General features: G+C 64.7%; 47 protein-coding genes and 2 pseudogenes. 25 read left to right on the top strand and 24 right to left on the bottom strand.

Translation table 11 applies throughout. From position 1 onward, the window contains the following. The 4 genes and pseudogenes from ACREBX_RS17600 to ACREBX_RS17585 all read right to left on the bottom strand — a co-directional run. A pseudogene (locus tag ACREBX_RS17600) lies at positions 1-336 on the bottom strand (aspartyl/asparaginyl beta-hydroxylase domain-containing protein); the annotation flags it as partial. Between the two features lie 53 nt (positions 337-389). Beyond that, complete coding sequence (locus ACREBX_RS17595) at positions 390-1,334, bottom strand: DUF4349 domain-containing protein (RefSeq protein ID WP_431563032.1); 945 nt, start codon at positions 1,332-1,334, stop codon at positions 390-392. Between the two features lie 73 nt (positions 1,335-1,407). Next, entirely contained in the window at positions 1,408-3,720 is a 2,313-nt protein-coding gene (locus ACREBX_RS17590; protein ID WP_431563031.1) for an ATP-dependent helicase, read from the bottom strand. A 10-nt stretch (positions 3,721-3,730) separates the two neighbouring features. After that, on the bottom strand, positions 3,731-4,615 hold the full coding sequence (locus ACREBX_RS17585; RefSeq protein ID WP_431563030.1) for a Rossmann-like and DUF2520 domain-containing protein: 885 nt from the start codon (positions 4,613-4,615) through the stop codon (positions 3,731-3,733). A gap of 95 nt (positions 4,616-4,710) precedes the next feature. Here ACREBX_RS17585 and ACREBX_RS17580 point away from each other — a divergent pair, with 95 nt between their 5' ends. Beyond that, entirely contained in the window at positions 4,711-5,277 is a 567-nt protein-coding gene (locus tag ACREBX_RS17580; protein WP_431563029.1) for a septal ring lytic transglycosylase RlpA family protein, read from the top strand. An 81-nt stretch (positions 5,278-5,358) separates the two neighbouring features. Further along, complete coding sequence (locus ACREBX_RS17575; RefSeq protein WP_431563035.1) at positions 5,359-6,630, top strand: MFS transporter; 1,272 nt, start codon at positions 5,359-5,361, stop codon at positions 6,628-6,630. Here the strand turns inward: ACREBX_RS17575 and ACREBX_RS17570 are convergent. From ACREBX_RS17570 to ACREBX_RS17560, 3 genes are read right to left on the bottom strand one after another with little or no spacing between them, the layout of a single operon-like run. After that, the gene (locus tag ACREBX_RS17570) at positions 6,614-7,543 is read right to left on the bottom strand and encodes a DMT family transporter (RefSeq protein ID WP_431563028.1); all 930 of its coding nucleotides are present in this window, start codon (positions 7,541-7,543) and stop codon (positions 6,614-6,616) included. The genes ACREBX_RS17575 and ACREBX_RS17570 overlap by 17 nt on opposite strands. Before the next feature lie 50 nt (positions 7,544-7,593). Beyond that, the gene (gene rsmD / locus ACREBX_RS17565) at positions 7,594-8,145 is read right to left on the bottom strand and encodes a 16S rRNA (guanine(966)-N(2))-methyltransferase RsmD (protein ID WP_431563027.1); all 552 of its coding nucleotides are present in this window, start codon (positions 8,143-8,145) and stop codon (positions 7,594-7,596) included. Beyond that, positions 8,145-9,005 carry a pseudouridine synthase gene (locus ACREBX_RS17560; protein ID WP_431563026.1) on the bottom strand — a complete coding sequence of 287 codons (861 nt, stop codon included), beginning with the start codon at positions 9,003-9,005 and terminating at the stop codon, positions 8,145-8,147. Before ACREBX_RS17560 ends, rsmD begins: the two co-directional genes overlap by 1 nt. Positions 9,006-9,160: 155 nt before the next feature. Here ACREBX_RS17560 and ACREBX_RS17555 point away from each other — a divergent pair, with 155 nt between their 5' ends. Further along, positions 9,161-9,598 carry a response regulator gene (locus ACREBX_RS17555; protein WP_431563025.1) on the top strand — a complete coding sequence of 146 codons (438 nt, stop codon included), beginning with the start codon at positions 9,161-9,163 and terminating at the stop codon, positions 9,596-9,598. 121 nt (positions 9,599-9,719) lie between these two features. Then, positions 9,720-11,432 (top strand): AmpG family muropeptide MFS transporter, encoded by a 1,713-nt coding sequence (locus ACREBX_RS17550; RefSeq protein ID WP_431563024.1) that lies wholly within the window; start codon positions 9,720-9,722, stop codon positions 11,430-11,432. Here the strand turns inward: ACREBX_RS17550 and ACREBX_RS17545 are convergent. From ACREBX_RS17545 to purB, 8 genes are all read right to left on the bottom strand, one after another. Beyond that, on the bottom strand, positions 11,404-12,720 hold the full coding sequence (locus ACREBX_RS17545) for a bifunctional folylpolyglutamate synthase/dihydrofolate synthase (protein ID WP_431563023.1): 1,317 nt from the start codon (positions 12,718-12,720) through the stop codon (positions 11,404-11,406). The two genes, ACREBX_RS17550 and ACREBX_RS17545, sit on opposite strands and share 29 nt — an antisense overlap. 150 nt (positions 12,721-12,870) lie before the next feature. Then, positions 12,871-13,722 (bottom strand): acetyl-CoA carboxylase, carboxyltransferase subunit beta, encoded by an 852-nt coding sequence (gene accD / locus ACREBX_RS17540; RefSeq protein ID WP_431563022.1) that lies wholly within the window; start codon positions 13,720-13,722, stop codon positions 12,871-12,873. After that, positions 13,719-14,510 (bottom strand): tryptophan synthase subunit alpha, encoded by a 792-nt coding sequence (gene trpA / locus ACREBX_RS17535; RefSeq protein WP_431563021.1) that lies wholly within the window; start codon positions 14,508-14,510, stop codon positions 13,719-13,721. The genes accD and trpA overlap by 4 nt, the downstream gene beginning before the upstream one ends. A 187-nt stretch (positions 14,511-14,697) precedes the next feature. Then, positions 14,698-15,963, bottom strand: coding sequence for a tryptophan synthase subunit beta (gene trpB, locus ACREBX_RS17530; RefSeq protein WP_431563020.1), 1,266 nt, complete (start codon positions 15,961-15,963; stop codon positions 14,698-14,700). Continuing rightward, a complete protein-coding gene (locus ACREBX_RS17525) occupies positions 15,960-16,592 on the bottom strand; it encodes a phosphoribosylanthranilate isomerase (RefSeq protein ID WP_431563019.1) in 633 nt (210 codons plus the stop codon). The genes trpB and ACREBX_RS17525 overlap by 4 nt, the downstream gene beginning before the upstream one ends. A gap of 114 nt (positions 16,593-16,706) precedes the next feature. After that, positions 16,707-17,381 carry an orotidine-5'-phosphate decarboxylase gene (pyrF, locus tag ACREBX_RS17520; RefSeq protein WP_431563018.1) on the bottom strand — a complete coding sequence of 225 codons (675 nt, stop codon included), beginning with the start codon at positions 17,379-17,381 and terminating at the stop codon, positions 16,707-16,709. Further along, on the bottom strand, positions 17,378-17,722 hold the full coding sequence (locus ACREBX_RS17515) for a lipopolysaccharide assembly protein LapA domain-containing protein (protein WP_431563017.1): 345 nt from the start codon (positions 17,720-17,722) through the stop codon (positions 17,378-17,380). The genes pyrF and ACREBX_RS17515 overlap by 4 nt, the downstream gene beginning before the upstream one ends. A 68-nt stretch (positions 17,723-17,790) precedes the next feature. Next, positions 17,791-19,107 (bottom strand): adenylosuccinate lyase, encoded by a 1,317-nt coding sequence (gene purB / locus ACREBX_RS17510; RefSeq protein ID WP_431563016.1) that lies wholly within the window; start codon positions 19,105-19,107, stop codon positions 17,791-17,793. A gap of 199 nt (positions 19,108-19,306) precedes the next feature. Here purB and ACREBX_RS17505 point away from each other — a divergent pair, with 199 nt between their 5' ends. After that, complete coding sequence (locus ACREBX_RS17505; protein ID WP_431563015.1) at positions 19,307-19,600, top strand: hypothetical protein; 294 nt, start codon at positions 19,307-19,309, stop codon at positions 19,598-19,600. 24 nt (positions 19,601-19,624) lie between these two features. After that, a complete protein-coding gene (locus ACREBX_RS17500; protein WP_431563014.1) occupies positions 19,625-20,077 on the top strand; it encodes a calcium-binding protein in 453 nt (150 codons plus the stop codon). 66 nt (positions 20,078-20,143) lie between these two features. Here the strand turns inward: ACREBX_RS17500 and rnk are convergent, their stop codons facing one another. Beyond that, entirely contained in the window at positions 20,144-20,551 is a 408-nt protein-coding gene (gene rnk, locus ACREBX_RS17495; protein WP_431563013.1) for a nucleoside diphosphate kinase regulator, read from the bottom strand. Positions 20,552-20,760: 209 nt separating this feature from the next. Further along, positions 20,761-21,438 carry a RadC family protein gene (gene radC, locus ACREBX_RS17490; protein ID WP_431563012.1) on the bottom strand — a complete coding sequence of 226 codons (678 nt, stop codon included), beginning with the start codon at positions 21,436-21,438 and terminating at the stop codon, positions 20,761-20,763. A 169-nt stretch (positions 21,439-21,607) separates the two neighbouring features. Between radC and ACREBX_RS17485 the strand changes: the two genes are divergently transcribed. The 9 genes from ACREBX_RS17485 to ACREBX_RS17445 all read left to right on the top strand — a co-directional run bounded on the left by ACREBX_RS17485 (position 21,608) and on the right by ACREBX_RS17445 (position 29,325). Beyond that, entirely contained in the window at positions 21,608-24,763 is a 3,156-nt protein-coding gene (locus ACREBX_RS17485; protein ID WP_431563011.1) for an intermembrane phospholipid transport protein YdbH family protein, read from the top strand. Next, entirely contained in the window at positions 24,760-24,975 is a 216-nt protein-coding gene (locus ACREBX_RS17480) for a YnbE family lipoprotein (RefSeq protein ID WP_431563010.1), read from the top strand. Before ACREBX_RS17485 ends, ACREBX_RS17480 begins: the two co-directional genes overlap by 4 nt. A gap of 14 nt (positions 24,976-24,989) precedes the next feature. After that, positions 24,990-25,391 carry a YdbL family protein gene (locus tag ACREBX_RS17475; RefSeq protein ID WP_431563009.1) on the top strand — a complete coding sequence of 134 codons (402 nt, stop codon included), beginning with the start codon at positions 24,990-24,992 and terminating at the stop codon, positions 25,389-25,391. Between the two features lie 231 nt (positions 25,392-25,622). Further along, entirely contained in the window at positions 25,623-25,967 is a 345-nt protein-coding gene (locus tag ACREBX_RS17470) for an AtpZ/AtpI family protein (RefSeq protein WP_431563008.1), read from the top strand. A gap of 60 nt (positions 25,968-26,027) precedes the next feature. Next, the gene (locus ACREBX_RS17465) at positions 26,028-26,780 is read left to right on the top strand and encodes a F0F1 ATP synthase subunit A (RefSeq protein WP_431563034.1); all 753 of its coding nucleotides are present in this window, start codon (positions 26,028-26,030) and stop codon (positions 26,778-26,780) included. Positions 26,781-26,822: 42 nt separating this feature from the next. Continuing rightward, entirely contained in the window at positions 26,823-27,053 is a 231-nt protein-coding gene (locus ACREBX_RS17460) for a F0F1 ATP synthase subunit C (RefSeq protein ID WP_037515205.1), read from the top strand. Between the two features lie 71 nt (positions 27,054-27,124). Then, positions 27,125-27,622: an ATPase gene (locus ACREBX_RS17455; protein ID WP_431563007.1), complete on the top strand. Its 498-nt coding sequence runs from the start codon at positions 27,125-27,127 to the stop codon at positions 27,620-27,622. Then, positions 27,615-28,160 (top strand): F0F1 ATP synthase subunit B, encoded by a 546-nt coding sequence (locus ACREBX_RS17450; RefSeq protein WP_431563006.1) that lies wholly within the window; start codon positions 27,615-27,617, stop codon positions 28,158-28,160. Before ACREBX_RS17455 ends, ACREBX_RS17450 begins: the two co-directional genes overlap by 8 nt. 208 nt (positions 28,161-28,368) lie before the next feature. Next, entirely contained in the window at positions 28,369-29,325 is a 957-nt protein-coding gene (locus tag ACREBX_RS17445) for a TIGR01777 family oxidoreductase (protein WP_431563005.1), read from the top strand. Positions 29,326-29,358: 33 nt separating this feature from the next. Here the strand turns inward: ACREBX_RS17445 and ACREBX_RS17440 are convergent, their stop codons facing one another. Then, positions 29,359-30,063, bottom strand: coding sequence for an SDR family oxidoreductase (locus ACREBX_RS17440; RefSeq protein WP_431563004.1), 705 nt, complete (start codon positions 30,061-30,063; stop codon positions 29,359-29,361). 90 nt (positions 30,064-30,153) lie between these two features. Here ACREBX_RS17440 and uvrC point away from each other — a divergent pair, with 90 nt between their 5' ends. Genes uvrC through ACREBX_RS17400 form a run of 8 tightly spaced genes read left to right on the top strand, consistent with a single transcriptional unit; the run spans position 30,154 to position 37,281 of the window. Further along, positions 30,154-32,088, top strand: a complete 1,935-nt coding sequence (uvrC, locus tag ACREBX_RS17435) for an excinuclease ABC subunit UvrC (protein WP_431563003.1) — start codon at positions 30,154-30,156, stop codon at positions 32,086-32,088. A gap of 10 nt (positions 32,089-32,098) precedes the next feature. Continuing rightward, a complete protein-coding gene (locus tag ACREBX_RS17430; RefSeq protein WP_431563002.1) occupies positions 32,099-32,491 on the top strand; it encodes a PaaI family thioesterase in 393 nt (130 codons plus the stop codon). Beyond that, positions 32,479-33,216 carry a DNA repair protein RecO gene (gene recO / locus ACREBX_RS17425; protein WP_431563001.1) on the top strand — a complete coding sequence of 246 codons (738 nt, stop codon included), beginning with the start codon at positions 32,479-32,481 and terminating at the stop codon, positions 33,214-33,216. Before ACREBX_RS17430 ends, recO begins: the two co-directional genes overlap by 13 nt. Positions 33,217-33,264: 48 nt before the next feature. Continuing rightward, positions 33,265-34,311: a 3-isopropylmalate dehydrogenase gene (gene leuB / locus ACREBX_RS17420; RefSeq protein WP_431563000.1), complete on the top strand. Its 1,047-nt coding sequence runs from the start codon at positions 33,265-33,267 to the stop codon at positions 34,309-34,311. A gap of 5 nt (positions 34,312-34,316) precedes the next feature. Further along, positions 34,317-35,525 (top strand): trans-sulfuration enzyme family protein, encoded by a 1,209-nt coding sequence (locus ACREBX_RS17415; protein WP_431562999.1) that lies wholly within the window; start codon positions 34,317-34,319, stop codon positions 35,523-35,525. A 23-nt stretch (positions 35,526-35,548) separates the two neighbouring features. Next, positions 35,549-35,950, top strand: coding sequence for a Co2+/Mg2+ efflux protein ApaG (apaG, locus tag ACREBX_RS17410; protein ID WP_431563033.1), 402 nt, complete (start codon positions 35,549-35,551; stop codon positions 35,948-35,950). Then, entirely contained in the window at positions 35,947-36,741 is a 795-nt protein-coding gene (locus tag ACREBX_RS17405; RefSeq protein WP_431562998.1) for a LysR family transcriptional regulator, read from the top strand. The genes apaG and ACREBX_RS17405 overlap by 4 nt, the downstream gene beginning before the upstream one ends. A gap of 57 nt (positions 36,742-36,798) precedes the next feature. Then, a complete protein-coding gene (locus ACREBX_RS17400; protein ID WP_431562997.1) occupies positions 36,799-37,281 on the top strand; it encodes a YkgB family protein in 483 nt (160 codons plus the stop codon). Positions 37,282-37,283: 2 nt separating this feature from the next. On the opposite strand, the gene ACREBX_RS17395 is transcribed toward ACREBX_RS17400, so the two are convergent. From ACREBX_RS17395 to parE, 4 genes are all read right to left on the bottom strand, one after another. Further along, complete coding sequence (locus ACREBX_RS17395) at positions 37,284-38,609, bottom strand: serine hydrolase (protein ID WP_431562996.1); 1,326 nt, start codon at positions 38,607-38,609, stop codon at positions 37,284-37,286. A 2-nt stretch (positions 38,610-38,611) separates the two neighbouring features. Continuing rightward, on the bottom strand, positions 38,612-38,833 hold the full coding sequence (locus tag ACREBX_RS17390; protein ID WP_431562995.1) for a hypothetical protein: 222 nt from the start codon (positions 38,831-38,833) through the stop codon (positions 38,612-38,614). A gap of 111 nt (positions 38,834-38,944) precedes the next feature. Beyond that, complete coding sequence (locus ACREBX_RS17385; RefSeq protein ID WP_431562994.1) at positions 38,945-39,451, bottom strand: RNA polymerase sigma factor; 507 nt, start codon at positions 39,449-39,451, stop codon at positions 38,945-38,947. Positions 39,452-39,532: 81 nt separating this feature from the next. Further along, entirely contained in the window at positions 39,533-41,512 is a 1,980-nt protein-coding gene (parE, locus tag ACREBX_RS17380) for a DNA topoisomerase IV subunit B (RefSeq protein ID WP_431562993.1), read from the bottom strand. A gap of 170 nt (positions 41,513-41,682) precedes the next feature. On the opposite strand from parE, the gene ACREBX_RS17375 reads away from it, so the two are divergent. Next, positions 41,683-42,516: an outer membrane protein gene (locus tag ACREBX_RS17375; RefSeq protein ID WP_431562992.1), complete on the top strand. Its 834-nt coding sequence runs from the start codon at positions 41,683-41,685 to the stop codon at positions 42,514-42,516. 50 nt (positions 42,517-42,566) lie between these two features. On the opposite strand, the gene ACREBX_RS17370 is transcribed toward ACREBX_RS17375, so the two are convergent. Next, positions 42,567-42,971 (bottom strand): PaaI family thioesterase, encoded by a 405-nt coding sequence (locus ACREBX_RS17370; RefSeq protein ID WP_431562991.1) that lies wholly within the window; start codon positions 42,969-42,971, stop codon positions 42,567-42,569. Positions 42,972-42,980: 9 nt separating this feature from the next. Next, the gene (locus ACREBX_RS17365) at positions 42,981-43,676 is read right to left on the bottom strand and encodes a GcrA family cell cycle regulator (protein WP_431562990.1); all 696 of its coding nucleotides are present in this window, start codon (positions 43,674-43,676) and stop codon (positions 42,981-42,983) included. Between the two features lie 124 nt (positions 43,677-43,800). On the opposite strand from ACREBX_RS17365, the pseudogene ACREBX_RS17360 reads away from it, so the two are divergent. Then, positions 43,801-43,993: pseudogene (locus ACREBX_RS17360) on the top strand (ABC transporter permease); the annotation flags it as partial.

The following is a 43,993-nucleotide window of genomic DNA, read 5'->3' as shown; positions in this document are numbered from 1 at the left end:
GCCGGCGTCGATCCCGGCACCGCGCAACTGGCCGAGAAGATGATCGGCAAAGGCGCGGTCGGTTTCGGCGAGGAATTGTTCGGCGCGCTGGAGGCCGGGATGGAGGGCAGGAGGGACGCTCCGGGCTTGTGCTGCGGTGCCGAGTGCCAGCCGGTAAAAGCTCCCCGCCGCACGATCGTCGGCGAGGCGGCGCTTGAGCTCGGCCATGGCGAGCAGCACCGCTATATTGCCGCGGTCGGCGCGGATCGCATCGTCGAGCGCCGCGGTTTCCGCCGCAATATCGCCGCGGCGATGGGCGTCGCGCGCCCGGTCCAGCCATGTCGTCCGCTGCGTCATGCCTCTTGCCATAACGCAGCATCGAACCTTTGCAAGCGACGCCCCGCCGCGGGTCAGCTTTCGGGCGGTAGCGCATCCGTCGCGCGTCGCCCGCTGCCACGAAGCCATTTGCGCAGGCGGCGCGCCGGGACGGTGCGCCAGATCACCAACAGGATCGCGAAGAGGGCCGCCCACGGCAGGACGGCCGCGCCGACAACGAGGATGAAGGACAGCATCACGCTGCCGCTATGCACCAGCATATTCAGCGCGTCGCTGAACGGGTTACCATAGCCGATGCCGGGAAGGCCCTCCGTACCGACATAGTCGAATTGCATCGGCGTGGTCGCAAGCGTTGCTTCGCCCGTTCTACGGGTGTCGCGTTCGCCGTCGAGCTGTTGGCGCATTCCTGCGATCTGGTGTTGCAATTCAGCGCGCTCGCGATCGCCGAGACCACCCTGCCTGAGCCGCGATTCAAGGCGCGCGATCTCGGCATTGAGGTCGGCGCTGCGGCGCTGCGAGTCACTGATCCGGGTTCCGACATCCTCGCCGCTGATCCGCGTCGCCGCGAGCACGCCTTTCGCCTTTTCGACGCTTGCGAGGGCATCGCGGCCGAATTTGCGGGCTATCGCAGGATCGAGCTTGAAGAGGAGTTGTGCTTCAACCTCATTTTCGCGCACCAGGCGATACGTCATCCCGGCGATACGGCAGCGGTTGATGCCCAGCGCTTCGCATGCGGCGGCATGGTCCTCCTGAACCTTTGCGATGCGATTATCATCGAGACGGAAGGCATAGGAATAATTGAACGCGACCCCGGGCGCCGACGAGACGCCGATATTGGGACTGCGCATCGCGGACGGGGGAGCGGCCACGGGCGCGGGAATGGACTGGGTCGGCGCCACTTCGGAGGCATCGACCGGCGCCATGTCATAGGCAGGAGCTTCTCTCAGGGAATCCGAGTTTTTTTCCGAACAGCCGATCAGGGCAAGCGCCATCGCGCTCGCTAAGAGCTTGGTTTTCATGAAGTCTCTCCCAACATGCGACTCGCGGCCGCATGATATGGCATATCATAATTGAAAGAGTAGACAATCGATTTCAGGCGAGCTTGACGAAGCTGTCCAACACCCTTTTGCTGCCCGCTTGTTCGAACTCGACTTCGAGTTTGTTGCCGTCGATGTCGGCGATGTCACCATAGCCGAACTTCTCGTGGAATACGCGCATCCCGATCGCGAGGTCAGCGCGCGCCTTGGCGCCGACCGAGGCCGCGGGGCCGCGTTCCGAGGGCGCGGGGGCGCGGGTGATCGTCGACGATTGCGCCGTCGCGCGCTGCCACGCGGGACCCCGCGTCATCGTGCGCGCCGACTGGCGTTCTGCGACATGCGCGAAAGGGTCGCCTTGCGCCGACCAGTTGGCGCGCCACAGGCTCGCCCCGCCGCCGAAGCTGTTCTCGCTATCGACATGCTCGGGCGGAATTTCGGCGATGAAGCGGCTGGGGATGCTGCTGACCCACTGGCCGTAAATGCGCCGGTTGGCGGCATGATAGATGCTCGCGCGCTGGCGGGCGCGGGTGATTGCGACATAGGCGAGGCGGCGTTCTTCCTCGAGGCTCTGCGTCCCGCCTTCGTCCATCGAGCGCTGCGACGGGAAGACGCCATCCTCCCAGCCGGCGAGGAAGACATGGTCGAATTCGAGACCCTTTGCGGCGTGGATCGTCATGATCGTAACGGTTTCGGTGGTGTCGTTGTTGTCGCGGTCCATCACGAGGCTGACATGTTCGAGGAACGCCTCGAGCGATTCATATTCCTCCATCGCGCGGACGAGTTCGGAAAGGTTCTCAAGCCGGCCCGCGGCTTCGATGCTGCGGTCGGCCTGGAGCATCGCGGTGTAGCCCGATTCGTCGAGGATCAGCTGGGTGAGTTCGGGGTGCGACAGCTCGTTGGCCTTCGTCTGCCAGCCGCGCATCTGGGCGATGAAGTTCGCGAGCTGGCGGCGCGCCTGCGGCGTCAGCTCGTCGGTTTCGGTGATGCGCGAAGCGGCATGGAGAAGCGGCGCGCGCTCGTGCCGCGCGAACTGGTGGATGCGGGCGAGCGCCTTGTCGCCGAGCCCGCGTTTGGGCGTGTTGATGATGCGTTCGAAAGCGAGATCGTCGGCGGGCGATTGAACGAGGCGCAGATAAGCGAGCGCGTCGCGGATTTCGGCGCGCTCGTAGAAACGGAAACCCCCGACGATACGGTACGGCATGCCGATCGCGATGAAGCGGTCTTCGAATTCGCGCGTCTGGAACTGCGCACGGACAAGGATCGCGGCGCGTTCGAGCGAGACGCGCTGGCGCTGGAGGCTTTCGAGTTCCTCGCCGATGCGCCGCGCTTCTTCGGGCCCGTCCCACACGCCGACGACGCGGAGCTTATCGCCGGGTTCGAGGTCGGTCCAAAGCGTCTTGCCGAGGCGGCCCGAGTTCTGCGCGATCAGCGCCGAGGCGGCGGCGAGAATCTGCGGCGTCGAACGGTAATTCTGTTCGAGGCGGATCACGGTCGCGCCCGGGAAATCCTTTTCGAAGCGCAGGATGTTCGCGACCTCGGCACCGCGCCAAGAATAGATCGACTGGTCGTCATCACCGACGCAGCAGATATTTTTCCGAGTTTGCGCGAGCAACCTGAGCCATAAATATTGGCTGGCGTTGGTATCCTGATATTCGTCGACGAGGATATATTTGAAACGATCCTGATATTGCGCCAGCACGTCGCGGTGAGTCTTCAGGATCACTAGCATGTGGAGCAGCAGGTCGCCGAAATCGCAGGCGTTGAGCGTCTTCAGCCGCGCCTGATACAGCGCGTAGAAATGCTGGCCCTTGCCGTCGGCGTAGGATTCCTTGTCGGCGGCGTCGAGATCGGTGGGAACGAGCCCGCGGTTCTTCCATTTGTCGATCAGTCCGGCGAGCTGGCGCGCGGGCCAGCGCTTCTCGTCGAGCCCTTCGGCCTGGATCAGCTGTTTCAGGACACGGAGCTGGTCGTCGGTGTCGAGGATGGTGAAGTTGCTTTGTAGCCCGACAAGCTCGGCGTGGCGGCGGAGCATCTTCGCCGCGATGCTGTGGAAAGTGCCGAGCCACGGCATGCCCTCGACGACGTCGCCGACCATCCGCCCGATGCGTTCGCGCATCTCGCGCGCCGCCTTGTTGGTGAAGGTCACCGCGAGGATTTCGGACGGCCAGGCGCGGCGCGTCGCCATGATATGCGCGAGGCGTGCGGTGAGTGCCGCGGTCTTGCCGGTGCCGGCGCCCGCGAGCATCAGCACCGGGCCTTCGGTCGTCAGCACCGCTTGCCGCTGCGGACCGTTCAGTCCTTGCAGATAAGGCGGGTCCGAGGGGTTTGGCGAGGACAGGTCGGGCAGGGAGGCGGGGGTATCGTTCACGCGCGAACGATTAGGGAACAGCGAGCAGGCTGTCCAGTGCGGTGAGGCGGGCAGAGGGCGTAGTTCCGCTGCGTTTCAATTCGCCGAGCGTGGCGCGCGCCATCGCGCGATAGACGGGCAGGAGGTCCGGGCTGTGGGCCTTGAGCGTATCGAGATGACCGCCGATCGTCTGCGCGTCGCCGCGCAGCAGCGGGCCGGATAATCCTGCGAAACCGTGGTCGAGGCTGTTTTCGAGCGCCGCGCGGACGAGGGGCGCAAGCATCGCCGAAGGATCGTCGACCCCGGCATCGCGCAGCGCGTTCGCGGCTCCGGCGATGAGCGTGACCAGATGGTTTGACGCGTGGCAGAGTGCGGCGTGATAAAGCGACCGGCGATCTTCCGCGATTTCCACGGCAATGCCGCCGAGCAGGGCGACGATATGTTCGGCTTGCGCGGTCGCCTCGGGCGTTGAGCCTGTGACGGCAAAGCGCGCTCCGGCCATCCGCTGGGTTTCGCCGCCCGGATCGCCGGTGAAGGTCATGGCGGGATGAATCGCAGCTGTCGGCGCGCCCGCGGCGCGCAGCGGTTCGAGGATCGCGACGCCGCTGCGTCCGCTGACATGAAAGACCATGGGCGCGGAACCGGGCGGTAGCAGCCGCGCCAAATCGTCCGCAACACTTTCAATTGCGTCGTCGGATACCGCGATCGCGACGATGTCGCACATGCGCATCAATCCCTCGGCATGCGCCGCGACGACGGTGCGGCCAATTCGGGCGGCGGCAGCGCGAGTGCGCTCGGCGGTCCGGCTCCACAGCATGGGCGGAGCTGCCGAGTGCGGAGCGAAGGCGAGAGCCAGCGCCGCTGCGACGCGGCCCGCGCCGACGATGCCGATCTGGCGAAAGCGGGGAGTGTCCATGTGTGGGCTTTACGCTGTGGATGTCATTTCGCCAATTGCGGCCCACGGTGTCGAGGGGACTTTCTCTTACCCTTTCGCGCATCTAGGGTCGGGGCATGCGGGAATATCAGATCATTCGATTGGCCGGCGCTGCATGTGCGGTCCTGGCCCTTTCAGCCTGCGCCGGGGGAAATTTCCGGCCCGTGACCGACACCCCCGTGCGGATCGGTCCGGCCTATATTATCCGCGGCACAACCTATGTCCCCGCCGCCGCGCCCGCCTACGATGCGGTGGGTTATGCAAGTTGGTACGGCAGCGAGTCAGGGAACCGCACCGCCAATGGCGAACAATTCCGGCCGGGCTGGTTCACCGCTGCGCACACCACATTGCCGCTGCCGACCTATGTCGAGGTCACGGCGCTCGATACGGGGCGGCGGATCATCGTGCGGGTCAACGATCGCGGGCCGTTTGCGCTCGGGCGGATCATCGACCTGTCGCGCGGCGCGGCGGAGGAGCTGGGGATGAAGACTCAGGGCCACGGGTCGGTGCGCGTGCGCCGGATCGATCCGTCGGAGAAGGACCGCAAACGACTGCGCGAGGGCAGGGCTGCCGCGCGGATCGAGCCTTTGTCGGGGCAGGAACTGCAACGCCTTCGCGCGCGCCTTTTCGCCAAAGGGCAATAGCGGGCGCATTGCGCCTTGCGCCGGACGGGGCAAGGCGTCCAAAGCGGCGGCGAACCAAAGGGGAGAGTATAGCCCGTGGATCTGGCACCTTACCGGGCGCATCGGCGCATCCTGACCGCGAGCCTCGTCGGCACCGCAGTCGAATTTTACGATTTCTATATCTATGGCACCGCAGCGGCGCTGGTGTTCGGGCCGCTCTTCTTTCCCGAGAGCTCGGACTCGGCGCAGTTGATGTACAGCTTCATGACCTTCGGCCTCGCCTTTTTCGCGCGGCCCGTCGGGGCGATCGTGTTCGGCCATTATGGCGACCGGATCGGGCGCAAGTCGACACTCGTTGCGTCGCTGATGCTGATGGGCGCCTCGACGTTGCTGATCGCCTTCCTGCCGACCTATGCGATGGTCGGATGGGTCGCGCCCTTGCTGCTCTGCATCCTGCGTTTCGGCCAGGGCTTTGGACTCGGTGGCGAGTGGGGCGGGGCGGCGTTGCTCGCGGTCGAGAATGCGCCGCCGGGTTGGAAATCGCGCTTCGGTATGTTCCCACAATTGGGTGCACCTGTCGGATTTATTGCAGCGAACGGGCTGTTCCTGCTACTGGGACTGGGCCTCAACGACGCCGATTTCGCCGCGTGGGGCTGGCGTATTCCGTTCCTGCTGTCGGCGGTGCTCGTCGGACTGGGGCTGTGGGTACGGCTCAAGATCGAAGAAACACCCGACTTTGCCGAGGCGCTGGAGAAGGACGCGCCGGTGGCGGTGCCGATCGGCGACCTGTTTCGGTATCATCTGGTTGCGACGCTCGCGGGGACGTTCGCGGTCGTCGCCTGTTTCGCGATCTTCTATCTTGCGACGAGTTTTGCGCTCGGCCACGGGACACAGGCGCTTGGATATCCGAAGGAACAGTTCCTGCTGATCCAGCTCGGCGCGATCCTCCTCATGGCGGTCGGAATCATTTTCGCGGGCTATGTCAGCGATGCAACGAGTGAACAACGCGTGCTGGCCTGGGGTTGCGGCGCGACGGTGCTCATCGGGTTTGTGTTCGGGCCGGCGCTGGCATCGGGAAGCTGGCTGCTGATCTTCCTCGGCCTTGCCGCGGCGCTGTTCGTCATGGGACTCGTCTACGGTCCGCTCGGCAGCTGGCTGACCGGCCTGTTCCCCGTGCATGTCCGCTATACGGGTGCGTCGGTCGCGTTCAACGCGGGCGGGATATTGGGCGGCGCGATGGCGCCGATCATCGCGCAGGCGCTCGCCGAATGGGGCGGGACCGAAACTGTTGGCCTTTATCTTGCGCTCGCGGGTGTGGTGAGCTGGCTGGGGCTGCTGATGGTGCGGCAACAGGGGATCAGGCGGGACGCCTGACGCGAAAACGGCCGACGAGCCGGCCGTCGATCGCGACGAACCCGGCGGCGATCAGCGCCATACCGACCCAGTGCCGCGGCAGCAGCACTTCGCCGAGTAGCAGGGTGCCGAGAAGGATCGCGGTGACCGGAATGAGTAGCGTGACGAGCAGCGCATTGGTCGCACCGGCGCGCGCGATCAGACTGAAATAGAGGAAATAGGCGACCGTTGTTGAAAGCAGCGCGAGCCCGCCGATCGCAAAGAGCGTGGCTGTGCCGGGAAGTGCAAGCCGCCAGGGGGCGTCGACGAACAGCGCGACCGGCAAAATGAGCAGCGCGCCCGCGAGAAGCTGCCCCGTCGCGACGTCGAGCGGGCCGACGCCCCAAGCGCGGAACCGGCGGCCGTAGACCCCGGCGAGCGCGTAGCAGAAGGTCGCGCCAAGACAGGCCAGTTGCGCGGAGAGGCTGGCGCCGATCCCCGACAGCGCACCGCCGCCAATCATCACCGCGACCCCGGCGATGCCCGCGCCGACACCGACGAGTTTCGCGGGCGTGGCCTTTTCGTCGGGGGTAAAAAGATGCGCGACGATCACGCCCCAGAGCGGGGTGGTCGCGTTGAGGATCGAGGCAAGGCCACTTGCGATCTGGGTCTGCGCATAGGCGAAAAGCGAGAAGGGGAGCGCGGTGTTGAGCAGGGCGAGAAGAAAAAGCGCGGGCCACAGCCCGGCGCGGCGCGCCATGGTGCGGCGGGTGGCGGCCATGAAGCCCAGCATCAGCAGCGACGAGAGGCCAAGGCGGGCGAGGACCAGGGTGAAGGGCGGAACCTCGCGCAGCGCTATGCCGAGAAAGAAGAAAGAGCCTCCCCACAGGATCGAGAGCAGGATCAACATGCCCCATTCGGCGGCGCCCATCCGGAAGTTGATTGGTGCTGTCATGACCCGGCCCTAGCGGCGAATGGAATGGCGAAGCATCCCGCTTCTTGCGATCAAAGCCGACCCGCCGGGACAAGCAGCGTCAGCTTCGCCTTGCCGACCTTGCGTGTCGCGTCGATTTCGAAACCCGCGACCTCGACCATTTCCTTCTCGCCGGTTTCGATCGATATCCAGCTGTCGGGGCCGATCCAGCCGAGGCGGTTAAGCTTGTCGAGCGCCACGCTGCCGGCGCCGGTGTCGTAAGGCGCGTCGAGCAACAGCAGGTCGTAGGTGCGGCGGGCCGGCCCCAATGCGAGAACCGATCCGGCGCGAATATCCGCACGCGCTGCTGCGCCGAATGTGGCCAAATTCTTGCGCAGCACGTCGAGCGCGTCGCGATCCTGCTCGGCGAACAGGCATTGTTCGGCGCCGCGCGACAGTGCCTCGATCCCGAGCGCGCCCGATCCGGCGAACAGGTCGGCGACGACAAGCCCCTCGAAACTGCCGACGCGGCTCGTCAGCATCGAGAAGAGCGTCTCGCGCGTGCGATCCGCGGTCGGGCGCGTCGCGTCATTCTTGGGCGCGAGCAACGTGCGGCCGCGCCATTCGCCAGCGATGATGCGCATCAGCCGAGGTGCCGCCGGAATTTGAACAATTCGTCGCGCGGGACGACATCGACCGCACCGAGCGGCATGCCGCCCAGCTCGAACGCGCCGTAACGCGTGCGGATCAGGCGGCTGACCTGCAGCCCGAAATGTTCGAGCACCTTGCGGACTTCGCGGTTCTTGCCCTCGGTCAGCGTCATTTCGACCCACTGGTTGCGGCCCGTGCGGCGTTCGAGGTTGGCGTCGATTTTTCCGTAGCGGACACCGTCGATCTCGATCCCCATCGCGAGTTCCTCGAGCTGCGCCTGGCTGATGTCGCCGAAGGCGCGGGCGCGATAGGTGCGCTCGACGCCGCTTGCCGGCAGTTCGAGCTGACGTTTGAACTCGCCGTCGTTGGTGAGGAGCAGCAGCCCTTCGGTGTTATAATCGAGACGGCCGACGGGCATCAGGCGCGGAAGGTCCTTGGGCAGCAAGTCATAGATCGTCTTGCGTCCCTTGGGATCGCGCGCCGCGGTGATGCAGCCCGCGGGCTTGTTGAAGCGATAGAGGCGCGTCGAGACGGGCTTGGCGACGGGGTTGCCATCGACGGTCAATCCTTCGAGCGAGGTGAGCAGCGGCGCGGGATGGACGATGACCTGGCCATTCAGCGCGATGCGTCCTTCCTCGACCATGCGCTCGACGTCACGGCGCGACCCGACGCCGGCGCGCGCGAGCAGCTTGGCGATGCGCTGCGGTCCATCCTCGCGCTCGGCCTCGGCGGGCTTCGTTTTGAGTGCAGTCGCGGCACCGCGTGCGGCGCGGCGGCCCTTGGGCGCGTCGCGGTCGCCAGAGGCTTTGGGCGCCGAGCGGGGCGCGGAGCGGGGTGGACGGCGTGTCGTCATCGGAACGGATGCGGCTTTCTTGTCGTTTTCAAGGAAAATAGTGTTGCGTTGTGATCACGCTCATAGCCGGAAAAGACTCGCTTCGTCGATGGCAAGCAGAAGCAATCTTGCAGGACGGCGCGGAGCGAGTCATGGCGATGTTAAAGGGAGTCATCATGCTCTTCGCCCACCGCCCCACCTGCATCAAGCGGTTGCTGATCATCGAGGATGATCCGCTGACCGCGTTCGACAATGAGCACACGCTGAAACTCGGCGGATACGACATCGTCGCGACGGTCGATTCGGGTGAAGCTGCGGTAGCGATCATCGCCGCCGAGCCGATCGACGCGGTGGTCCTCGACCTGGGCCTTGCAGGGCACATGACCGGGCGCGAGGTTGCCCGGCTCGCACGCGACCGCGGTATCGCCGTGCTGCTGGTGACCGGCCAATGCCCCGCCGATGCCGCCGACATCGCCATCGCCTGCCTCGGTAAGCCGCACAGCGCGTCGGCGCTGGTTTCGGCGCTGAAAGCGGTCGAGACGATGACGTGCAAGAACCAGGCGCCGCGCAAGGTGAGCGGGCTGACGACCTTCTGGCGCCCCGCCGCGGCGTGAGATGCGACGGGCCGACCGCGCACGTCGGATCGGCAGCCAATTAGTCGCTTCCAATTTATCCCCAACGCTTTAGGCCAAGATGCGACCGGCCGCGGCCCGTCACAGGTCCAAAAGGGGGAATATGATGGCGACAGATGCGGCGATGCCGGCACCGAAGGGGTGGCGCGACAGTCTGCGGCCCTATCTGGAGCCTGCACCCTTGGCTGCGCTGTTCCTCGGTATATCGTCGGGTTTCCCGTTCGCGATGATTGGCGCGACGCTGACGACGCGCCTCGCACAGGACGGGATCGAGAAATCCTCCGTCACGGCCTTTGCACTTACCTTTCTCGCCTATAATCTGAAATGGGCGTGGGCACCCGCGATCGACCGGTTTCGCATTCCCGTCCTCGGGCGGATCGGCCAGCGGCGATCATGGCTAATCCTTGTCGGCGCGCTTGTTTTCGTCGCCGTGTCGGTGCTGGGCAACCTCGATCCGAAGGCTTCGCTTGCGGTCGTGGCGCTGGCGGCGATCGCGGTCGGGCTCGCCGGTGCGACGTATGACATCGTGATCGACGCCTATCGAATCGAACTGCTTGCGCCCGGACAATTGGGCACGGGTTCGGGCATGTCGCAATATGGCTGGCGCATCGGTGCAGCGGTGGCGGGTGCCTTGGCGCTGGTCGTCGCCGAACGCGCCGGTTGGGGCGTTGCCTATATGGTATGCGCGGCGCTGGTTCTCCCGGCGATCATCACCGGATTGGTGATGGGTGAGCCCGAACGCAAGGTCGAGCGCCATTGGCCAGCGTTCCTGTCCCGTGCTCACTATGCGCTCTTCATCGCAAGCTTTCCGGTCGCTTTTCTGATCGCGCGACAGATCGACCAGTGGTTGGGCGTCGGCATCCTGACGCTGATGGTCCTCGTCGGATATTTGTTCCCGCTGTTCGACCTCAGTGCCCGGCGCGCCCGCGACATCGGGTGGAGCGGGCACATCAACTGGATCATCGCGCTCCCGGCGCTGGCGCTGGTCGCTGTGCTGGCGGCGGATTGGGGGGTGATCGCTGCCTATGCGGGGTCGACGCTCCTTGGGGTGGTCCTTGCCGTGGGCGCGCTCGTCATCGGGGCGCTGGTCGTCTTGCCGGCCAAGTCGCGCGAAGGCCAGCCCGCCGACAAGGACGCCGTCGGACCACTGGCGGAGTTTTTCTCGCGCGAAGGGGCGATTCTGATTCTCTTCTTTCTGCTGTTGCACAAGATCGGCGACACGCTCGCCAACCTGACCTTCCGGCTATTGTTCGAAGATCTCGGCTACACTAACGACGAAATCGCATTCTATGACGTCGGGCTGGGGTTTTGGGCGCTGCTCGCCGGGGTGTTCGTCGGCGGCATCATCTATGCGCGGCTCGGCATGAAGCGATCGGTGCTGCTCAGCCTTATCCTGATGGCGATTTCCAATTTCAGCTTCGCGGGCCTCGCCGCGGCGGGACACAGTAATTGGGGCATGGCGGGCGCGATCGGGTTCGAGAATTTCGCCAGCGGGATCGGCGGGGTCTGCGTCGTCGCCTATCTGTCGGCTTTGGCCGATCTGCGCTTTACCGCGACCCATTTCGCACTCTTCTCGGCCGCCGCGAGTATCCTCGGGCGGTTCCTCACCGGGACCAGCGCGGGCAAGCTGATCGAAGAGTTCGGTTACGTCGATTTCTACCTGCTGACCACCGCGCTGGCCGTTCCCGGCATCCTGATCTTCTGGTGGATGATGCGCTCGGGCCTTGTCGATCGTTCGATCGGCACGGCGGGCGAGGTTGAGATACCAGAAGCGTCGATTCGGGCCGTCAGTCCGGAAACTGCAGGTTCGCGCTGAGCACTTCGCCGGCAAGATAGAGCGAGCCCGCGATCAGGACGATTTCACGCACCGGATCGACATCAAGATCGCGCAGCGCGTGGGTAACCGAAGCGGCAGCCTTTGCATCGGCGCCGAACGCTTCGGCGCCATGATGCTCGTGCCCCGGGACGGGGACGACGGTCAGGCTGGCAAGGAGATCGGCTAGCGGTGCGACGATAGCTGCCGGATCCTTGTTCGCGAGCATACCGGTGATGAGATGGACGCGCCGTGGCTCGTCCACGAACTGGTGTGCGAGCGCGAGGCCCGCGTCGACATTATGTGCGCCGTCGAGCCAGATTTCGGTGCGGCCGGGCAACAGCGCGGCGAGGGGGCCGGGGCCGAGGCGCTGCATGCGGCCCGGCCAGAAGGCGCCCGCGACGCCGCGGGCGATCGCTTCGTCGGTCGGCTGCGGGCCCGGGGCGAGACGCAGCATCGCGATGGCGAGGCCGGCGTTGCGCATCTGGTGCGGCCCGGCCATGCGCGGACGCATCGATTCCGCGACCGAGCCCAGTTTCGAGGTCCAGCGAAAGCTGTCGCCCTCAACCTCTATCGTCCAGCCGTTTCCTTCGGGAAATAGCGTGGCGCCGACGGAGGCGACCATGGCGGCGATGATGTCGCGTACGCCCGGCGGATAGCCGAGCGTCGCGACGGGCGTGTCGGCTTTGATGATGCCCGCCTTCTCCCACGCGATGCGCATCGCCGGATCGATGGGCGTTCCGTTTTCGGGGGCAAGCAGGAAGGCTTCATGGTCGATGCCGAGCGAAGCTATGCCGCACACCGCCGGCGGCGGGATGATGTTGGTCGCATCGAGGCGGCCGCCGAGCCCGACCTCGATAATGCAATCGTCGGCGGGGATGCGCGCGAAGGCGAGGAAGGCGGCGGCGGTGGTGACTTCGAAGAAGCTTGCTTGCAGGTCGGCGGCTTCGTCGAGCACTTCTTCGAGCAGTGCGGCGAGCAGGGTGTCGTCGATCAGCGTCCCGGCAAGGCGGATGCGTTCGTTGAAGCGGACGAGGTGCGGGCTGGTGTAGCTGTGCACCGTGCGTCCGCTCGCTTCGAGAATCGCGCGGAGATAGGCGCAGGTCGAGCCCTTGCCGTTGGTGCCGGCGACGTGGAAGGTGCGCGGGAGACGGTTTTGCGGGTTGCCGAGGCGCGCGCAAAGTTGGGCGATGCGGTCGAGTCCGAGGATGTCGCGGCCGGGCGAGAGCGCGGCGAGGCGATCGAGTTGGGTTTGGACCGCTGGGTCGGAGGAGTGGGCGTGGTCGGGCATGGTTGTAGCTCGATTAGAGGAAAGCAGCCTCCCCATCGTCCGTCATGCCGGGCTTGACCCGGCACCCGCCTATTCCTTTAAGAAAGGCAGGCCCCGGATCAAGTCCGGGGTGACGAGAAAGAGAGCACGCGTTCCGTTGCGACGGTCTGCTCAGGCCGCCTTTTCGGGTGCGAGATAGCCGATCACGCGGCCCAATGTTTCGGGCAGCTCCTTGCGGTGGACGACCATGTCGATCATCCCGTGATCGAGCAGATATTCGGCGCGCTGGAAGCCTTCGGGCAGCTTCTCGCGGATCGTATTCTCGATCACGCGTTGGCCCGCGAAGCCGATGAGGGCCTTGGGTTCGCTGATCTGGATGTCGCCGAGCATCGCATAGCTTGCGGTGACGCCGCCGGTCGTCGGATCGGTGAGCAGGACGATATAAGGCAGGCCGGCGCGGCGCAGGCGCGCGAGCGCGACGGTTGCGCGCGGCATCTGCATCAGCGACAGCGTGCCTTCCTGCATGCGCGCGCCGCCCGCGGCGGTGATTGCGATATAGGGGCAGCCGCGACGGATTGCCTGTTCGACGCCGGCGACAAAGGCTTCGCCGACCGCGACGCCCATCGATCCGCCCATGAAGGCGAAGTCCTGGACGCCGATCACGACCGGCTGGCCATCGATCTTGCCCGCCGCATTCTGATAGGCGTCGCGGTCGCCGGTCTGCGCGCGCGCGGCCTTGATGCGGTCGACATATTTCTTGGTGTCGCGGAATTTCAGCGGGTCTTCGGGCGCCGCGGGCGCGCTGATCAATTCATGCAAGCCACCGTCGAACAACTGAGCAAAACGCTCGGTCGCGCCGATGCGGTCGTGATGGTCGCAGCGCGGGCAGACGTTGAGATTGTCTTCCCATTCCTTGACGAACACCATCTGCTGGCACTGGCGGCATTTGTGCCAGAGATTGTCGGCGGTGTCGCGTTTCGCCCCGAAGGGCAGCGCGTTGCGAACGCGATCGAGCCAGCTCATGCGGCGATCTCCTTTGCGCCGTGGATAGCATCGGCGAGTAAGCGGGTGAAGGTCTCGACATATGGCGCGGCGGCGTCGCCATGCTGCGCGATGATGTCGATGAAGGCCGATCCGACGACGACGCCGTCGGCGACCTTGGCGACCTGCTCCGCCTGTTCGGGGGTGCGGACGCCGAAGCCGACCGCGACGGGCAGGTCGGTGGCGGCTTTCAGGCGGGCGACGGCTTCGTCGATGCTCGCCTGCGCGGCCTGTTGCTGCCCGGTGATGCCGGCGACCGAGACGTAATAGAGGAAGCCGCCGGCACCTTCGAGCACGGCGGGGAGGCGCGCGGTGTCGGTGGTGGGGGTGGCGAGGCGGATGAGGTCGACGCCGGCGGCGCGGAGGCTGGGACCGAGTTCGGGGTCTTCCTCCGCCGGAATGTCGACGCAGATGACGCCATCGACACCGGCCTTGGCGCATTCGGCAGCGAACCAGTCGGCGCCGCGGATCGTCATCGGATTGGCATAGCCCATCAGGACGAGCGCGGTATCGGGATGGCGGTCGCGGAAAGCCGCGGCGATCGCGAAGATGTCGGCGGTGGTCGTGCCCTTGGCGAGGCTCCGCAGATTCGCGGCCTGGATCGCAGGGCCGTCGGCCATCGGATCGGTGAAGGGCATGCCGAGCTCGATCACATCGGCACCCCCCGCGACGAGCGCGTCGAGGTTCGCGGCGGTGTTGCCGTCGCCTGCGGTGATGAAGGCGACGAGCGCGGGGCGGGGCCTGGCGAAGGCGGCGGCGAAGCGGGTCATCGGGAGGGTGACCTCAAATAAAAGACAATCGCAATCACGGCGGCAATGCTCGCATTATAGGCCAGTCTTGCAGAGGCAAGATTCCATGCGCGAAAATTCAAGCCATGCCGAAACAGCAGATCGGCAAAGGACAAGACGACCAGAAAGAGACAGAAATCGGTAAAAATCCGCAACGGCTTCGATTGCATTACAGTTCCACCCCCAATGCATCGGCGACCGTGAAAATATCCTTGTCGCCGCGGCCCGAGCAGTTGACGATGATGATCTTGTCCTTGCCCAGTGTCGGCGCGATGCGTTCGGCGGCGGCAATTGCGTGCGCGCTTTCGAGCGCGGGGATGATACCTTCGAGTTGGGTCAGCTTCTGGAAGCTCGCCAGCGCTTCGGCGTCGGTGACCGGTTCGTAGCGGACGCGGCCGATTTCGTGGAGCCAGCTGTGCTCGGGGCCGATGCCCGGATAGTCGAGCCCCGCCGAAATGCTGTGTGCCTCGGTGATCTGGCCGTCCTCGTCCTGCAGCAGATAGGTCTTGTTGCCGTGGAGGATGCCGGGGCGCCCGCCCGCGAGGCTGGCGGCGTGCTTGCCGTCGAGACCTTCGCCGGCGGCTTCGACGCCGACGATTTCGACATCGGCGTCGTCGAGGAAGGGGTGGAACAGGCCGATCGCGTTCGAGCCGCCGCCGACGGGGGCGATCAGCATGTCGGGGAGGCGGCCTTCGGCCTCGAGGATCTGTGTCCGAGCTTCGTCGCCGATCACCGACTGGAAATCGCGGACGAGTTCGGGATAGGGGTGCGGGCCGGCGACGGTGCCGATGATGTAGAAAGTGTCGTGGACGTTCGCGACCCAGTGGCGCAGCGCCTCGTTCATCGCGTCCTTGAGTGTCTTCGCGCCCGATTCGACCGCGACGACTTCGGCACCGAGCAGCTTCATGCGGAACACGTTCGGCTGCTGCCGCGCGACGTCGACCGCGCCCATGAAGATGGTGCAGGGCAGGCCGAACAGCGCGGCGACGGTCGCGGTCGCGACGCCGTGCTGGCCCGCGCCCGTTTCGGCGATGATCTTCGTCTTGCCCATGCGCTTGGCGAGCAGGATCTGGCCGATGCAATTGTTGATCTTGTGCGCGCCGGTGTGGTTCAAATCCTCGCGCTTCAGATAGATTTTCGCGCCGAAGCCTTCGCTGGCGCTCGCGCGCAGATGGTCGGTGAGGCGCTGGGCGAGCCACAGCGGGCTGGGGCGGCCGACATAATGCTTCAGCAGATAGTCGAACTCGGCCTTGAAGGCGTTGTCCTTTTGCGCCGCGCGATAGTGGCGTTCGAGATCGAGGATCAGCGGCATCAGCGTTTCGGCGACGTAGCGGCCGCCGAACTGGCCGAAATGGCCGCGCTCGTCAGGCTGGCTGCGCAAGCTGTTAGCTTGCGGGGGGGCGCCGGTGCGGAGGCTGTTGGGTAAGTCTGTCATCGACCGGCGGCTTTAAGGAAAGCGGCGATCTTGTCCACATCCTTGATGCCCGGCGCGCTTTCTACGCCGGAGGAGACGTCGACGAGCGGCGCGCCGGTCGCGGCGATCGCTTCGGCGACATTTTCGGGGGTGAGGCCGCCCGCGATGCCCCAGTCCATGCTGTGGCGATGGTTTTTGAGCAGCGACCAGTCGAAGCGCGTGCCGGTGCCGCCGGGCATGGCGGCGGCGGGCGCGTCGAACAGGATTCGGTCGGCGACGCCGTGATATTTCTGAATCCGGACGAGTGTATCGGCGTCCTTCAGGCCGACGGCCTTCCAGACCTCCGCCGGGGTCAGCCGCTTCACGACGCCGAGCCATTCGGGCGTTTCGGTGCCGTGGAACTGGATGATGTCGGGGCGCACCATGCCAAGCGCGTCGCCGGTGAGTTGCTGCGATGCGTTCACCAGCAGCAGCGCGACCTTGACGTTGCCCGCGCCGGCACGTTTGCGCAGCTCGGCCGCAGTCTTGAGATCGACATAGCGCGGGCTCGGCTCATAGTGATTGAGACCGATATGCGTCGCGCCGTGGCGGATGGCGGCATCGACCTCTTCGATTGTTTTGAGGCCGCAGATTTTGACGAGTGGGGGCATGGTCAGACTCTATTTGTGCGTTCGCATCGAGCGAAGTCGAGATGCGCCTCGACCTTTCGCTGTTCCGACGGGTGTCTCGACTTCGCTCGACACGAACGGGAATTGGAAATGGCTTTAAAGCGTCGCTTCGATTTCGCGCGCCGCGAGGTCTGGGTCCGCCGACTGGCTGATCGGGCGGCCGACGACAAGGATCGACGCGCCGTCGGCCATCGCTTGCGCCGGCGTGACGACGCGCTTCTGGTCGCCGACCTTACCGTTCGCCGGGCGCACCCCGGGGACGACGTAAAAGCCGCCAGGCCACGCCTTGCGCGCCGCTTTCACTTCCTGTCCCGAACAGACGATGCCGTCGAGGCCGGCTTCGCGGGCAAGCGCCGCCAGGCGCACGACCTGATCGTGCGGTGTGCCGCCGACGCCGATGTCCTCCAGATCGGGCGCGTCGAGGCTGGTCAGCACGGTGACTGCGACAACCTTGGTATTGAGACCCGCAGCGGCCTTTGCTTCTTCAAGCATAGCGCGGCCGCCCGCGGCGTGGACCGTCAACACCGCCGGTTCGAGCGAGCGCAGCGCCTGGATCGCCTTGGCGACGGTGTTCGGAATGTCGTGCAGCTTGAGGTCGAGAAAGATCGGCAGGCCGAGCTTCGCCATTTCATGCACGCCGTGATGCCCGTTGGCGCAGAAGAATTCGAGACCGAGCTTTAGCCCGCCGACGTGGCGCCGTACCTTTTGCGCCAGCGTCAGCGCAGCGTCGAGGTGCGTGGTGTCGATGGCGAGATAAAGCGGTGAGGTCATGGCTTGTCCGTGGAGAAAAGGTCGGATGGGGCGGGCGGGATGTCGTTGACTGGCGCCGCAGCGGGTGTGACCTCGACTGGCCGGTTGGCGAGCGCGCGCAAATCGGCCGCCTGCCGCTCGCTGGCGTCGAGGCGGCGCTTCATCGACCAGCGTGTCGTGCGCAGCGCGATCCACATCGGCACGCTGCCGATCAGGAACGCGGTGAGGATCAGCACTGGCAATTTGGTGTCGAGCACCTGACCCGGCCAGATCGTGACGGTGACGGGAATCCAGTTTGCCATCGCGAAAATGACGAGGATGGCGGTCAACAAGACCCAGATGATCGTGCGCAGGATTCCCACTTCGTCTTGCTCCTCTGTCGGTCTGGCGCCGACCCTATGACAGATTGCCGCGCGATTCCAGTCCGGGGCTATGGCGCCCCGAACACCCGGTCGAAGATCGTGTCGACATGCTTCATATGATAGCCGAGGTCGAACAAGGCGGTCAGCTCGTCGGCCGACAGCCTGGCGGTGACGTCGGCATCGTCCTTGAGCAGTTCGAGCAGCGATAGCTGGCCGTCCGAATCCCAGACCTTCATCGCGTTGCGCTGGACGAGCACATAGCTTTCCTCCCTGCTCGCGCCCGCTTGGGTCAATGCGAGCAACACGCGCTGCGAATGGACGAGCCCCCCCATGCGGTCGAGATTCTTCTGCATGCGCGCGGGATAGACGAGCAACTTGTCGACGACGCCGGTCAGGCGTCCGAGTGCGAAGTCGAGCGTGACCGTCGCGTCGGGGCCGATGAAGCGCTCGACCGACGAGTGGCTGATGTCGCGTTCATGCCACAGCGCGACATTCTCCATCGCGGGGATCGTGGCGCTTCGCACCATGCGCGCGAGGCCGGTGAGGTTTTCGGTCAGGATCGGGTTGCGCTTGTGCGGCATAGCCGACGAGCCTTTTTGCCCTGGCGAGAAATATTCTTCGGCCTCGAGCACTTCAGTGCGCTGGAGGTGGCGGATCTCGACCGAGAGGCGCTCGATCGACGAAGCGACGACGCCAAGCACAGCAAAGAACATCGCGTGGCGATCGCGCGGAATCACCTGGGTCGAGACTGGCTCGATGGCGAGGCCAAGCTTGGCCGCGACATGCGCCTCGACGCGCGGGTCGATGTTCGCGAAGGTGCCCACGGCGCCCGAGATGGCGCAGGTCGCGATTTCGGCGCGCGCGGCCTGAAGGCGCAGTTTGCAGCGCGAGAATTCGGCATAGGCTTCGGCAAGCTTGAGCCCGAATGTGACGGGTTCGGCATGGATGCCGTGGCTGCGGCCGATCGTCGGGGTGAGCTTATGCTCATAGGCGCGGCGCTTGATGGCTGCGAGGAGCGCGTCGAGATCGGCGAGCAGGATGTCGGCGGCCTGGCTGAGCTGAACCGCGAGGCAGGTGTCGAGCACGTCCGAGCTGGTCATGCCCTGGTGCATGAAGCGCGCTTCGTCGCCGACATTCTCGGCCACCCAGGTCAGGAAGGCGATGACGTCGTGCTTGGTAACCGCCTCGATCGCGTCGATTGCGTCGACGTCGATTGTCGGTTTCGTCGCCCACCAATCCCACAGCGCCTTGGCGGCGGATTTCGGCACGGTGCCCAGTTCGGCCAGTGCGTCGGTCGCGTGCGCTTCGATCTCGAACCAGATGCGAAACCGATTCTCGGCCGACCAGATCGCGGTCATTTCCGGCCGTGCGTAACGCGGAACCATTGAATTTCCTTCCTTTTAGGGCGCTCCATCGCGGAATCCGTGCGGAACGACGACGGGCCGCCCCGTAGCAGGGACGGGGCGTTTCGCCAAACGCGGAGGGGGCGCAACTTTGCGGAAACACGATGGGTTGCTCCTATGCCCCATCAGAAAGGCGACGGGTCGCACCGACCATCGAAGTCGCCGTTACAGGAGAATAAATGTGTTGAAACAAGTGCTTTTGATCGGCGCGGCGGCTGTCAGTTTCCCCGCTTTGGCCCAGACGACTGCTCCGACCGAAGAGTCGGCCCCCACGACGCAGTCGCAGCCCGCGCCGACCGACACCACGGCCCCCGCGCCCGACAGCAAGCCGACCGACGACAAGAAGCCGACGGACGAAACGGCGCCCACCGAGGACGCGACCCCGAGCGATACACCCCCTGCGGCGGAGCCCACCCCTCCGGCTGACCAGCCCGCTCCGGATGCCGAAGAAAAGCCCGAATCGGAACCGGAATAACCCCAAAGAACAGGAGTATAGATCATGTTGAAACAGATGCTTTTGATCGGCGCTGCCGCCGTGAGTTTCCCGGCCCTGGCGCAGACCACCGCCCCGGCGTCGGATCCGACAGCCGCACCGGCGACTGCCGAACCGGCTCCGGCTCCCGACGCTACCACGCCGCCGGCTGAACCGGCCCCGGCCCCCGATGCGTCGAGCCAGCCCGCGCCTTCGGGTGGGGCGGCGACGCCCACCCAGATCGCGCAGATCGTCGAACAGGAATTCCCGACCTATGACGGCGACAAGAATGGCGACCTCAACGCGGCCGAATTCGGTGCATGGATGAAGAAGCTGCGTGCAGCGACCGATCCGAGCGCCGACGTCGAATCGGCGGAAGTGAAGACCTGGATTGGCCAGGCATTTGCTTCGGCTGACGGTGACAAGTCGGGTGCGGTCAACAAGACCGAATTGACCGGTTTCCTGTCGCGCGGCGCCTAACCGGCGTCCCGCGGGGTGGTGCAGCCGTCGGAGCGATCCGGCGGCTGCATCGCCGTTTGCGGCAAATTATTGAGGTTGGTCGACCGCGACGATCGTCAACCGGTGTTCGATGCCACCGCGATCGGGCCAGTTGATCGACTGGCCGACGCTGAGGCCGATCAATCCGGCACCGACCGGGGTCAGGATCGACATCCGCCCGGCCGCTATGTCGGCTTCTGCAGGATATACGAGGCGTACTGTCCGTTCGGCGCCGCGTTTTTCGTCGAGGAAAGTAACGCTGGAGCCCATCGTCACGACGTCTGGCGGGATCGCGGTGCGTTCGCAAATCGCGGCGCGATCGATTTCATCGAGCAACAACTCGTAAAAGCGAACCGAATCGCGCTGCTGCTGCAGCGTCAGCTCGGTCAGTACGTCGGCTTCGCTGTCGATCATGCGGATATGGGGCATCGCAGCCCCGCTTTTTTTCTTGGTCATGGCGCGGACTTTCCGGGTGGCGCGCGGCTGTTGGCCACGCGCAGCAATGTCTGGACGGAAGGTGCCCCGGGTTCGGGGCGATCGCGCCGGAACCCGGGGCTAAATGCCCGCGAGAAGTTGTCCCCCATGATGGCGGAAGCGGAGAAGGCCGCGTCGAATCTGCATGGCCATGATGATGTGGCGGCGGGCGGCGGAAGTCAAATGACGGGTTAGAGCAGCCCCATTGCGCGAAAACTGCGATAATCGGACCCGCCGATGATGATGTGATCGTGGAGCACTATTCCCAGTTTCGCGGCGGCGCCCGCGATGTCCTTGGTGATCGCTATGTCTTGCCGACTCGGCTCGGGGCTGCCGCTCGGATGGTTATGGACAAGAATGATGGCCGAAGCGCCGAGTTCGAGCGCGCGCTTGATGACCTCGCGGACATAGATCGCCGACTGGTCGATCGAGCCTTCGCTCGCGAGTTCGTCGCGGATGAGCATGTTGCGTGAATTGAGGTAAAGCACGCGAACGCGCTCGACATCGATCGGCCCCATGTCCGCACGCAGCCAATCGAGCAGCGCATCCCAGCTGGAGAGAAGGGGCTTGTCGCGAAATTCGCCCTTGAGCAGGCGCAGGCTCGCGGCCTGGACGATCTTCATCGCCGCAATGCCGGTATCGCCGAGCCCGTCGACCCGGCGCAGCGATTCGGGATCGGCGCTGACGAGCTGCGCCAGGGAGCCGAATTCGCGGAGCAGCGCTTTCGCGAGCGGCTTGGTGTCGCGGCGCGGGATTGCGAGCGTGAGCAGATATTCGATCAGCTCGTAGTCGGCCAAGCCTTCGGCGTCGTCGAGCAGGCGGGCCCGCAACCGCGCGCGATGCCCAAGATGGTCCGGCGTATCCCCCATCACGCGGCAATAACCGCCTTGTGAGCCGCACTCAACGGTCATAGGGAAAGGAAGATGGCGAACCGGATCAATTTCCTGCATCGAAACGGGATTTCCGGCGTTTGTGCCCTGAACAGGGCTCGGGTCGAGGGACGAGATTTTGCCGCCATGACGTCATCGGCCAACTCCCATGACTGACGCGGACGGCGCGAAGCCGCGGTGGAAATATCGGACTTTGTTGTTCAAGAAGCGCTGGCTGACCGCGGGCGCCGTGATCATTCTCGTCGCCGGGGTCTGGATCGCGCGCGAGCCGATTGCCGACGAGTTAATCCGCGACCAACTCGATAGCCGCGATGTTCCGGCGCGTTATACGATCGACCGGATCGGCTTTCGCAGCGAGCAACTGTCCGACATCGTCATCGGCGATCCAAAGCGTCCCGATCTGACCGCGAAACGCGTCGAAGTCCTGCTCGGCTATGGCTGGCGCGGCCCCTATGTTTCGGGGATCAACGCCGAGGGCGTCCGTCTCTATGGCCGCTTCGTCGATGGCCGCCTGTCGTTCGGCTCGCTCGACAAATTCCGCGATCCGACGAGCAAGGATCCGTTCGCCTTGCCCAACCTGTCGGTCGCCCTGCGCGACGCGCGGGCACGCGTCGAAACGCCGTGGGGCAACATCGGCGCGGCGCTGCACGGCGACGGCAATCTGCGCCGCGACTTCACCGGCAAGCTCGCGCTCGCCGCGCCGCGCATTGCGGCGGCGGGGTGCAGCGGCGACAATATCAGCTTCTACGGCACGGTTCTCGTCCGCGATGTCCGGCCGCAGCTCGTCGGTCCCTTGCGTGGCCGCGCTCTTGGTTGTGCTGGCGGCCGTGTTTCCGCCGCGTCACCGCAGATCGCGCTCGACCTTTCGCTCTCCGAAGATCTGCAAAGCTGGAAGGGTAAGGCCGACGCGAGCATCGCGCGGCTTGTCGCGGGACCGGTCGCGGCCGACCGGATGGGCGTGATCGCCCGCTTCGATGGCACCGCGGTGCTGACGAAGCTCGACGTCGATGCCGACATGGCGCGGCTGCGCGGCGCCGATTTCGCGGCCGAGACGGTGGACCTCGAAGCCAAGGGCAACGTCGGCAGCGCGGCCCCGAAGTTCGACGGGCGGATCAGTTTTGCCCGCGCCAGCGGCAGCGCCGATTTGCGCCGCTTGCTCACCGAAAGTACGCGCGGGCTGGCTGGCACACCGGTCGGGCCGCTGGCGGCGAAGGCTGCCGGTGCGCTGAGCCGCGTACTGGCCGATGCGAGCGGCAGCGCGGGCTTCGCGCTCGCGGGTGAAGGGCCGACGGCGCGTATCGACCTGATTGCACCCGAATTGACGAGCGCGAGCGGCGCGCGTTTCATCGGCAGCGCGGACAGCCGCATCGGCTATCTCTATGGCGCCGATGAGCCCGCGGTGATCGCAACGGGAGGCTGGAGCATCGCCGGTGGCGACCTGCCCTCGGGAACGCTGAGCCTCGATCGCAACGAGGATGGCAGGGTGACGGGCCTCGCCAGCCTCGATCCTTATAGCGCCGAAGGGGCGCGGCTGGCGTTGGCGCCGGCGCGTTTTTCAGGCGGCGCGGGCGGGCTGATGCGCTTCGCTACGGCAGCGTCGCTGTCGGGACCGCTCGCGGGCGGCCGCGTCGAACGGCTAACGGTGCCGCTGAACGGTTATCTGGCGCCGACAGGGGCGCTCGCGCTGGATGGCGGTTGTAGTCGCGTCGCGGCCGACCGGATCGAGGTTGGCGGCTTCCGGCTGGGCCGCAGCGCGATCGACCTGTGTAGTCGCCCGGGCGCACCGCTGCTGAGCGTAGGACCCGATGGATTGCGCGGAAATGTCCGTATTCCCGGCATCGCGCTGCGCGGGACGAGCGGCAGTTCGCCGTTCAGCCTGAAAAGCGGGCCGGCGAATATCGACCTGTCGGCGATGCGCTGGTCGCTCGCGCTGGCCGACATCCGGCTGGGCGAGGGCGAGAGTGTGACCCGCTTTAGCGCGCAAAGCCTGAGCGGACGGGCGACACCGCAGGGCATGGCGGGCGACCTCAGCGGGGCGAACGGCAAGATCGGCGCGGTGCCGCTGAACATGAGCGAGATTGCGGGGCAGTGGCGCTTCGCGAATGGCGCGCTGACATTGGACGGCGGTTTGCTGCTCACCGACGCGGCGCCCGACCCGCGCTTTTTCCCGCTGGTCAGCAGCGATGCGAATCTGCGCTTTGCGAACGGGATTATCGAGGCGAAGGCGGGGTTCAACGAACGAAAGACGGGAACGAAGATTCTCGACACGGTGATCCGGCACCGGCTGGCCGACAGCAGTGGTTCGGCGGACCTGGCCGTGAAAGAACTGCGATTCGGCGAGGCATTCCAGCCCGATCAGCTCACCAGCCTCGCGCTCGGTGTCGTCGCCAACGTCCAGGGGTCGGTGGTCGGCGACGGGCGGATCGACTGGACGGCGGACGGCGTCACGAGCCGCGGCACTTTCGCGACCGCCGATACCAGCCTCGCCGCGGCCTTCGGCCCGGTGACGGGGATCACCACCACGCTGAGCTTCGACGATCTGATCGGGCTCAGATCGGCGCCGGGACAGATCGCGAAGATCAAGGAGCTGAACCCCGGTATCCCGGTACTCGACGGCGAGATCGAATATCGGCTGCTCGGCGACAATCGCGTGCGGGTCGAGGGCGGGAGCTGGCCCTTTGGCGGCGGCAAGCTGCTGCTTCATCCGACGACGCTCGATTTCAGCGCGACCAACGCCCGGCGGCTGTCGTTCGACATCGTCGGCGTCGACGCCGCGGTGTTCCTGCAAAGCTTCGGTTTCGACAATATCAATGCGACCGGCGTATTCGACGGGACGCTGCCGGTCGAGTTCGACGGGATGGGCGGCCGTATCGTCAACGGCCGTATCGATTCGCGCGGCGGCGGCGGGACGCTGGCCTATGTCGGCGAATTGTCGAACCGCAATCTGGGGGTGATCGCCAATTTTGCCTTTGGCGCGTTGCGCAGCCTCAAATATGACGATCTGACGATCATTTTGAACGGGGATCTCGACGGCGAAATGGTGACCGACATCCGCTTTGGCGGCGTGGGGCAGGGCGAGGGCGCGATGCGCAATTTCCTGACCAACCAGGTCGCGAAATTGCCGCTGATCTTCAATGTGAAGATCCGGGCGCCGTTCCGCCAGCTGTTGACCTCGGCGAAGGGTTTCTATGACCCGTCGCTGTTGATCGAACAGAATCTGCCCGCGCTGATCCGCGCGCAGGAAGAAGCCGAAAAAGCTAAGATCACTCCCGTTCAGCCTCCAGAAAGCGAGCCCATGCGATGAATAGACCCAAGACTGGAGTAAGGAGGCTGGCCAAATACGGTCGGCGCGTTGCGGTAACGATAGGTGCGTCGGCCCTCGCGGGCTGCGTCCAGATCGAAACGCCCGACAAGCCGATCGAGATTAACCTGAACATCAACATCCGTCAGGAAGTGGTGTATAGGCTGGACGGCGACGCCAAGAAGCTCATCGAGCAGAATAGCGAAATATTCTGATGGGGAAGAACAAGATGCGTATGACGAAGTGGAAACCGACCGGACTGGCGCTTGCTGCGATCGCGGCGACGGCCGCCGTTGCACTGGCTGTGCCGTCGGCGATGGCACAGCGCGATCCCGCCTATGCCGCCGCGCGCGCCGCCGGACAGGTCGGCGAGCAGGTCGACGGCTATCTGGGCTTTGCAACGGCGCCGACCCCGGCGATCCGTGCGCTGGTGCAGGATCTCAATATCAAGCGCAAGGCGGCCTATACCGCAAGCGCGCAGTCGACCGGCAGCACGGTCGAGCAATTCGCCTTTACCAGCGGCTGCAACCTGATTGCGCAGACCAAGGTGGGCGAGAAATATCAGACGCCCGGCGGCGCATGGAAAACCCGCGATGGAAGCCCGCCCGAACGCGACGCGCGCTGCCCGTAAACGAATGAGCCGCATATAGGGCCTGCGGGCCCTCAGATGCCGCCGCGCCCCTAAACGCGGCGGCATTTTTGCGTGACTCCGCCGCGACATTTTTGTGCGCGGCAGCACAAGCATTGACTTAATCGGGCGTCGTTCCTAAACGGACCGCGCCTTAGGGGTCCCCCGAATTTTCGGGCCTTTTTCGTGGGTGGCGCCGAATCTTTTCGGTACTGTTTCAGGAGGATGGTCAAAATGACGGGGAACGGCAGCGATCCGGAACCAGCTTCGGAGGATTCGCGCCTGGTCTCGCTCGAAGAGCGATTGGACCGGGCCGAAGCCGCAGAAGCGAAACGGACCGCAGTGAACGCCGGACCGGAGACCGATGCGAATTACAAGCTCGGTAACCGCGTTCTGGCCGAACTGCTGGGCGGTATCGGTGGCGGCGCCTTGGTCGGTTGGACGATCGATCATTTTGCCGGCACCGCACCCTGGGGCCTGTTGGTGGTGCTGTTCCTTGGAATAGCCGTCGCCTTCAGAAGCATATTTCGGATAGCGAATATCCGGCCTGTTAAGCTTGATGAAGCTGGGCCGGATTGAAGCTGAATTACCAGGATTTAGGCGAGGTATCGCGTGGCGGATCAAGGCAAAGTGGACCCGATGCACCAGTTCGAGGTGCAGAAGATGTTCGACATGTTCCATGTCGGCAATCATGAGGTTGCCTTTACCACCAGCGCGATGTGGATGCTGATCGCCGGCCTGCTTTTGTGGGTCTTCATGATCGGCGGGATGAAGCGCCAGCTCGTCCCAGGTCGCTGGCAGGTCGCCGTCGAAGGCTTCACCGGCTTTATTTCGGGCATGATGAACGCGAATATCGGCCCCGAAGGCCGCAAATATACGCCTTATGTCTTCTCGCTCTTCATGTTCATCTTGATGCTGAACGTGATCGGCTTGATGCCGTTCGGTCTGTTCGGCGTGCATCCGTTCACCGTGACCAGCCACTTCGCGATCACCGGTTTCCTCGCGATCCTGAGCTTCGCGATCGTGCTGATCGTCGGTTTCTGGCGCCACGGCCTGCATTTCTTCTCGCTTTTCGTGCCGCACGGCACCCCCTGGTGGCTGCTGTGGCTGATCCCCGTGATCGAGCTGGTGTCGTTCCTTGTCCGCCCGTTCAGCCTTGCTCTCCGACTGTTCGTCGCGATGACCGCGGGCCACGTGCTGATGAAGGTGTTCGCCTCGTTCATCATCGACGGCATCGCTGCCGGTCCGGCGGTCGGTCTTGGCGTCGGCATCCCCAGCATGGCGCTGATGGTCGGGATTAGCGGCCTCGAGCTGCTGGTCGCCGGGATCCAGGCTTATGTATTCGCATTGCTCACGTCGCTCTATCTGAACGACGCGGTCAATCTGCACTGATATTTCAACTGGTTAATCAACGTTTTTCCCAAGGAGTATAAAATGGACGTTCAAGCTGCTTCGCTCATCGGCGCCGGTCTGGCCGCTATCGGTGCCGGTATGGCCGCCATCGGTGTGGGCAACGTGTTCGGTAGCTTCCTCGAAAGCGCACTGCGCAACCCGGCTGCTGCCGACGGCCAGCAGGGCCGCCTGTTCATCGGCTTCGCGGCTGCCGAACTTCTCGGCCTGCTGTCGTTCCTGATCGCGATCCTGCTGTACCTCAAGGCAGCCTGATTTCGTCTGCGGGGCCGGCTCGCTAAAGGCGGGCCCCGCGACTGCTTTTCTTTTGTCGGTCGAGTAAATCCATGCCTCAAATCAGCCAATTCGCTGAAAGCTGGTACGCCGCATCGCAGATTTTCTGGGTGCTGCTGACCTTCGGCTTCGTCTTTTTCGTCATCGGCCGCGGCATGCTGCCGAAGATCGAGGCGACGGTGGACGCGCGCGACCGCAAGGTGGCGGACGATCTGGCCGCGGCGAAAGCCGCGCATGCCGCCGCCGATAATCTCGAAGAAAGCTACCGCCAGCAGAGCGACGCCAGCCGCGCCGCTGCGCAGAAGGCGGTAACCGACGCAAAGGACAAGGCCGCGAAGGACGCCGAAAAGCGTCTCGCAAAGATCGACGCCGAACTCGCCGACAAGCTGTCGGCGGCCGAAGCCGACGTCAATGCGGCGCGCACGTCGGCGATGGCTGAAATCGAATCGGTCGCGGCCGAAGCAGCGGGCGACCTTGTCGCCAAGCTGTCGGGCGTGAAAATTGCCGCGGCGGATGCCAAGGCAGCGGTGAAGGCGGTGCTCCATGGCTAATGTTCTGACCATCGTGTCCGAAGCGGCGGGTGAAGTGCATGCCGAGCCGGCATCGTTCGGCATCATCGACGCGACCGTCTGGGTCTCGATCGCGATGACGATCTTCATCGGTATTCTCTTGTGGAAGAAGGTGCCGGCGATGATCGCGGGCATGCTCGACAACAAGATTGCCGAGATTTCGAAGCAGCTCAAGGAAGCCGAACAGCTGCGCCTCGACGCCGAATCGCTGAAGGCCGAGTATGAGGCGAAGCTTGCCGACGCCGCCAAGGAAGCCGACGAAATGCGCGCCCGCGCCGATGCCGAGGCCGAAGCGCTTGTTGCCAAAGCCAAGGCTGACGCCACCGCGCTGATCGGCCGCCGCAAGCAGATGGCCGAAGACCGCATCGCCGCGGCCGAAGCCGGCGCGCTCGCCGAAGTCCGCGCCGCGACCGCGAAAGCGGCGACCGACGCAGCGGCGAAGCTGATCGCCGACAAGCATGACGCCAAGGCCGACAAGGCGCTGGTCGATCAGGCTATCGCGGGCGTCGCCAAGGGCTGAGCTTTCGACATTGCCGAGTACAGAGCGCCCGCGGATTTCCGCGGGCGTTTTGTTTTGTGCGCCGATGTGGTTTGTGGGAAGCGATACGCCGACCAGAATGCCGACATTCGATCGCGCCAAGCGTGAGAAGGACGAGGCTTCCGATAATCTTTTCGATATGATTTGAACCTATTGGTGGCGGATCGATGGGGGAGTGATTTTGGCGGGGATGCATATCATCATCGGCGGCGGGTCCGGCTTCGTTGGGCAAGCCGCGACCGCAGCGCTTCGGGCGCGGGGTGACACGGTGACATGGATTTCGCGCGAGGAGGGCCCTGGCCGCCTGAGCTGGGCGCAATTGGCAAAAGATGGATTGCCGGATTGCGATGCCGTGGTGAATTTGGCGGGACAGCATATCCTCAACCCGCGCCGGCGCTGGAACGCTGCCTATCGCGACGAAGTCATCCGGTCGCGGGTCGATACCACCCGCATCCTCGTCGATGCGATCAATGCCAAAACACCACCGCCGGACGTCTTCGTATCGACTGCCGGCAAATGTTTCTACGGAACGGCGGAGAACGGCGGCTCTGGCGACTATCCCGAACTCGACGAGGATTCCGAACCGATGGGGATCGACTTCCCCGCGGAACTCGTCGCGCAATGGGAGGCCGCCGCGGCGGGCATCGATACCGGGCGCATTCGCCACGTCAAGTTGCGGATCGGTATCGTATTGGGCGCAGTCCAGCGCGAGAGTTTCGTCGGCCGATTGTGGAGAATTGGCCGCGCGCGGGGGTTTCTGCCAATCATCAGGCTTCCCTTCTGCCTCGGGCTCGGCGCTGTCATAGGTTCCGGGCGCCAACCATTCCCATGGGTCCACGTCGACGATATGACGGGGATCATCTTGCACGTCATCGACCGCAAGGATTTGTCCGGCCGTTTCAACGCCGTGGCGCCCGGTATCGTATCGCACGAACGCTTCATCCGGTCGTTCGCCAGCCATTTGCGCCGACCGATCGCCTGGCGAGCACCGGCATGGCTCATCCGGGCGATCGTGGGCAGCGAACGATCGTCGATCCTGCTCGAAGGGCAGATGGTCAGACCCAAGCGAACGTTGGAGTCAGGTTTTCGTTTTCGCTATCCCAATATCGACACGGCGCTCGACGATCTCGTGCAAATCACCTTCTGAGCGCGCCTGGCGAACATCTGCACGTCGCCGTCATCAAAATTTGATCATGATCCGCCGCGCGAGTGCGGGCGAGATGCTGTGGACGAGTTGCAGCATTTTAACCATGCCGACGTTGATTTCGGTCTTGCCGGTGCGGATGCCGCGGACGATTTCGGCGGCGCAGTCATGGGCGGTCATCTTTTTGCCGTCGCGCTTGGCCGTCATGTTCGTAGCGACCACGGGCGGCAGCGCTTCGATGACGCGGACATTGCTGTCCTTCAGCACATAGCGAAGGGCCTGCGTGTAAGCGCGCAGGCCCGCCTTCGTCGCGCAATAGACCGCGCCGCTGCCGCACGGCGCGATCGCGAGGCCCGAAGTCACGTTGACGATTGCCGCTTCGGGTTGCGCCCTCAGCGCCGGAATAAGGTGGGCGCAGAGCGCGATCGGCGCGTCCAAATTGGTGTGGAGGCAATTGACCGCGGTCGCGAGATTGGCGGGATCGTCGACGGAATAGTCCATCGCGCCGACCCCGGCATTGTTGACGAGCAGTGCAATCGGCTTGCCCGATACGCCTGCCACGACCGCATCCAAACCCGCGGCGGTCGACAAATCACCCGCGATGGTGCCGAAGCCGAGCCCCGCCATCGCCTGCAATTTCTCCGCCGACCGCCCGGTGACGATCACATTAGCGCCCGCCGCCTGCAACTGCAGCGCGATCTCGCGCCCGATGCCGTCGCTGCCGCCGGTGACCAGCGCCAATTTTCCTCTTACGTCCATCCGACCCCTCCGATGTCTGTTTTACCTCGCGCACTATGGCGGGTCGCATCGCCATCGCCTACATGGAAAATCATGGCCCGTCCGAACGCTCCCGACCGATTCAACGAAGAAAAAGCGACCTATGTGATGCGCGGCGGCGACGGGGAGGGCGACCAGCCCGACCTCGAGCGCGGCGCCGAGGCGATCCGCAATGTCGTGCGCAAACTGCCGACGCGGCCCGGCGTCTATCGCATGCTCGATGCGCGCGGCGACGTGCTGTATGTCGGCAAGGCGCGCGCGCTCAAGAACCGTGTGACCAATTACACGCAGGTCGCGCGGTTGCCGCAGCGATTGCAGCGCATGGTATCGCAAACGCGGGCGATGGAGATCGTCACGACGACGAGCGAGGCCGAGGCGCTGTTGCTCGAGGCGCAGCTGATCAAGCGTTACCGTCCGCCGTACAATGTGCTGCTGCGCGACGACAAAAGCTTTCCCTTCATCCTGCTGCGCACCGATCATGCGTTTCCGCGCGTGCAGAAACATCGCGGCGCGCGGCGCGCGAAGGGGCGTTATTACGGGCCGTTCGCCAGCGCTGGGTCGGTGCACCAGACGCTCAACGCGCTGCAGAAAACCTTTCTGCTGCGCAGCTGTACCGACAGTTTCTTCGCCAACCGTTCGCGGCCGTGCCTGCTCTATCAGATCAAGCGGTGCAGCGCGCCGTGTGTCGACCGGATTTCGAAGGAGGATTATGCGCAGCTCGTCGGCGATGCGCAGGATTTTCTGGAGGGGCGGTCGATCGCGGTCCAGAAACGACTGGGCGATGCGATGACGCAGGCCGCAGAGGCGATGGATTTCGAAACGGCGGCGATCGTGCGCGACCGGCTGAAATCGCTGACCTTCATCCAGGGCAGCCAGTCGGTTCACGCCGATGGGCTGGGCGACGCCGACGTGTTTGCGCTTGCGGCGAAGGGCGGGCAGCTGTGTATCGCGGGCTTCTTCATCCGTGGCGGGCAGAATTGGGGGCATCGCAGCTTCTTTCCCGCGCATGTCTCGGGCGTGCCCGAGGCCGAGGTGATGGCAAGCTTCCTGATGCAATTCTACGAAGGCGTGCCGCCGCCGAAGACGATCCTTGTCGACCGCGAGCCCGCCGAATCCGCCCTGCTGGCCGAGGCGCTGGGCGAAGTCGCCGAGCGCAAGATCGAGATCAGCGTTCCGCAGCGTGGCAATCGTCGACGGTTGCTCGAGCAGGCGGTGCGCAACGCGGGGGAGGAACTCGACCGACGGCTGGCTGAGAGCAGCAGTCAGGCGAAACTCGGACGCGAACTGGCTGAGCTGTTCGACCTCGAAAACCCGCCGCAGCGTATCGAAATCTACGACAACAGCCATATCCAGGGCACCAATGCGCTGGGCGCGATGGTCGTCGCGGGGCCCGAAGGCTGGATCAAGGGTGCATATCGCAAGTTCAACATCAAGCGCGCCGAGACGCAACCGGGCGACGATTTCGCGATGATGCGCGAGGTGTTCGAACGCCGCTTCGCGCGTGCGATCGAGGAGGATCCCGAGCGAACCAAGGGCGAATGGCCCGACCTGGTGCTGATCGATGGCGGCAAGGGGCAGGTGTCGGCGGTCGCCGGGGTGTTCGCCGAGTTGGGGATCGACCACCTGACCTTTATCGGGGTCGCGAAAGGCCCCGACCGCAATGCCGGGCGCGAAACCTTCTATCACCCTGATGGACGCGAATTCACGCTGCCGCCGAACAATGCGGTGCTCTTCTATATCCAGCGGCTGCGCGACGAGGCGCACCGCTTTGCGATCGGCGCGCACCGGGCGAAGCGGTCGAAGGCGATGGGCGCGTCGCCGCTCGACGAGGTTCCGGGGATCGGCCCGTCGCGTAAAAAGGCGTTGCTGATGCACTTCGGCACGGCGCGCGCGGTGCGTGGCGCGAGCCTGGAAGATTTACAGAAGGCGCCGGGGGTGAGCGCGGCGGTCGCGCAGGCGGTGCATGATTTCTATCATTCGGGACGGTGAGGGGAATAAAATGGATTTTGCAGCAGCCATGCCACTCGCGGGGACGCTCGGCGTCACGATTCACGAAGGCAGCAAGGAGCGCGTGGCGGGCAAGCTGCCGGTGCGGGCCGAAATCTGCACCGCGGGTGGGATCGTCCATGGCGGCGCGATCATGGCCTTTGCCGATTGCCTCGGCGCGGTAGGCGCATTCCTGACCTTGCCCGAAGGGGCGAACGGCACGACCACGATCGAAAGCAAGACCAATTTTCTCGGCGCGGGGCCGGTCGGATCGGTGCTCGTGGGCGAAGCGACCCCGGTGAAGATCGGCAAGCGCCTGTCGGTTTGGCAAACGCGCATCCGCACCGAAGACGGTGCCGACGTCGCGCTGGTGACGCAGACGCAGATGGTGCTTTGGCCAGCCTGACCGCCGATGCCATCGTCTGCGCGGTCCGCGCGCATGGCGAACATGGCGCGATCCTGCGCGCGCTGACCGAGGAAGCGGGGCTGGTTGCGGGTTATGTGCGCGGCGGTCGCTCGCGGCGACTGCGGCCGATCTTGATTCCCGGCAATCTCGTCGCGCTCGAATTGCGCGCGCGGACCGAAGATCAGCTTGGCGGTGCAACCGTGGAGATGCTGGAAAGCCGCGCGCCGTTGCTCGCCGAGCCACTGGCGGCTGCGGCGATCGATTGGGCGACGAGCCTGACGGCATCGACATTGCCCGAGAGTCAGCCCTATCCAGCGCTTTACTCCGCCCTGTCGGCCGTTCTGGATATGATCGACCTGGCCTCCTCGGCGCGGCAATGGGCCGCGGCGCTGGCACGCTACGAGCTGCTGCTGCTCGCCGAATTGGGCTTCGGCCTGAACCTCGAGGAATGCGTCGTGACGGGCTCGCCCGACAGCCTTGCTTTTATCAGCCCAAAATCGGGCGGCGCGGTGAGTGTTGGCGCGGCGACGGGTTATGAGGAACGTCTGTTTCGCCTGCCCCCCTTTCTGCGCGGACAGGATGCGGGCCCGTCGATGGCCGACGTCCTCGACGGGCTGGTCATCACCGGCCATTTTCTCGACCGCGATGTCCTCGACGGGCGCAACCGTGACTTGCTGAGCGTAAGGGAAAGATTGATCGACCGGCTGGGCAGGGCGGTTGCGTGACGCGCCGCCGCTGTCTAAGCGGCTGGCGAGACACGAAAGGGCGACATAGTGCAAATCCTGCTGCTGGCTGGCGACGGTATCGGTCCGGAAATCATGGTCGAGGCCGAAAAGATTCTTGATGCGCTCGCGCTTCCTGTGACACTCGACCGGGCGCTCGTCGGCGGGGCGGCGTATGAAGCGACAGGCCACCCGCTGCCCCCCGAAACGCTGGTGAAGGCGAAAGCCGCCGATGCCCTCCTCTTTGGCGCCGTCGGCGATCCGCGCTTCGACACTGTCGAGCGCCATCTGCGTCCCGAACAGGCGATCCTCGGCCTGCGTGCCGAACTCGGCCTGTTCGCCAATCTGCGCCCTGCGAAGCTGTTTGCCGGGCTGGAGGACAGTTCGGCGCTGCGCCCCGAAGTCGCGTCGGCAATCGACCTGCTGATCGTCCGCGAACTCAACGGCGATGTCTATTTCGGCGAAAAGGGCATGCGCACGACTTCGGACGGACAGCGCGAAGGCTATGACATCATGTCGTACAGCGAAAGCGAAGTACGGCGCATCGCGCATGTCGCCTTCCGCGCGGCGCAAGGACGGCAAAAGCGGCTGTGCTCGGTCGACAAGGCGAATGTGCTCGAAACCTCGCAGCTGTGGCGCGACGTCGTGATCGAAGTGGCTGCGGACTATCCCGATGTGGCGCTGACCCATATGTATGTCGACAATGCCGCGATGCAGCTGGTGCGCAATCCCGGCCAGTTCGACGTCGTCGTCACCGGCAACCTCTTTGGCGACATCCTGTCGGATCAGGCGTCGATGTGCGTCGGGTCGATCGGGCTGCTCGCGTCGGCTTCGCTGAGCGAAGGCCGCCAGGGACTGTACGAGCCGATCCACGGCAGCGCACCCGACATTGCGGGCAAGGGCGTTGCCAACCCGCTGGCGATGATCCTGTCGCTCGCGATGCTGCTGCGCCATTCGGGCGGCGACGAGGCGAGCGCGGCGCGGATCGAAGCGGCGGTGGCAAAGGTGCTGGCGAACGGGTGCCGCGGTGCGGATCTGGGGGGCAATATGGGAACGGCGGCATTGGGCGATGCGGTTGTTTCGGCTTTGAACGGATAGATGAGATGAAAAAAACGACGGGTTTCGACCGCAGCAAGACCAGGAACTGGCACCCCGCGACGCAGGCGGTGCGCGGCGGGACGTGGCGCAGCGAGCACGGCGAAACGTCGGAAGCGCTCTTCCTGACCTCGGGCTACACCTATGACAATGCCGAAGAAGTCGCCGCGCGCTTCGCCGGCGAAGAACAGGGCATGACCTATTCGCGGCTGCAGAACCCGACCGTGGCGATGCTCGAAGAACGCATCGCCTTGATGGAGGGCGCCGAAGCTTGCCGGACTCAGGCGACGGGCATGGCCGCGATGACGACCGCCTTGCTCTGCCAGCTGTCGGCGGGCGACCATATCGTCGCGGCGAAGGCGGCCTTCGGGTCGTGCCGCTGGCTCGTCGATCACCTCTGCCCGCGCTTCGGCATCGAGACGACGGTCATCGACGGCCGCGACAATGATGCGTGGGAAAAGGCGATCAAACCGAACACCAAGGTCTTCTTTTTCGAAACCCCCGCAAACCCGACGATGGACATCGTCGACATGAAGCATGTGTGCGGTCTCGCGAAGGCGCATGGCATCACGACGGTGGTCGACAATGCCTTTGCGACCGCCGTGCTCCAGCGCCCGATGGATTTCGGCGCCGATGTCGTTGCCTATTCGGCGACGAAGCTCATGGAAGGGCAGGGGCGCGTGCTCGCGGGCGCGGTGTGCGGGACCGAAAAGTTCATCAACGACGTGCTGCTGCCGTTCCAGCGCAACACCGGGCCGAATCTGTCGCCGTTCAATGCGTGGGTGGTGCTGAAGGGACTCGAAACGCTCGACCTGCGCGCGCGGCGCCAGTCGGAAAATGCGCTCGCGGTCGGCAAGGCGATCGAAGGCCGCGTAGCGCGGATGCTCCACCCGGGGCTTGCGAGCCATCCGCAGCATAATCTGGCGATGAGCCAATCGAGCGCGTGCGGCCCGATCTTCTCCTTCGTGCTCGATGGCGGCCGCGAACAGGCGATGGCGTTCCTCAACGCGCTCGAACTCGTCGACATCAGCAACAATATCGGCGATTCGCGCAGCCTTTGCTGCCACCCCTGGTCGACGACGCACTATGGCGTGAGCGAGGAAGCGCGTATCGACATGGGCGTCGTCGAGGGTATGCTGCGCATCAATATCGGGCTTGAGGATCCGCGCGATGTCATCGCCGATCTGGACCAGGCATTGACCAAGGTCGGGCTTTGAGCGACGCTGGCGCCATGAACACGATGATCGACTCCTTCTTTCCCCTTGCGGCGACCACCGGGTCGATCACCGTGCGCGTGGCGGTCAGCTATCTGCCCGAACAATCGCATCCGGCGCTCGGCCGCTGGTTCTGGGCTTACCATGTCCGCGTCGAGAATCATGGCGAGGGCGCGGTCCAGTTGATCAGCCGCCATTGGCGGATCAGCGACGGGCGCGGCCAGATCAGCGAAGTCGAAGGCGAGGGCGTCGTCGGCGAACAGCCGCTGATCGGCCCCGGCGGCGCGTACGACTATGTCTCGGGCTGCCCGCTGCCGACCCCCGAAGGGTCGATGGTCGGCAGTTATGCGATGGAGATGGGCGACGGATCGCAGATGCTCGTAGCGATCCCGCATTTCCCGCTCGTGGCGCCTGCGACCGCGTCATGAAGCGCACGCACCTGCCCCTGAACGCCCTGCGCGTTTTCGATGCCGCTGCGCGGCACCTGAGCTTTACGCGCGCCGCCGACGAGCTGGCGGTCACACCTGCCGCAGTCGGGCAGCAGATTCGCGCGCTCGAGGATATGCTGGGCGTCGTGCTCTTCCGCCGCACACCCAAGGGACTCGAACTGACGGGCGAGGCCGATGCCGGGCTCGAAGCGCTGCGCCAGGGTTTCCTGCAGTTCGAAGAGTCGGTGCGCGCGATGCAGGCGGGGCAGTCGTCGCAGTCGCTGACGATCGCCGCGCCGCGCGATCTGACCGCCAAATGGCTCGCGCCGCGGCTCGCGCGCTACAGCCAGCAGGCACCCGACGTGCGCTTCACGCTGGTGTCGGCCGACAGCGGCATCGATTTCACCGAGGCCAACCTCGATCTTGCGATCTTCTGGACCGACGGTGTTGGCGAACATGAAGGCGTGGCGCTTGCGGACGCGTTGATGGTCACAGTGTCCGGTCCGGGGAGCACCAGCGACACGCGCATCGCGTGGCCGGGCTGTCCCGTGGCCGACGGCGAACCCGCGCTGCGGCTGAGCGATGCCGGGCTGGCGATCGACGCTGCGGCCAACGGGCTGGGACAGGCGAATGTTCCCGCAATGCTCGCCGAGGCTGATATAGCGGCGGGACGTGTCCGGCAGGTGGGTGAAACGGTCGCGGTGAAACGCGGCTACTGGCTCGTTGCCCCCACCCCGCAATGGCGGCAGGCGAAGGTCAAGGCGCTGGTCGCGGCGCTGACGGCCCTCTGATGTAACCGAACCGGGATCGCACACGAATACCCCCACAACAGTCATTCAGGGGGATTCATGCGCAAAATTCTGGACAAGCTGCCGACTCAGACTTTCGCCGTCGGCACGCTTCGCTGGTCGATAGTCTTCATCTTCGCCTTATTCGGGATCGCCAAATTTGCGGCTTATGAAGCTGAAGGCGTCGCGCGCACGGCCATGCACTATCCGCTGTTCGCCTGGATGTACCCGCTGATCGGCGTTCAGGGTACGAGCAATGTCATCGGGACGATCGAATTGTCGACCGGCGTGCTGATCGCGCTGGGCGCATGGTCGCATCGTGCGGGGCTGCTCGGTGGCCTGATGGGTATGGCGACCTTTCTCGTGACGCTCAGCTTCAGTTTTGGCGCGACTTTGTGGGAGGAAGGCTATGGTTTCCCGTTCATGGGGTCCACCGCGCAATTCCTGTTCAAGGACGCCGTTCTGCTTGCCGGCTGTCTGGCGCTGACGCTTCACGCCGGCCATGCACTTCGGGAAGCGCGGGACGCCCGACCGGTAGCCTGACCTCAGGAAGCGGCTTTCCCCGCCAGCGCGAGCAGACGTGTGACGAGACCAACCAGAGGGCCGCTATCGACGTTGGCATCGGGATTGTTCCAGCTCGCGGTGACGACGAACCATTTACCGTCCGTCTTGCGCTGGCCGAGCAGGCTCATCGACAAAACGCCATTTTCCGACCCACCCTTGTAGCCGAGGTATTTCCAGTCGGCCGCAGCAACGGGACCGACCCCATTGTTGATCGCCATCGCGGCGAGCAGGGTTTTCGACTGGCGCGCGCGGAGGTCGACCATCAGCCGCGCAATATCGTTCGGGCTGGCGAACCATTCGAGGCTGCCGATGAAACGCGGGCCATCGGTAAAGCTGATCCCGTCGACATTGGCGAGGGTCAGGCGGTTCTGGTTGCTCTCGATCAGCTTGCGCTGCGTGGCATCGTTGCCATTGATAAAGATGGGCCGCAAATCGTTGAAATTATTTCCTTTGAGGGCAAAGGCTTCGACCGTCGTCAGTAGCGGAATGTTGCGCGACGGATCGCTGTGCCCCGCGCCCTTCATTCGCGCTTCGATGGGCGCACGGCCGATCAGGTGGATCAACGTGTCGGTCGCACCATTGTCGCTGACCGAGATCATCCAGTTGGCGAGTGTCTGCAGCGTCACCGGCGTATCGGCGGGCCAGTTCGCGGTTCCCGCCGACGAAAAGCTGAAATGCGACAGCGGCACGACGTCGGACCATTTGCGCTTGCCCGCGGCAACCTGCCCCGCGAGTTCGTCGAGGATATAGAGCTTGATCGTCGATCCGACCGCGAACTGCCGGTCGGGGTTGGCGGACGCGAGGGGCCGGATGCCCGCCTCGCCCAGTTCGGCGACGAGGAAACCCGTTTGCCCGGGCAACGCGGCGATGTCGGCCGCGACCTTGCCGAAGCTGTCATTAGCCACGGCGACGCCAGTGACGCGAAGTCCCGTGACACGCGCATCAGCCGCTATGCCGACGTCCAGCAGGACGGTTGCAACGCCCCGTTCGAAGCGTAGCAGGACAGTTCCCGAACGGCCTCGGGTCGGGGTGACGCTGTCGATGGCGACTGGTTTGCCATATTGCGCGATCAGGCTGGTAGCGAAGGTCTTGAACTGTGCCTCGGGGATAGCATTCTGAAACGATGGATCGAAATAGTCCGCAAAGGCGATTTTGCCGTTCAGCAGGTCGACTAGCTGCGCCGCGCGTTTGTCGAACGCGCTGTCGGTCGCAGGCGCCGATGCGGGCGGCTGGAGCGCGAGCGTCACCGACGGCATGCCGAGCGCGATCGTTGCCGCGATCGCTGTCGATGCGAGCAAGCGGGTCATTTTCACTCTCCTTCCGCCACGGCATCGAGCCGGGCGATCTGCTCGCGGAGCATGGCGGCGGCGCGGCGGTTGAGCAACCAGATGCCCAGGATGACGAGCGCGGGAATAGCTGCGAAGGCCGCAAAGCCGAGTGGGCTGCCAAACCGGCTGGCGAGGCCGGCCATGAATATGGCGAGACCGGGGATCAGCGGGCCGATATACCAGAGGCCGACGTTCGCCAGCATTCGCTCCTCGGCAACGAGCCGCGCGCGATTTGATCTCGGCGAGCGGCAGCGGTTCCAACGCGCCGCCATCCTGCCGCCACAGATTGTGCAGGCTGTCGTCATTCGGACTGGTCATGATGCGTCTCCCGTCAGGGCAAAGCAGCGCGTCAGCATGGTCTTGAAACGGTGGATATTGGTTGCCACGCCCTCGGGAGAGACGCCGGTAATCTCGCCGGCCTCCGCCGCCGCGACGCCTTCGAGATAGAGCAACAATATCTGCCGGTCGGGCGGGTCGAGCCGGTCTATGATCGACAGGATCAGCGCCATCGCCTGTTCGCTCGTCACGCGCTCGAACGGCGTCGGATCGTCGGTGGCCAAGTCGATGTCTTCGATGTTCGCCCAGTGCTGCCCAGAGTGGCGCCGCCGCGCGATGATGTGCGCGACGCGCCATACCCATGTGCTGAGCGCGTAGCGCGCGTCGAAGCGGGCGAGACTCTGCCACAGCGCGACCTGGATGTCCTGTTCGAGGTCGCGGCGCAGGTCGGCATCGGCTTCATCGCCGCGCGCCATGCGGGCGATTGCGCCGCCAAAGCGCGCGATCGTGTCGGAAAATGCCCGATCCTGTTCGGCTTCGGTCACCCGAAATCTCCAGCAACTATCGTCGTCTGGTTATTTGGTCGGCCGCGGTGCAGCTTTCTGACAGGGGCGGGCGATTTTTCGTCAGGCGTCGATGGCCGCCTCGTCGAGCGTCGCGGCATTGGCCTGAATGAACTGGAAACGGTGCTCGGGATGCTTGCCCATCAACCGGTCGACCAGATCCTTGACCAGGTGCCGCTCTTCATATTCCTGCGGCAGTGTCACGCGCAGCATCGAGCGCGTTGCGGGGTCCATCGTCGTTTCCTTGAGTTGATTTGGGTTCATTTCGCCGAGGCCCTTGAAACGGCCGACATCAATCTTTTTGCCCTTGAACTGTGTGGCCTCGATCTCGGCGCGGTGCGCATCATCGCGTGCATAGACCGAGGTATTGCCCGAGGTGATGCGATAGAGCGGCGGCTGCGCAAGATAGACATGACCGCGGCGCACGATGTCGGGCATTTCCTGGAAAAAGAAAGTCATCAGCAGTGTTGCGATATGCGCGCCGTCGACGTCGGCATCGGTCATGATGACGATTTTTTCGTAGCGCAGCCGGTCGGCGTCGCAATCCTTGCGCATCCCGCAACCGAGCGCGAGCGCGAGGTCGGCGATTTCCTGATTGGCGCGGATCTTGTCGTTGCTGGCGCTCGCGACGTTCAAAATCTTGCCGCGGATCGGCAAGATCGCCTGCGTTTTTCGATTGCGCGCCTGCTTGGCGCTACCGCCGGCGCTATCGCCTTCGACGATAAATAATTCCGTGCCTTCGGGGCCATTGTTCGCACAATCTGTGAGCTTGCCGGGCAGGCGAAGCTTGCGGCCGCTCGTCGCGGTTTTGCGCTTGACCTCGCGTTCGGCCTTGCGCTTCAGCCGCTCGTCCATCCGATCGAGGATGAGGCCGAGCAGCGCGCGGCCGCGGTCCATATTGTCCGACAGGAAATGGTCGAAATGGTCGCGCACGGCGTTTTCGGTAAAGCGCGCGGCCTCGGGGCTCGATAGCCGGTCCTTGGTCTGGCTCTGGAACTGCGGCTCGCGGATGAACACCGACAGCATCATTTCACCGCCGTTGAAGACGTCCTCGGCGGTGATCTGTGCGGCCTTCTTCTGCCCGATCAGCTCGCCGAAGGCGCGCAAACCCTTGGTCAGCGCCGAACGAAGTCCGGCCTCGTGCGTGCCGCCCGCAGGGGTCGGGATTGTGTTGCAATACCAGCTATACGACCCGTCCGACCAAAGCGGCCAGGCGATGGCCCATTCGGCGCGACCCTGTTCGCCCGGAAACTCCTGGCGCCCGACGAAGGGCTCGGCGGTCGCGCATTCGCGCGTCCCGATCTGTTCCTTCAGATGATCGGCAAGCCCGCCCGGGAACTGGAATACCGCCTCGGCAGGGGTATCGTCGCCGATCAGCTCGGGCGCGCATTTCCAGCGAATTTCGACACCGGCGAACAGATAGGCTTTCGAGCGGGCCATGCGATAGAGGCGCTGCGGCTTGAATCGCCCATGATCGCCAAAGATTTCGGGATCTGGGACGAAGCTGACGCTCGTGCCGCGGCGGTTCGGCGTCGGCCCGAGTTCCTCAAGCCCGCCGAGCGGGGTGCCGCGCGAGAAACGCTGGCGATAGAGCTGCTTGCCCCGCGCAACCTCGATTTCGGTGTCGATCGACAGCGCGTTGACGACGCTGACGCCGACGCCGTGCAGGCCGCCAGAGGTCGCATAAGCCTTGCCGTCGAACTTGCCGCCCGAGTGGAGCATGGTCATGATGACTTCGAGCGCCGACTTGCCAGGAAATTTGGGGTGCGGGTCGACCGGCATCCCGCGGCCGTTGTCCACGACGGTCAGCCGGTTGCCGACGTCGAGTTCGATCTCGATCCGCGTCGCGTGGCCCGCGACCGCCTCGTCCATACTGTTGTCGATCACCTCGGCAGCGAGGTGGTGGAGCGCGCGCTCGTCGGTCCCGCCGATATACATGCCGGGGCGGCGGCGGACGGGTTCGAGCCCTTCCAGCACCTCGATTTGCGAGGCGTTATAGCTGTCGGCTGCGGGCTGATTGCCGTCGAACAAATCGTGACTCATGCAATGGCTATACGGGGGCGGGAAGGGCGCTGGCAAGCGCGGTTTTGGACTGCTTGGTGCGTCGTCGGCTGGCCTCGGCTCGTCCTGTTTCCACACAAAAAAAGGAACTTTGATGTTGAGCAAGGGGTTGGTGCGCAGACTGCAAAGTCATTCAAAAAGTGGAGTAAAAAATGAAAAACATCTCTCTCCTTGCCGCTGTTGCGGCCAGCGCGCTGACGATCCCCGCGATGGCCCAGGATGCGCGTGACACCACGCAGGACTTCAACGGACCCTATATCAGCATCGTCGGTGGCGGCACGCTTCAGGGCAGTGACCGCGGCGAAACGCTTGTTTTCGATACCAACCGCGACGGAACTTACGGCGACCAAGTGACAACCTCGGGCGGCGCCAACGCCTTTTCGCCGGGATTCTGTAATGGCGCGGCGACTGGCACCGCAAATCTCGGCTGCCGTAACGACAAGGATGGTCCGGAATATTACGGCCGCCTTGGCTTCGACAAGCGCATGGGCAACTTCGTTCTTGGCGCCGTCGTCGAAGGTGGACGCAGCCACGCGCGCGATAGCGTCAGCGGTTTTTCGACCACCCCCGCAAGCTATACGATGAGCCGTGAGGCCGACTATCAGGCGGGCGCCCGTCTGCGTGCCGGTTATACGCCCGGCGGCGGTGCGCTCTTCTATGTTACCGGCGGCGGTGCTTATGCGCGCCTCGACAACAAGTTCACGACGAGCAACACCGCGAACAGTTTTGCGGATAATGGCAAGACCAACGGCTGGGGTTATGCCGCAGGCGGTGGTGCCGAAGTCATGGTGACGAACAATATCTCCGTCGGCCTCGAATATCTCTACACCGACCTCAAGGACAAGGATTATGTCGTCAACGTCGGTGCGGGCACCGCGCCGCCGACCAATCCGTTCCTGCTGAACGGCGGCGGGACGGACATTCAGCGCAGCAATGCCCATTTCCGCACGCATAGCGTGCGGGGGGCGATCAGTTACCGCTTCTGACCTCTTGGGAGCGGAAAGGGAGGCGCCGGGTCCATGATCCGGCGCCCTACCTATGCCGCGCGCGCGTGCGGCGCGGCGAAGATCGCGAAATTGCCGTTCGCGCTACTGACGAGGCGACCATCCTGATAGAGGCGCGCGCCGATATTCGCGACGCGCTTGCCGCGGTGGAGCACTTCGGCTTCGCAGATCAACCGGCCTTCGCCGACGCGGACATGATAGTTGAACTTGATTTCCATCGTCGCGCACCACTGATCGTCGGCCAGCACGCTGGTGAGCGCACCGCCCATCGCGGTGTCGGCGAGCGAGTAAGCAACGCCGCCATGCGCGGCGCCTTGCGGGCTGAAATGCTTATGGGGGTCGATGTCGATCGCCATAATGCAGCGTCCGTCGCCGCGCTCGACCATTTGCAGGCCGAGCGCGCGCGCAAATTCAAATTCCTGCCCGAAGGGCCTCACCGGACGCTCTTAACGAACTCGGGGGCCACCAAATGGCGGGGGCGGGGGCGGACGGCGCGTGCCGCGCGGCAGCTGCGCCTGATAGGCGCGACCGCAATGCTCGACGCAATAGGGGAAACCGGGGTTCACGGCTTCACCGCAGAAATGGAAATCGGGCTCGCCCGGATGCCCCATCGGCCAGCGGCAGATACGGTCGTTGAGGTCGAGCAAGGTCGTCTTGTCGGCGATCTCGGGGCTCGGCTTCGCGGGCACCAGTCGGCGCGGCGGCGCGGGGGGGATCGGCGCCTGCTGGTCGCCGGGGCCCTGGCGGATGAAACCGCCGGGGCCGATCGAGACGATCCGCGGGGAATCGGCTTTCGGCGTCGGGTCACCCAATGCGCCGTCGGCGTTCGGCGTGTCGACGACCGGCTTGGCATCGAGTTTCGGGGCCGGGGCCACCGGGCGCGGCGCCACCGGTGCGACGGCGCGCGCCGCGGAAACGGACGCGGCGGGTCTCGGCGCGGCGGGTGCCGCGGCTTTGACCGGTTTGGCCGTCTTTTCGGTCGCCTTTACCGGCGACGGGCGCGATTTCAGGCCAAGGCGGTGCGCCTTGCCGATCACCGCATTGCGGCTCACCCCGCCGAGCTCGTCGGCGATCTGGCTGGCGGTCAGCCCTTTTTCCCACATGGTGCGCAGGCTTTCGATGCGCTCATCGGTCCATGACATAATCTATTCCTCATCATTCACGCTGCGGGCGGTTAGACGATCCGCCTTGTCGATCCTTTCGGGACCGGCATTCAGTCGTTGCCCAGCTTGCGGTAAGATCGGGGAGGCGATAGGCGAGAACGCCATGAACGACCAGCCCCAAATTTCGCGCCCCGACTCGACAAATTCCGCCGCGACTCCAACCTTTGCCGAACCCGGCGTTCCCCATATTCGAACGCTGAACGTGCCCGGCATGCACGCGCTATATGTCAAGGAGGTGCACCGGTTTTTCAAGGTCCAGCTGCAAACAATCTGGGCTCCGGCGATTACCACGCTCC

Source organism: Sphingopyxis sp., assembly GCF_050725655.1.
Lineage (GTDB): Bacteria > Pseudomonadota > Alphaproteobacteria > Sphingomonadales > Sphingomonadaceae > Sphingopyxis.
Note: the sequence above shows the minus strand (reverse complement) of the source record. Positions and strands in the feature narration are given on the sequence as shown.

Bases quoted from the DNA above. Each gene is read 5' to 3' on its own strand.
- ACREBX_RS17500 (WP_431563014.1), top strand. From the start codon at position 19,625: ATGTTGAAACAGATGCTTTTGATCGGCGCTGCCGCCGTGAGTTTCCCG.
- ACREBX_RS17390 (WP_431562995.1), bottom strand. From the start codon at position 38,833: ATGCTGGCGAACGTCGGCCTCTGGTATATCGGCCCGCTGATCCCCGGT.
- ACREBX_RS17570 (WP_431563028.1), bottom strand. From the start codon at position 7,543: ATGACAGCACCAATCAACTTCCGGATGGGCGCCGCCGAATGGGGCATG.
- radC (WP_431563012.1), bottom strand. From the start codon at position 21,438: ATGGGGGATACGCCGGACCATCTTGGGCATCGCGCGCGGTTGCGGGCC.
- pyrF (WP_431563018.1), bottom strand. From the start codon at position 17,381: ATGACCTCACCGCTTTATCTCGCCATCGACACCACGCACCTCGACGCT.
- ACREBX_RS17475 (WP_431563009.1), top strand. From the start codon at position 24,990: ATGCGTATGACGAAGTGGAAACCGACCGGACTGGCGCTTGCTGCGATC.
- ACREBX_RS17595 (WP_431563032.1), bottom strand. From the start codon at position 1,334: ATGAAAACCAAGCTCTTAGCGAGCGCGATGGCGCTTGCCCTGATCGGC.
- ACREBX_RS17375 (WP_431562992.1), top strand. From the start codon at position 41,683: ATGAAAAACATCTCTCTCCTTGCCGCTGTTGCGGCCAGCGCGCTGACG.
- ACREBX_RS17470 (WP_431563008.1), top strand. From the start codon at position 25,623: ATGACGGGGAACGGCAGCGATCCGGAACCAGCTTCGGAGGATTCGCGC.
- ACREBX_RS17405 (WP_431562998.1), top strand. From the start codon at position 35,947: ATGAAGCGCACGCACCTGCCCCTGAACGCCCTGCGCGTTTTCGATGCC.
- ACREBX_RS17460 (WP_037515205.1), top strand. From the start codon at position 26,823: ATGGACGTTCAAGCTGCTTCGCTCATCGGCGCCGGTCTGGCCGCTATC.
- ACREBX_RS17365 (WP_431562990.1), bottom strand. From the start codon at position 43,676: ATGTCATGGACCGATGAGCGCATCGAAAGCCTGCGCACCATGTGGGAA.
- trpA (WP_431563021.1), bottom strand. From the start codon at position 14,510: ATGACCCGCTTCGCCGCCGCCTTCGCCAGGCCCCGCCCCGCGCTCGTC.
- ACREBX_RS17545 (WP_431563023.1), bottom strand. From the start codon at position 12,720: ATGCCCGACCACGCCCACTCCTCCGACCCAGCGGTCCAAACCCAACTC.
- ACREBX_RS17525 (WP_431563019.1), bottom strand. From the start codon at position 16,592: ATGCCCCCACTCGTCAAAATCTGCGGCCTCAAAACAATCGAAGAGGTC.
- ACREBX_RS17465 (WP_431563034.1), top strand. From the start codon at position 26,028: ATGCACCAGTTCGAGGTGCAGAAGATGTTCGACATGTTCCATGTCGGC.
- ACREBX_RS17455 (WP_431563007.1), top strand. From the start codon at position 27,125: ATGCCTCAAATCAGCCAATTCGCTGAAAGCTGGTACGCCGCATCGCAG.
- ACREBX_RS17555 (WP_431563025.1), top strand. From the start codon at position 9,161: ATGCTCTTCGCCCACCGCCCCACCTGCATCAAGCGGTTGCTGATCATC.
- uvrC (WP_431563003.1), top strand. From the start codon at position 30,154: ATGGCCCGTCCGAACGCTCCCGACCGATTCAACGAAGAAAAAGCGACC.
- ACREBX_RS17560 (WP_431563026.1), bottom strand. From the start codon at position 9,005: ATGACGACACGCCGTCCACCCCGCTCCGCGCCCCGCTCGGCGCCCAAA.
- ACREBX_RS17480 (WP_431563010.1), top strand. From the start codon at position 24,760: ATGAATAGACCCAAGACTGGAGTAAGGAGGCTGGCCAAATACGGTCGG.
- ACREBX_RS17550 (WP_431563024.1), top strand. From the start codon at position 9,720: ATGATGGCGACAGATGCGGCGATGCCGGCACCGAAGGGGTGGCGCGAC.
- rnk (WP_431563013.1), bottom strand. From the start codon at position 20,551: ATGACCAAGAAAAAAAGCGGGGCTGCGATGCCCCATATCCGCATGATC.
- ACREBX_RS17395 (WP_431562996.1), bottom strand. From the start codon at position 38,609: ATGACCCGCTTGCTCGCATCGACAGCGATCGCGGCAACGATCGCGCTC.
- ACREBX_RS17485 (WP_431563011.1), top strand. From the start codon at position 21,608: ATGACTGACGCGGACGGCGCGAAGCCGCGGTGGAAATATCGGACTTTG.
- ACREBX_RS17430 (WP_431563002.1), top strand. From the start codon at position 32,099: ATGGATTTTGCAGCAGCCATGCCACTCGCGGGGACGCTCGGCGTCACG.
- ACREBX_RS17445 (WP_431563005.1), top strand. From the start codon at position 28,369: ATGCATATCATCATCGGCGGCGGGTCCGGCTTCGTTGGGCAAGCCGCG.
- ACREBX_RS17580 (WP_431563029.1), top strand. From the start codon at position 4,711: ATGCGGGAATATCAGATCATTCGATTGGCCGGCGCTGCATGTGCGGTC.
- trpB (WP_431563020.1), bottom strand. From the start codon at position 15,963: ATGACAGACTTACCCAACAGCCTCCGCACCGGCGCCCCCCCGCAAGCT.
- ACREBX_RS17400 (WP_431562997.1), top strand. From the start codon at position 36,799: ATGCGCAAAATTCTGGACAAGCTGCCGACTCAGACTTTCGCCGTCGGC.
- apaG (WP_431563033.1), top strand. From the start codon at position 35,549: ATGATCGACTCCTTCTTTCCCCTTGCGGCGACCACCGGGTCGATCACC.
- accD (WP_431563022.1), bottom strand. From the start codon at position 13,722: ATGAGCTGGCTCGATCGCGTTCGCAACGCGCTGCCCTTCGGGGCGAAA.
- purB (WP_431563016.1), bottom strand. From the start codon at position 19,107: ATGGTTCCGCGTTACGCACGGCCGGAAATGACCGCGATCTGGTCGGCC.
- ACREBX_RS17450 (WP_431563006.1), top strand. From the start codon at position 27,615: ATGGCTAATGTTCTGACCATCGTGTCCGAAGCGGCGGGTGAAGTGCAT.
- ACREBX_RS17415 (WP_431562999.1), top strand. From the start codon at position 34,317: ATGAAAAAAACGACGGGTTTCGACCGCAGCAAGACCAGGAACTGGCAC.
- parE (WP_431562993.1), bottom strand. From the start codon at position 41,512: ATGAGTCACGATTTGTTCGACGGCAATCAGCCCGCAGCCGACAGCTAT.
- rsmD (WP_431563027.1), bottom strand. From the start codon at position 8,145: ATGCGCATCATCGCTGGCGAATGGCGCGGCCGCACGTTGCTCGCGCCC.
- ACREBX_RS17585 (WP_431563030.1), bottom strand. From the start codon at position 4,615: ATGGACACTCCCCGCTTTCGCCAGATCGGCATCGTCGGCGCGGGCCGC.